The sequence below is a fragment of the Streptomyces sp. NPDC048590 genome (assembly GCF_043199535.1).
Lineage (GTDB): Bacteria > Actinomycetota > Actinomycetes > Streptomycetales > Streptomycetaceae > Streptomyces.
Map to the genome: position 1 here is coordinate 113,964 of NZ_JBICWC010000007.1, position 57,671 is coordinate 171,634.

Sequence of the window (57,671 nt, forward strand, 5' to 3'; positions counted from 1 at the left end):
CCCGGCAGCAGATCCAGCTCCCGGTACCACGAGGTGAGGTGGGTATCGGTGACCTGTTCCAGGTACGCGGCATCCGCCTTCGAGGCGTGCCGGGCCAGCGTCGCCTCCAGAGGCACGTCGAGGTAGTAGCAGGCCGAGACGCCGCGGTGGTCCCGTACCAGGGACGAGACCATGTGGCTGTAGCGGTCGGCGTACAGGATCCCTTCGAGCACGACGTGGAAGCCGGCGTCCAGGGCGTGGCGGGCGATCCTGCCGAGCAGGGCGATGTTGGTGCCGCCCGTGGTGTCGTGCTCGCGCAGCACGTTTCGGCGGATCACGTCCTGCCCCACGATCGCGACGCCGCGGCCGTAGTGATCGCGCAGGCCCTGGGCCACGCTCGACTTGCCCGAGGCAGAGTTCCCGCGGATCACGACGAGGCGGGTATCCGGACGTCCGGCTGCTGAGGACGCGGGCACGCGACTGGGTGCGTTGGTCGGGGAGCTGGTCATGCGGGCCAGCCCGTCTCGCTGTACAGCTCGCCGTTTTGGATGCCTTCGATCGCCGTCCGGGTGTAGGGGACGAGGTCGTCGGGGAGGGCGGTGGGGTCCCAGAACTTCCACCGGGTGCACTTGTCCGGCTCGCACAGCTCCGGCTCGCCGCGCCAGGTGCGGGCGCGGAAGAACAGACCCATGCGGGGCCGGTCCCCGGCATAGTCGATGTGGTGGACGACGTGCACGAGTTCGACGTCCGGGCGCTCGATGCGCAGGCCGGCTTCCTCCCGGGCCTCCCTGATCAGGCAGTCGATGGCGTTTTCCTGCTCGCAGTGGCCGGCCAGGGCATGCCACGTGGACGGCGCGAAGGCGCTGCTGGGGTGGCGCAGTCCGAGCAGCACCGTCCCGTCGGGCCGCTCCAGGTAGAGGTGGACGCCGACGACGTTGAGAACTGTTCCGTGCGACGAGGGCCGGCGTTCCTCCTCGGAAGGGGATTGGCTCCTCATCGTCGAGAGGCTGGCGGCGTGGCGGTGTACGAGGTCGCTGGTGGTGTCCGCGATGCGCAGGCGGTGGAGGTCGTCCGGGGCGAACCAGGCGAGCATCACCCCCTCGGTCAGGTGGAGATCGCGCGGGTCGCCGTTCCAGCGGCCGGCGTAGATGGCGATGGGCACCGTCCTGCCAGCGTCGTCGGAGGCGTATTCGGTGCCGAACGGGGTCAGGTCGGGGAGGTCGAGGCCGGCTTCCTCGGCCAGTTCGCGGCGCACGGTGTGCTCCAGGGTGGCGTCCTGGGGTTCTCGGCCGCCGCCGAGCAGGGACCACATGCCCGGCTCCCAGATCTCGCCGGGGAAGTAGTCGCGCAGGTGGAGCAGGTACTCGCCGCGGTCGTTGCAGATCAGGGCGGAGGCGTTGGCCGTCTCTGGTTCGCGGACGGTGACGGGCGCGATCGGCCAGTCCACGGTGACGCTGGTGTGCTTCTTCGCGAAGACGTGCGGACGGTGGGCAAGGTCCGCCAGTGCGCCGTCGACCGCCGGTCGGACGGTGACGAGGGGACAGCGGGCGCCGCGGTGGATGCGATGCCAGGTCTTGACCTGCTCGGCGATTTCCTGCGCGGCAAGGCGTCCTTGGTCCCCGTAGCCCTGGATGACGAATTCGTACCGGCCCTTGCCGTCGTCCCCGTCGCCGATGCGTTCATGTGTCAGCCGGGCGAGGGAGGTTCCGCGGACGATCGCGGCGGCGGGCCAGTGAGGGGGCGGTGGGTTGAGGATCTGGTGGTCGCTGTCGGGGTCGGCTTCCAGGCGGCAGAAGCCGGGCAGGGCGCCGGCGAGGTAGAGCTGGAGGAGGTCGAAGGGCTCTTGGCCTCCGACGGTGATGCCGGTTCGGGTGACGGTCGGCTCGCGGGTGAGGGCGGGGGTGAGTTGGTCCACGGGCAGCGGGGTGCCGTCTTCCCAGGAGAGGTGGACTCCGGTGCCGGGGATGGTGCGGCGGTTGCGGTTCCAGGCGCCGTCGCCCTGCATGGCGACGAAGCCGCAGACGACGAGCGGCTCGTCGCTGTGCAGGAGCCCTGCCGCCTTGGTGAAGCCGATGGCCCAGTGGTAGCCGTGCAGGCGCAGCGGCGCGACGAGTCGGCCGCCTTCGGCCAGGGCGTCGATCCAGGGCAGGTCCCAGGTGTCGACGGTGACGATGATGGCGTCGAATCCGCCCTCGGGTACCACCTCGGCGGGCAGATGCTCTGCGTCCGTGGTGACTACGTTGACGGTGTCGTACCCGGTTTCGGCGAGGAAGCAGAGCGCCCTTTCGGTCACGGCGGGGTCGATGTCGAGGGTGGTGACGTGGCCGGTCGGACCGACGAGTTCGGCGATCAGGGCGGCGTTGTATCCGCCGGAGCCGATCTCCAGGACGCGGTGGCCGGGTTGGATGCGGGCGGATTCGAGCATTTCGGCTTGCAGCCAGGGTGCGGAGATGGAGCTGGTGACGGTGCCGTCGTCGCGGAGGCGGGTGGCGACGATGTCGTTGGCGTACGCCGCTTCCACTGCGGTTTCGGGGGCGAAGGTGTGTCGGGGCACGGTGCGGAAGGCGCGCTCGACGGCGGCGGAGCGGATGTGCTGAGCGGTTTGGAGCTGCTCGATGAGCTGGTGGCGCAGCTCGCTCGCGTCTCTGATGTCGGTGGTGGGTGGAGTCGTCACCGCATTCCTTCCGGGAGTGCTGAGGAGGTGGGGCAGGGAGCAGGAGATCGGGCCGGTTTCTGCCCGGCAGTGGGGAGGGGTGGCGCAGCAGGCGTCAGGAGGTGTCGCCGCTCATCCGGCGCTGCAGTTCCCACAGAGTCCGGAACAGGCCCGGCTGCTGCGTGAGTTGGGCGTAGGTGCCCTCTTGGACGATCCGGCCTTCGTCCAGCACCACGATGCGATCGGCGACGGCAACGTTGGTGAGCCGGTGCGTGATCAGGAGGATGGCCCGGTCCTTGGCGAGTTCGCGCAGACCGGCGAAGATGCGGTGCTCGGCGCGGGCGTCGAGGGCGGCCGTGGGTTCGTCCATCACCAAGAGTGCTGCTTGGCGGTGGAACGCGCGGGTGAGGACCAGGCGCTGCCACTGTCCGCCGGAGAGCTGCTGGCCGCCGAACCATTCGCTGGTCAGCAGGGTGTTCAGCCCGGAGCGCAGGCCCGGCAGCATCTCTGCGGCGCCGGATGCCTTGCAGGCGGCGAGCAGGGCCGCGTCGCTGGTGTCGCCCTGCCCGAAGGTGATGTTGTCCCGCATGGTCAGCGGCAGGTACGTGAACTTCTGCGGCACCAGCGCGACGTGCTCCCACGACTTCCACGGGTCCAGGTCCGCGGTGGAGGCGTGGTCCCAGGCCACGTCGCCCTCGGTGGGCAGCAGGAGCCCGCACAGCAGGCGTGAGAGGGTGGTCTTGCCGGAGCCGTTCTCCCCGACCAGAGCCACGATCTCGCCGCGCCGGATGTGCAGAGAGACGTTGCTCAGGCTGTTCTTGGGGGCTCCGTCGTAGCGGTAGGTGACGTCGCGGACTTCGAAGCGCTCCGGGGGCGCGGTCACGGGTGCGGTGCCACGGGAGTCGGTCATGGCCTGGCCGTGCGCGTTGTCGAGGAAGTTCTGCCAGTCCTGGACGTACCAGCCGGTGCGGACCAGGCGGGCGCCGCCGTTGATGATGCCGCGTACCGAGCCGGTTGCGGTCTGGAGGGCGAAGACGGCACCGCCGCCGGCGGCGAGGCTCATCTTCCCGGAGGCCAGGAGCCACAGCAGCGCCGCCCACACCGCGGTGGAGGCGACGCCGCCGGCCACGGCTCCGGCCAGTCCCATCCAGGCGCCGGTGTTCGCGGCGTTGCGTTCGGCGGTGTTGACCGAGGCGGCCAGGCGCCGGTAGCGGGCGATCAGGAAGGGGCCGGCCAGACAGGCGCGCATCTCCTCACTGGACTCCTGATAGGCCATGTGCCAGCGCAGTTTTCCCAGCATCCGGCGTCGGCCGGAGGTCTCGAGTCCGGCGAGGTAGATCACTCGCGCGGAGCGGACGTAGGCGGCGGCCTGCGGCAGGCACGCGAGGAAGAGAAGGGGCAGGAGCAGGGGGTGCAGGACGGTCAGGACGGTGGCGCCGGCGGCGAGGGTGGCGGTCGCCGCAAGGACGTCCTGTGCTTCTTCGACGAGGTCGGGGGTGACCTGGGCGCCGCGGTCGGCGATGTCGTAGGCGTCGTTGTAGCTGGGCTTGTTGTTCGCGGCCAGTTCCGCGCCGAGCGCGGCCTCGATCATCGTCAACTCGGCGGCCCGTCCGAGGACCGGGCGCAGCCGGCCGGTCAGCCAGACCACGGTGATGCCCAGGAGCGCACGCAGACCGGCGGCTCCGGCGATCACGGCCAGCTGCGGGGCGGCGTCCCACAATCGCTCCGTGATGTCGCCGGACGAGATCAGCGCGGTGATCGTGCCCGTGACGGCCAGGAGGCCGAGGGCTGCGAGGACGCCGGTCGCGGTCTGGCACACCAGCAGTCCGATGGTCGCCCCGCGATCCACGTGCCAGGCCATCTGGACCGAGCGCCGCACGAGCGAGGGGAGACGTCGAGCCATGGTGCGGGAGGTCAGCAGGGAGCCGGCCTGGAGCCGCGATGCGTCGCGGTAGAGGTATTCCTCCTCTCGAACACTGGCCCCGTGGGTTTCGTCGTCCGGCACGGTTCCCTTCTCCGGTTGCGGCGGCTGGTCCTGCGTGATGGCCGAGGTCATCGTTCCCCCTAGGACGGTCGCGTCGGCAGAGTCGTGAGGTCTAACGACAGGGCTGCGATATCGAACACACGTCATTCGGTCGTGCTGCCAAGCCCGCTATCTCCCGCATCCGGCAACCCCGTGGGCGCGAGATCCCTGCTCTGGCTTGGAGCGGCTGCGGGCAGGAGATGGCCGAAACGCCGATGCCCGCCGCATCACCGGTGCCGGCCAGCGAGCCGGCCGGGTCCACGCCCCCTATCCGGGTGCCGGTTCCGCCTGCAGCAGCTGTCCCAGTTGGGTCTCGGCGTGATCGACTGCGCACGTCAGAGCCTCGTGGTGGTCGGCGGACAGGGCGCCGGATCCCAGTCCGGCTGCGGCGGTCACCGCGGTCAGTACGTCTTTCGCCTCCTCGTCCAAGGCAATGGCGGCGACGGGGTGGCGCAGGACCTCTCGGGCGGAGTAGGCGTCGAGGCGTGCCGCGGCAACAAGAGCGCAGGCAAGCGATTCGGCGCGCGGCTCGCCGCCGGCGACATCGAGAGCGGCCAGGCCCGCCCGGGTCTGGAACGCGGCGTACGAGGGTTCGGGGTCGGCGAGGAGCGCGGCGGCTGAACGCTGGGCTTGGTCGAGGGCGGCGGGCAGAAGGTGTGCCGGGCCGAGGCGGCAGTGGGCGCGCAGGAGGTCGGCGACGTGGTTCTCCCACGGCTCGGTGGGCTGGGTGGTGTCGATCAGGTCGCGGGCCTGCTCGTCGCAGTCCTGCTCCATGAGGGCCATGATCTTGATCTGGCGACCGTCGAGGAGCCGGTTGCCGATGCCGCGGTGCTGGGCCATGGCGTCGGCGGCCTCGGTCCAGCGCCCGATCTGGGCGAGGGCACGGGCGCCGTCGACGAGGACGCCGATGTACAGCTCCTGGCACACCGCCCGGTGGTCCTCTTCCGTGGCGGTGAGGTCCGAGAGGTCGACGATGTGGCCGTCGATGTCGGTCTTGTTCCGGTGTCGGGCCGCGTCGTTGAGGTTGTGCAACAAGCTGTAGGCGAGTTCACCGCGGCCGGCGCGGGTCTCCAGCCGGGAGAGGTTGACCAGCGGCATCAGCGACATGATGGCGATCCGGCCGCTGAGGCGTCCGGCGTCGGCGAAGACCTGGTGCTGGCGCCAGCACAGCTCCTGGGCCACGCGGGGCAGGCCGACGTCGGAGGCGATCAGTGCGGCGTAGTTGAGCACCCCGCAGGCGCGGGCCACCAGGTCGTAGTGGCTCGCACCTGCGGGCGCGACGGTCAGCCCGGTGAGGTGGTGGATGCGCTCCTTTAAGGGGAGCGCGGGCGCCTTGGTGCGGCGGACCAGGGGGATGCGGCTGGCTATCGCGGGGATCATCGGCTCAGCCCTTGCGCGCCCAGTCGACGACCAGTCGGCTGTAGGGCTTGTCGATGACGAAGCGCGGGTCGTTGCCCGTCAGCCGGTCGCGGGACTCGGCGGTGGCCATCCGGAACCCTGGTGCGGGGGCGTCGTTGCCGCCGCTGGCGTCCCAGGCGCGGATCTCGTCCACGACGCGCTCGGCGAGGCCGCGGCCCGCTTCGCCGTGGCCGATCACGCCGACCTCCCAGTACCGGCCCTTCTCGTCCTCGCCCTCGCGGATGGTCAGGTACGCGAGCGATGCGCCGTCGAGGGCGGCCATGGAACCCCAGCCGAAGTGCGGGGTGAACCCGGGGCGCTGGCCGGGCAGGCGGGAGAGGCCGTTGGGCAGCACGCAGGCCAGCCACAGGTACAGCCACTCCCACGCGGATCCCTGCCGGAACTTCACCCCGGTGTACAGCTTGGTCTGCTGCTCGTCGAGGACGGTCCGCAGGGCGTCGCGGTCGACGTCCTGCTCGCTGAAGGTCTCCAGGCGCACGGTGCCTTCGCCGGCCATCGGGACGAGGGTGTACACGTCGTCGCAGACGCCCTTGCGCAGCGGGACGAAGGTGGCCATCTCGCAGGAGACGGTCTTCCACGTGTCCCCGTCGCGTTCGAAGGCGAAGGAGCGGGAGATGCTGCCGCGGATCCGCATCGGCAGGACCAGGCGTCCGTCGGGGGCGAGCTGTTCGAGGATCTTGGCCGGGACGTCGCCCGCGCCGACCGTGAACTGGATGCGGTCGTAGGGGGCGTGCTCGGGCAGCCCGGCCGCGCCGTCCGCCATCACCGTAGTGGCGTTGTCGATGCCGGCCTCGGCGAGGTGCTTGCTCGCGCCGGCGACGAGGTCCTTGTCGACGTCGAGGGTCCACACCTGCCCGCCGGGGGAGACGATCTTGCCGAGGAGGGCGGCGTTGTAGCCGGTGGCCGCTCCGGCTTCCAGGACCTTGTGGCCGGGCAGGGCCCCGAGCTGTTCGAGCTGGGTGGCGACGACGGACGGGGCGGAGATGCAGGAGATCATCTCTCCGTGCTCGTCGTGCTTGATCGGCACCGCGTCCTCCTTGTACGCGCGCTCCAGGTCGACGCCGGGCAGGAAGGCGTGCCGGTCGGTGGTGCGGAAAGCGTCGATGGCCGCCTGGCTGCGCAGCTGGCCGCTGTCGACGAGCCGTTGGGCGAGGGCTTCGCGCAGCTGGGCGGGGTCGGTCACGGGTGTCACGGTGGTCTCCATTCGAGGGAGGTTAGGGTCCGCTGATGCGGACTTGCGGGTAGACACGTCAGCTCCTTCTCCGGCGGAGAAGGCGACGTGACGGCCGAGCCACGCGGTGGCGGCCTGCGCTTCGACAGGCACGCCCGCGCGGTTGAACGCGAAGATCGCGTGGTGGGCGATGACCGCCCGGATCCCGCGTATCAGCCGGCCGTCGGCGGCGAGCCGGCGCAGCTGGCGGCCGGCGTCTTCGAACGCGGCGACACGCTCGACCCAGCCCGCTTCCGGATCAGGGCGCAGAGCGGCGTCCGCGTTCATGAGCCGACGCATCGCGGAGACGGCCTTGTCCAGGGCGGGCCCCTGGGGCGGGACGATGGGGTGGCGCAGGGCGGCCCACCGGGCGTAGACGTCTCCGGCTTCGAACGGGTCCAGCCCGGCCCCGCGGATCATGGCGGACAGAAGCATCACGGCGCGCTCGCGGGCGCCGGGAGCACCGGTCTCGGCGAGGGCTGCCGGGCTGTCGGCGCAGAACACGTCGTGCGCGACCGCCATGCCCGCGGGCCCCCCGAACGCATGGGTCTCCGGCTCGTAGATCCCGTCGGTCCAGCCGATGAGCACACCGTCGGAGACGAGCTGGTCCAGCAGCTCGGGGGCGGGCTGCTCGGTGCGCAGGCGCACACCGGCGTCCTTGCGCAGGAAGTGGAAACGGCGGCCGGACAGTGCGGTGGCCAAGACCCGCGCGGCGTCCTTGTGCCGCTGGGGGAAGGCCACGGAGGCGTGCCACCAACCGGTGTCCGGGGAAAGGGGCAGGTGCTCGTCGTCGAAGGCCATGGTCAGGGAACTCCTTGAAGGGGCGGGGTCAGGTGAGCAGCAGGGAACGGGCCCAGCCGGAGGTGGCGGCGTGATGCAGGGCGAGTTGGGCACCGGCCCGGCCTTCCAGGAAGCCGGGTTTGTGCAGGTGCTCCCAGCCGGTGGCCAGCCGCCGGCGCAAGTCGCGGACGATGGGGGTGAAGCGTGCGGGGTCGGGGCTGTCCGCGGCGACCGCGCGGGTCAGGGTCAGCAGGCCGGCCCAGCCGTGGCAGAGCGTCGAGTCGGTGATCCGGGCCAGCTGTTGCGGGTCGGTCAGGATGGTCGCGACCGTGTCCTCAGCAGCTCGGCGGCGTCCGGTGTCTTCGAGGGCGAGCGCGGCGAGCTGCTGCGCGCGGGCGATGCCGGGCTGGCCGTAGCACCAGGACTGGCGGGCCAGCTCCGCCTCCGGCGGCCGGTCGTCGCCCAGGTGGGCTGCGGTGGACCAGTAATGGGTGCCGTGCCGGTCGAGCCAGGTCGCGAACGTGCCGATGGCCTCCTCCTGGCCGGGGACGCTGACGCCTTCGCGTAAGGCGAGGGAGAGCACGGACAGGGGCCCTGCGATGCCGTGGGCCATGCCGTTGTTGCCGTGCCCGCCGACCATCTCCGCACCGTCCGGGCCGAGCGCCGACCACCACCCAGGAACCATCCGGCTACCGCCGCGTGCGGGGCGGGCGAGACCGACGAGACAGCAGAGCACATCGGGGAGCCGGGGCGCGACGGGGCGGCGCGACAGCAGCAGCGCCGCGAGCCCGGTCAGACCGCGGATCAGGTCCCACTCTGCGAGGTGGGGCAGCGCGCCGGTGGCCTGACGGCGGTGGGCAGCGGCGAGCCGGGCGTCCACGACGCGGTCGACGGCCGCGCGGACGTCGTCGCCGGCCCCGTGGGCACGGGCCAGGACGAACTCCAGGGCGGGGGCGCCGTGGAAGAGGCTGGCGTTGCTTCCGGTGCTCACGCCCTGGGCGGTGGCCCGGGTGAGATGGCGGCGTGCCGTGGACAGGTCTCGGCGCTCGATGTGGAGCAGGGCCATGCCGAGGGCGCCCTCGGACAGATCCTGCGTGCGGGGGACGGCCGTCGTGGTCATGAGCGCCTGGCAAGGGGGACCACGATGCTGTGGGCTCGGCCGCCGATCCACCCGTCGGCACCGGGCGGCGGCGCGTCGTGCAGGGTGGCGATACCGATGGGGCTGGCATCCAGGTGCGCCCGGAGCAGGTCCAGGTCGACGTCGCGGGTGAGATCGAGCGGAAGCTGCTGGTCGTCCTCTGCCAGCAGCACCTGTTCCGGCACCCGGAATCGGACCCGCCAGGCGTGGAGTTGCTCTGTCCACTGGTGCAGTGACGCGGTGCGGGCAGGCAGTGCGCGACTGCGGATCTTCCACCGGGCGGTGGTGAGGATGGTCCGCCGGTAGGTGAGGGCCGGGGTGAAGGGCAGGGCCCAGGCGGCGCCCCAGTCGAACCAGGTCACCTGCGGCGATGCCGCGCGGCTGATCTCGCCGAGGAAGCGCGCCATCGGCGGGGTGTAGTTGTTCCACAGGAAGTTGACGGCGGTGGGCGCCAGCAGCTCCAGCGGCTTGCCCGTGGCGGTCTCCACCAGCTGGGGACGGCCGTCGGCGGCGGTGATCGACAGGTCGCGGGGGAAAAGGACGTTCGGGGCGGGGTGCCGGAATTCGCCGACGCTCACGACGCGGGGCAGGGCCTGCGGCGCGCGGGTGAGCAGGTCGGCATGGACCCGCCCGGCGTGGAAGGAGAGCTGCGCGAGCTCCGCCTTCGGATCGACCGTGGGCAGGGTCGCGTACGCCCTCTCGGTGCCGGGGAACAGGTGCCAGAACCGGCCGGTCATCGATCCGGCCGAGCGGGAGACGGTCAGCACCCGCAGCCGGAAGTCCCCGCGGTCCAGGGCCGGTACGGAGGAGGCGTGGAGCTGGGCGGCAAGTTCGAGGTGGGGCGCCAAGCCGTGGGGCGTGTCGCCGGCGGCTGCTTCCAGTTCCTCGATCACCGTCCCGGTCAGTGCGACGGTGCGGCTGCCTTCGACGGCGGCGGTGCCGGCCAGCTCCAGCAGCCGCCGGTCGCGCCGGGACATCGGCCGGGGCGGCTCGCTCGCCGTGAGGAACCCGTCCGGAAAGCCCACACCCCGGTCCGGATCCGTGGCCACGTCCACCGGCACCATGTGGCGCTCGCCGTAGCGCTCGCTGAATCGCTCGATCCATCGCTGCCACGTCGGGGTTCCGGCCGGGTGGCTGGCCAGGCGCGCGAGGACGGTTGCCGCGGTCTCCACTTCCGTGAGCACGTGCTCGGGCAGCCGCACCTCGGCATCGAGCCGCAGGTCGCGCGCGGCCGGCAACTCGGCCGCCCGAACACGCGCCGCAGGCGGCAGGACCTTGGTGGGGTCGGCGACGGTGGCCGGTGCGCGAAGCGACGAGTGCAGCAGCCGTACCCGGAGCAGTTCACCGAGCAGCCGGTCGCGTGCGGTGGCGCTTACGTCGGGGAATTCCGCGGCCAGTTTGTCGGACAACTGGCGGTACCCCATCGGTGATCGGGCCAGGTCGAGGACGAGACGCAGTGCGGGGTTCAGAGTGAGGCGGAATGCGGCGTCGCCCTCGGAGGGCACGTGGATGTGCTGGTCGCGCTGTCGGATCAGGTTGTTGACGCAGACCTCCGCGTCGGCCATGCGCGCGGCGTCGCTCTCCCAGGTGGTGAGCATTTCCTCGAGTCCGGTCGGCTCGGGGCGGGCCACAGCCTGGTGCTCGTCACCGATGTGGACGGACGTGGTCTGGGCGAAGCCGAGCGGGGCGACGCCGGCGAAGAGGCCGTAGGGGGTGGAGCGGCGGGCGTAGCGGATCGCGTAGCGGGCGGTGGACAGCGCCGCCCCGCGCATCCGGCGTACCTTCGGCGTGCGGCCGTCGATGATGGCCTGCATCTGGTCCGCCAGGTGAGGGCTCGCCTGCGACACGGCGCGCTGGAAGGCGGTGTCGGACCACACCGTGCGCAGCCACGCGCGCCACTCGCCAGTGGGCGCCGTGGACTTCGGCCAGGGCGGCATGGCGGGCTGGGCTGTGTGGACCGCAGCGCGCAGCATGGCTTGTCCTGCGGCCTCGTACAGGCTGGGCCGGTGCCGTGTCATCAGTGTTTTCCTCACCTTCTGGGTGTGATGGGCGGGGCGGGCCGGACGGGGAGAGCCCCGTCCGGCCCGCGCTGCCGGGGTGTCCCGGCTTACGAGGTGGTGCAGGCGCTGGGGCAGGAGCTGCCGCAGTTGTCGCCCGTGCCACACATCAGCGCCGTCTCGGTCGCCGGCGTGCCCTCGATGAAGGTGATGTCGAGCCCGAACGGGTCGTCGTCGGGCTTCACGAGGTCCGCCTGCGCGGGGGCGGTCGGCCTCTCGGTCTGGATGGCGGTCATGCATGCCTCCTGGGAGTGGTGAGTGGTGCGGGATACCGGGGCCCGGTTGGGCCCCGGGGCCTGTCGCCGGACGGTTGCGGCCGGCGGAGCCGCTCGGCGGTCACGCGTCCGGAGTCGGTGGTGGTGCTGTCAGGCCGGGGCGGGCTGCGCCTGCGGGTGGTTCTTGGCGGCCTCGTCCAGTGCCCGGGTGAAGTGCTGAGCCTGCTCATCGCCCTCGGCCTCCTGGGCGCGGAGGTCTCCGAAGCGCTGCCAGTAGCGCCGGCAGACTTCGAAGTCCATGACCATGGCGGCGTAGAACGGCAGCTGTCCGTCACGGATGCGGCCGAGGCAGTGGCGCAGGCTCAGGGCGCAGATGAGTCGGTTGGCCGACATGAGCTGCATGTACTCCTCGGCCTGCATGTCCTCGGGCTTCCACAGTTCGGCGAGGTCAGCGTTGGTGGACACCCGGCTCAGCCAGTCGAGCTGGTGGTGCGCGAGGAGCGCCTCGTTCCGCTCGGCCTGGTGCCGCGCGTCCTGCCTGAGCCGAGCGGCTCCGACCAGGGCGGTGGTGAGGGAGAGGGCAGCACCGGCAGCGGCGACGGCGGCGGTGAGCTTCATCGGTCAACAGTCCTTTCGCAGGGCCAAGTCGCGGCCAGCAGGCCGCCTGGTGGAGAGCTCGGGGGTCCGTGTGTTCACGCGGCCCCCGCGAGGACGACGGTCGGGGTTTCGTCGGCGCAGCTGTCTGCCGCGTAGCGGCGGCGCACCGCCGTGAGAGCGAGAGCGATGGGTGGCAGGCCCACGGTGGCCCTGCGTGCGTCGACCGACGCCGGCGCGGTCAGCGGGCACAGCTCGATCCCGTCGGCGCTCAGAAGGAGCTGGGTTCCGTACTCCTGGTCGCGTCCGCTGGTGACGAGCGCGCGGTCGTGCAGGTGGGCCCAGTGCGTAACCAGGGCGTCGCCGGCTTGGACCGCACGACCGAGCAGGGTGGTGGCGGCGCGCTGGAAGGCGGGATCGTCGTCGCTGTGCAGGGCGATGCTCCAGGCGGCGCGGGCTCCGTCGGGGCCGACGAGACGATGGCCGGGCCAGTCGTGTTCGGCCAGGATGCGGCTAAGGATCTTGGCGTTGGCGTGGTCGGTATGACGGCTCTGGCCGACCTGGACGGCGTCGAGCTGGTTGCGTACTCGTTTCGCCCGGTGCGCGGCCGACTGGGCTGCGCGGGCGATCAGTTCGCGGGTGAGGTCGGGGCGCTGGGGAGCGGAGGTCGTCATGCGCTGCCCCGATCGTCCGGGGCCGTCTCTGGTGCGTGGACACGGCAGGCGATGAGGGTGCTCAGCCCGGGCCGGTGCTCGGCGGCGAGTTCGAGGCGGGCGACTCGTTCACCCTCGTGTCCTGTCCCGGAGCCCCGGATGCCCCAGCCCATGTCGGTGAGACGACGCAGAAGGGCGGCGATGGGGTCGGCATCCAGTGAGTGCCGAGCCAGGGCTTCGGCGCGTACGGCGGGCAGGTCCTGTCGAGCGGCGAAGTCTGAGGCCCACAGGGTGATCAACCGCATGATGTCGTCGGGATGGTCAGGCAGGGTGTGGACGCAGCCGAGAAGGAGGCAAGGACCCTCGCCCCAGCCGAGGCCGGGGTCGCGCTCGGGGATCAGGCAGGCCAGCAGCTTCCCGTCTTCGAACAGCCCGGCCGGCTTCGTCTGCGGGTCGCGGAAGAGGGCCGGGACGTCGGCTTGAGCGGGCACGGGCAGCTTGCGCATGGCGAGCCAGCGCTGGCGGTCCTGGACGAGGGCGGCGGCCTCCTCGCGCTCGGCCTCCGTGCGTAGTGTGCGCATCTCGTACACGGCGGCCGAGGGCTGCGTGGTGAAGGGTGCTGCGGTTGGCCGGTCCTGGTGGGTCGTGGTGGCCGGGGGGCGGTTCACTGGCTCGCTCCGACGCGCGTCGGCTCGGCCGTCAGCAGGTTCCATCCGTGCGCCAGGATGACCAGCTGGGTGGTGTCCTTGGCGCCCGTGTCAGCGAGCAGCTGGTCGAGCGCGGCGCGCAGGTCGGCGGGGGCGAGGTTGGCGGCGAGGGCGACATCGCGGGGGTCGCTGTGCTCGGCGACGGCTCGCACAAGCAGCAGATCCTCGGGACTGAACTGCGGCGCCGGCCGGTCGGGCGCGGGAACGGCCACCTGCTGGGTGGCGAACAGGCGGTGCACGATCACCGGGGGCTTGCAGCGCGGCGGGCAGTGAAGGCTCTCGCGGATGTCGCGCATGTACTGGCGGACGGTTTCGGCCGACAGCCCGGTCTGTGCGCCGATCTCCTTGGGCGCGAGGCCGCCTGCCAGGTGCTGGGCGACGCGCAGCAGGGTCGGCTTCAGCGGGGTGATGGGTGCGCTAGTCGCTTCGGACGGGGTCACGATGTCTCTTTCTCGGCTGGGTTGGGCGGTCACCGGGGGAGGTGCCGCCGGTCCCCGCGGGGGACGGGGGCCGGCGGCACGGGCCCGTGCGCGGCGGTGCGGATTCACGGGGTGCCGCGCACGGGGGTCTAGGCGGCGGTCGGATCGGGGCGGGCCCAAGCGGCGTCGGCGGCCAGGCGTTCGGACCACTGGATGTGGTCCTCGTCGAAGGCGGCGTCCGCCAGGCGTATTCGCTGGACTTCGCCGGTGCCGGCCGGGGGGTAGGTGTGCTGGATGTCGCGCCAGAAGCGCTGGAGGACGTACGCGCCGTCGAGGGCGTGCGCGCCGTGCAGTTCCATGGCGTCCTGGGCGGACTGCGCGGCCCACTGGTGGCCGAGGTACTTGGAGTTGATCAGGTCGGCGTCGCAGGGCAGGCCCTGGTCGAGAAGGTGCACCGCCTGGTAGGCGAGTATCCGGCCGGCACGCAGGCGGGCCTCCATGGCGCCGATGCGGTCCCGCAGAACGGGCAGGTCGGACAGGGTGCCCCGGTAGCGGGGGCGGGTCTTGAGCCGCGTGGTGGTGGTGTCCACGACGGCCTCGTGGATGCCGAGGCTGACGGCGGCCAAATTGGAACGGCCGTACAGGATGCTGCTGCTCTGGGCCACGGCCAGGCCCTGACCGACTTCGCCGACCATGGCGTCCTCGGGAACGCGAACGTGGTCGAGGTCGAGGCGGCCGGCGGAGAAGCCGTGCAGGCCGAGAGCGGCCTGGTGGCCGGGGACGGACAGGCCGGGGCGGTCGGCTTCGACCATGAACGTGGTCAGCGCCTGGGAGGTGCTCACGCCGGGCCCTGCGGTGCGGGCGACGACGAGGTGGGCGCCGGCGAGGTGGCTATTGCCGATGTGGATCTTGCTGCCGGTGATCACCCACTCGTGGCCGGCGCGTTCGGCGGTGGTCGCCATGCCGCCGATGTGTCCGCCGGCGAGCGGTTCCGTCACAGCGATCGACAGCAGCAGGGAACCGTCCGCGACCCGGGGCAGCCAGCGGCCCTTCTGCTCGTAGGTGGCGAAGTGGAGAAGGGCGCCGACGGGGATCAGGGTCGCCTGCAGGATGGCCGCGGCAGCCGCCGAGACCCGCGCGATGCGGTGGATCAGGATGGTCCTGGCCACGTGGCCGGCATCCAGCCCGCCGAAGGCGGCCGGGACGGTGACGGCGAACCACCGCCGGGCGGCCATCAGGTCGGCGGCCGTGCGCTCCACTTTGCCCGGGGCGGCCTCCATCCGTGCAGCGCGCGGCGCGATGTGTTCGGCCGCGAAGGCGTCCGCCTCCTGCCACAGCAGGTCGTGGCGGGCGGTGAGGTAGGGACGCAGCGAAGGCGGCGGTGTGGTAGGTGTGGCGGACATGGTCTCCCTCTCCCTGGGTGAAGGTCGCAACGCGGAGCGGGTGGGGGGAACGGCCTAGCGGACGGGGGCGCGGGAGATGTGGTCCATCACCTGCGCACTGGCGTTGATGACGATGTCCCGCAGGCGGCGGGCTTCGGCCAGGGGCCGCTTCTCGGGGTCGATGACGCACACCGTGCCCAGCACGGTGCCGCTGGCGTGGATGAGCGGGGCGCCGAAGTAGGAACGGATCCCGACGGCGTCGACCACCGCGTTGCCGCTGAAGCGCGGGGACGCGTGCACGTCGTGCAGCGGCAGGGCCTTCCGGCGCGCCATGACCTCCGGGCACCAGCCGTGGTCGCGGCTCATGGTGCGTCCGACGATCACGAAACCGCTGTCCGCCGGAGGCTGGTGCAGCCCGACGAAGGTCTGCTGCTCCAGGAAGAGGTTGACGAACCCGTACAGGAACCCGGCCTGTGTGGCCATGTCCCGGGCCAGGTCGTCGAAGTCCTCGTCGGCCGTCGTGGGAACGCCCAGGCGGTGCAGCAGTTCATAGCGCTGCGCCAGCTCCGACGCCTGCTGGGCCGACTGGCTGGGGAGGGTGGTGTCCGGCGGGGTGAAGGGGCCGCGTGCGGCCTCCCGCGTGTCGCGTCGCGGAAGAGACTGCGCGGGCGGTGCGGCCTGCGGCGTGCGGTAGGGGTGCTGGGACATCAGGCTTCCTGGAGGGTGGTGGGTGCGGGGTGACCGCGCCCGGCGGAGGTGCGGGTTTCGGCGTGGCCGACGAGGGTGAGCAGGACGCCGGCGACGTGGTTGCGGTCGCGGGCGTCGCAGACGACCACCGGTACAGAGGGCGGGAGTTCGAGGGCGGTGCGGACCTGCTCGGGGTGGTAGCGGTGGGCGCCGTCGAAGTGGTTGACGGCGACGACGAAGGGCAGGCCGATGTCCTCGAAGAAGCTGACTGGGGTGAAGCTGCTCTCCAGACGGCGGGTGTCGATCAGGACGACCGCCCCGACGGCGCCGCGGGCCAGTTCGTACCAGAGGTCGACGAACCGGTCCTGGCCCGGCGTGCCGAACAGGAACAGCTCCAGGGGCATGGGCGCGTCGGGCAGGCTCAGGCGGCCGAAGTCGAAGGCGACCGTGGTGGTCCGCTTGGCCTCCAGGCCGGCCAGGCTGTCCACGTCCGCGCCGGCCTCGGTCAGGTACTCCTCGGTGCTCAGCGGCGTGATCTCGCTGACGGCGCCCACGGCGGTGGTCTTGCCCGCGCCGAAGCCCCCGGCGATCAGGATTTTCAGCACGATCGGCGCGGTGCCGGCGGGCGGGCGCGGTGAAGGACGCAGGAGCACGCGGGAGTCATCCGGCCTGGGGGTAGCGGGTGGCATTGGGGAACTTCCTCTTCAGGCCGGCGGTAACGGCCGCCAGCAGCTGGGTGGAGGGGCCCGCATCCGAGTCCGAGCCGGATGCGGCATAGGGGGCGGTGGAGGGGACGACCAGGGCGTCGGCGTCCAGCAGGTCGGAGACGAGGACCTTGACGGCGGTGACCGGCCGGCCGAGGCGGCCCGCCAGCTCGGTCACCGACCGTCGGTGTGCCCGGCACAGGGCGAGGATCTCCGCGCACTCCTCGGCCTGTGCCGGGCCGGGCCGGCCCGACCCCGCTTCCAGCACCGTGTCCAGACCGAGCAGATGCCTCGGCTTGGTGCGCCCGCGCGTCAGGGTGTAGGTCCGCACGAACGTCGATTCCTCGGCCGCGCGGCCGTGGCCGGTCACCGGACGTCGCCGCTCGTGCCGACCCGGACGGGGATCTTCATGTAGGGGGCGAACTTCGACACGAGGCGGCCCATCTCGAAGCCCACGGAGCCCACGTCGGCGTCCGTGGTGGCGACGACGGCGAGGATCGTCTCCACCTCACCGCGCTCGTTGCCGGGGGTCTTGTCGAAGGCGGCGCTGCACCCGGCGCTCTGGACGAAGTAGAGGCAGTCGTCACGCTCGATGATGACCTGCCGGGCCGGCCGCTTCTTGTGGCTGGGGCCGGAGATGTTCGAGGCGATAGAGGCGACGCCGCAGATGGCGGCCGACAGCTCGTCCGCCCAGTCCTTGTCCACGTCGCTGTCCAGCAGACGCAGCCCGTCCCGCGACAGCAGGACGGCGTGCGTGACGCCCGGGGTGTCGCCGGCGAACTGACGCAGCAGCCAGGCCATGTTGTCCCGCTGGCCGCTCGGGCTGCTCTCGGGCGCGGACACGCCGGTCACGGTGCCGGTCTCGTGGTGGGTGCTCATAGGAATCGCTCCAGAAGGGGGGAAGGGCCCGACGCGTGGGAGTGGGCCTGCAGGAAGGGGGGCCGTGAGTGGTTCTTCAGGGGTTGGGGTGATCGTCCGGAGCAGGGCGAGAGGGGGTGGTGTTGCCGGCCTGGATGCCGGAACGGAAGGCGGCGGCCAGCCCCGGCGTCGGCGCGGCCACGGGCGCTTGCTCGCGGGGTGGTCGGAACGCGCCGGCCTGACGGGTGCGGGTTGGTAGGGCGGGCGCGCTGCCCGGATGACCTGCCGCCGCGGGGCTCGGCGTGCCGGGGGGCCCGGGGCGGGTGGCCTGGCCTGGAGATGGGGCTGCGGTGGTCTGCCGCACCGGCGGAAGGGCGGACCGAGGCTGCCCCGCGGGCATGCCGGCGTCCTCGACGGGGGGAATCGCGACGAGGAGTCGCCCGGGGATGACGACGAGGGCGGTGGTGCCTCCGGTTGTGTTCTCCTGCAGCACGACGGAGAAGCCGTGCGATTCGGCGATCTTCGCCGCGACCAGCAGCCCGAGCTGCCCGGCCCGCACCTGGCCGCTAACGTCGACTTCGCTCGGCGCCTTCAGGAGGTGGTTCATCTGTGCCCGCGTCTGCGGGTGCATGGGCATGGCCCGGTCCTCGACCTCGACCGCCAGTCCGTTCGCGACCCGCTGCGCACGCACCATCACCTTCGTCGCCGGGTCGGAGCTCTCACAGGCGTTCTCGATCAGCTCTGCCAGCAGGTGAGTGAGGTCCGGACCCACATGGCCGGGGAGGCCGAGTTCGGCGCCAACGGACCCGGCGGCGACGGCCACGCGCGGATACTGCACGACCTCGGAGACCGCCCCGCGCAGCGTGGTGGTGACGGGCACGGGCTGACGTGTGCTGCGCAGGGACTGCCCGCCCAGCACCGCCGTGCTCTCCACCTGACGCCGCATCCGCGTCACGAGGTGATCGATCTCGAAGATCTTGGCCAGCAGCTCCGGGTCGTCGGTCAGCATCTCCAGCCGACTCAGCGCCTGGAGCGCCTTGCCGACCAGGGCGTGCTCGCGCATGGCCAGGCGGCGTAGCACTTCCAGCAGGACGACGGACTGGGACTCGTCGTGAACGCGTATCAGGGAGGCGATGGCCTGCACCTGCAGTACACCCAGCGCGTTGTTGATGCCGTCATTCGCGCCGGCCGGTGGCGGCGTCTGGGGGTCCTGCAGCGTGGGGCGCCCGCCGCGGCACAGCTCGTCCGCCGACCACTGCACCGACTTCTCGACGGCAGCCGCCGCCTCCGCCACCCTCGCCAGCGCCGCTGCCCGAGCCCCCTCCACGGCCGTCTGCGCTGCTGCCTGGGCTTCCTCTGCTGCCGTCTGCACAGCTTGGGCGAAGGTGCGTGCCTGGCGAGCCGCGATGGCTGCGACCCCACCCAGCCCGCAGACCAGACCGGTCAGGAGCCAGCCGGGGCCCACCGCGGAGACCGACCGGAGGGCGAAGGCGGCTACCAGTAACGTGCCAAGGAGCACCAGGGGCACGGCCACGGCGCGGCGGGCACGGTGCAGCGTGATCGCGTCGACCGGAGGCCGCCGTTTGCGGTGGTCGGTAGCGGCCGGCCGTGCCGGGAAGGCGCTGTCAGGCATGAGGATCCTCGTCAGGCGTGGGTGGCGTGCTGCGGCGTCAGGTCGGGGCTGGTCGTGCGCGTGCTGGAGGCGGCCGAGCGCGGCGCCGGCACCGAGACCGGGCCGTGGCGGTGGGCAGGTCCCGCCGTCAGGACCTGAAGGAGCCGGGCGCTCTCGATCAGTCCCATGTGGCTGAACGCCTGCGGGAAGTTCCCGAGCTGGCGCCGCTGGACGGGGTCGTACTCCTCCGCCAGGAGCCCGAGGCCGTTGCGCAATTCCAAGAGGCCCTCGAACAGGGCACGGGCCTCGTCGATGCGGCCGGTCAGGGCCAGGCCGTCGACGAGCCAGAAGGAGCACAGCAAGAAGGCGCCCTCATCACCCTTCAACCCGTCCACCCCGGTGCGGCTGCCGCGGGTCGGGTATCGGCGCACGAGACCGTCAGGGGTGGAGAGTTCGCGGCGTACAGCGTCCACGGTGCCGACGACGCGCGGGTCATCGGGCGGCAGGAAGTCGACGCGGGGGATCAGCAGCGTGGCGGCGTCCAGTTCCTGGGAGCCGTAGGACTGCGTGAAGGTGTTGCGCACCCGGTCGAAGCCCTCGGTGCAGACCTCGTGGTGGATCGCCGCTCGCAGTTCGACCAAGGGAGCCGGGTCCATGTCGAGGGCGCCGGCTTCGGCCAGACGGATGGTGCGGTCGACGGCCACCCAGGCCATCACCTTGGAGTGCACGAAGTGCCGGCGCGCTCCTCGGATCTCCCAGATCCCCTCGTCGGGCTCCCGCCAGCGCCGGGACAGGTGCTCCACGAGCCGCCGGTGCAGCACGGCGGTGTCGGCGCAGTGGGCCACACCGCTCTGGTGCGCGAGGTACAAGGTCTCGATCACCTCGCCGTACACATCCAGCTGAAGCTGGTCGGCCGCGCCGTTGCCGACACGTACGGGAGTCGAGCCCTCGTACCCGGGCAGCCAGGGCAGCTCCCGCTCGCGCAGGTCACGCTCCCCCGTGATCCCGTACATGATCTGCAGGTTCTCCGGGTCACCGGCCACCGCACGCAGCAGCCAGCGCCGCCACGCCTGCGCCTCCTGCCGGTATCCGGTGCCCAGCAGTGCGGCCAGCGTCGTGGAGGCATCGCGCAGCCAGGTGAAGCGGTAGTCCCAGTTCCGGTCGCCGCCGATCAGCTCGGGCAGCGAGGTGGTCGGCGCCGCGACGATCCCGCCGCTCGGCCCGTACGTCATCGCCTTGAGCGCGATCAAGGACCGGACCACGGCCTCGCGGTAGGGCCCCTCGTAGGTGCATTCCGTCGTCCAGTCCTGCCAGAAGGCGAGGGTCTCCGTGAGCGCGGCCTCCGGGTCGGGGACGTCCGGGGCGGCGGCGTGGGACGGGCACCAGCTGAGCACGAACGCCACGCTGCGCCCGGCGGCGACGGCGAAGGCGCTGACGACGACGCCGTCCTTCTCCACCTGCGGGACGCAGGTGTCGAGCCACAGCGCGTCCGCACCGGCCTCGGCGACCATGCGCCCGCCCACCTCGTGGATCCACGGGCTGACGCTGCCGTACCCCGGCTTGGGACGCATGGCCGAGACCATCTCCACCACGCCGGACACGCCCTCGACGATGCGGATCACCTGCGGGGTACCGTCGCGCGGCGGCATGAAGTCCAAGACGCGGACCGACCCCGTCGGGGTACGCCACAGCGATTCGAGGACGAGCGAGTCACCGCGGTACCGGCGCTCATCCACCGTCCCGGAACCGTCCCCGCTTACGGACGAGGCCGGTGCGATCTGCCAGGTGCCGTGCTTCTGCGTGCCGAGCAGGCCGGCGAAGACGGCCGGCGAGTCGAAGCGGGGCAGGCACAGCCAGTCGATCGAACCGTCGTCACGGACGTGGGCGCTGGTCTGCGTGTCGCCGATCAGGCCGTACTGCTCGATCCGGGGAAGCTGTTTCATCGTGTGGATCTCCGTGAGCCCTGCGGGTGCGGGGTGATATCGGGGCCGCAGCAGCGGCCGGGGACGGTAGGCAGGAGGCTGGCCGGTCCTCACCGTGGTGAGGGGGAGCGTCGCCGGGCGGAAGCAGGTTCTCGACGGCCCGAGCCCGCCTGGCGGCCCGATCGCCGCGCAGCACCAGCCAGGCCATCGGCCCGAGGACCAGAGCAATGACGACGGCACCCCGTCATGTCCGCGGCACCGAAGCAGCGAGGACCAAGCAGGCCAGGGCGAGGGCGAAGACGGCCCCACGAAGCACGTTGACCGGGGGCTTTCGCCAGCGCCACCGACCCTTCACCCGGCCTGCGTCAGGAGCGCCGCTCGCTACGTGGGCCGTCAGCTCGCGCGTGGCCTCGGCGAGTCTGACCAGGTACATCCTGCTCGGCATGTAACCCTCGGGGATGCTCTCGGAGCAAAGCTGCTGCGCCCGCAGCAGCGCGGAGGTCCCCTGAACGGTGCGCGCGCCCAGCTGGGCAACGTGGCCGCGCAGCAGGCGTACGAGGTCTTCCACATCGGTAGGGCTCTCGGGCAGTGGCGAATCCTCGCCCAGCACCAGCGTGACCGTTTCTGTCGCGGCCATCAGGTGATCGCGCTCCGGCGTTTGCGCCTCGGTGACGGGCGCTCGTAGCCCGAGCCAGTCTGCAAGCTGGCCGTGTCGGCGAAGGGCCGGCGAAGGGCGCATGACACAACTCCTGTTCGGATCAAGCCAAAATGGGGCTACGACCCCGGTCCGAGCCGACGGCCAGCGTGCGAAGTGCGTGATCTGATCGCTACGTTGAGCGAACCGCGATTCACGCGCGACGGGTATGCCTTCGCGGATGGGGAGGCCGTCAAAGGCGTCAAAGATCATTTCGGAACCGAGGGGCGGCCCATGGCCCGTGAACGCAATGTCGCTCTTGCCGCGCTCCTGCGCGATGCAGGCTGGTCCCAGCCGCAAGCCGCCAGCGCTGTTGCCCGCGTTGCCGGGGAGTGCGGGGTGCGTGAGCTGGGGGCGGTATCCCGCTCGCACATCGCTATGTGGGTTCAGGGCACAAAGCCGAGTGGCAGAGCGCCGCATATCCTGCGCGAGACGCTGTCCCGCAGGCTCGGCCGCCGCCTCACCCTGGCCGACCTCGGGCTGGAAGAAGCGCCGTCCGGCACGACCGACACCGGATCCGACTGGAGCGTCGACCCTCTGACCGCACTGGCCGAGTTGGGAAGCGACGATCTCGATATGCACCGACGCAAGTTGCTGGCCACCGCCGCGTACTCCGCCGCTGGCCTCGCTCTGCCCACCATGTCGTGGTGGGCAGCCGCCCCCGCCGCAGCGGCGAACCGCCGACCGGTCTCTTCGCGCGCGGTGACCCAGGCCGACATCGACGATGTCCGCGACCTCACGGTCTACTACTCCGCACGCGACCAGCAGCGCGGCGGCGCATCCGGCCGCAAGGCCCTCGCCAGCCACCTGCTCGACGAAGCGGTGACCCTGCTCGGAAGCCAATTCCGTACGGATCAGCTTCGCCGCGGCACGTACTCCGCGGTCGCGGAGATGGCGTACCTCGCCGGCTGGATGGCTTTCGACGCCGGTGAACACCGCACTGCCCAGCGCTATCTCACCGTCGCCGCCCGGATCGCGGCGGAGGCCGGCGACGGAGCTCTCGGTGGCCATGTTCTGCGGGCTCTCGCCCACCAGGCCGTGGATCTCCGGCACCCACGCAGGGCGCTCGATCTGGCCGACGCCTCCATGTCCCGCGACCGCTACGGCCAGGCCAGCCATCGCGAGAAGGCGCTGCTGGCGATCGTCCACGCCCGTGCCCTCGCGGCCGACGGTGACCGCGTCGGCACCCTGGCGGCGATCAGTCGCGCGGAACGCGATCTCGCCCGCGCTGACAACGCCGAAGCCCCCGCCCGCGTCGGCTTCTTCCAAGAAGCCTCCCTCGCCCACGAGACCGCTTGCGCCCTGCGCGACATAGGACAGCCCCTCGACGCGGAGATGCACTTCAAGCGGAGTGTGGCCACACGCCGACGTCAGCAGTTCGCCCGCACGCACAGCGTGACGCTCGGCTACCTCGGAGCCGTCCAAGTCCAGCGGGGAAACCTCGACGAAGCGTGCGCCACCTGGAACGAAGCACTCGACGCCATGACCGGCGTCCAGTCCGGCCGAACGCGCGACGTGATCGTCCGCATCCAGAGCGATCTTTCGCCCGTCCGGCAACGCGGAGGCCGCCACGTGACCGAGCTGGACCGGCGGGCACGCGGCATGCTCCGGGCCATAGGCTGATCGCGAGACGGACGTTCGATGCCCGACGGCAGCCCGCGGACCAGCATCGCCCGAGGAGAGGAAGAACCGGTGACGACGTACGAGGTCCGAGCAGTTGCGACGGTCGTGGGTGGCCACACCCGCGTGCAAGACGACTACCAGGGCGGAGTCGAATCGATCATCCGAATGGACGGCGCCTTCCCGCTCGAAACCCTGCAAGGCATCGAGGAGTTCTCCCACCTGACGGTGACCTGGCATTTTCACCAGGCGCGACCCGAGGACGTCCAGCTGCACGCGCGCAGCCCCCGGGGAAATCCGAGCTGGCCGGCCACAGGGACCTTCGTCCACCGCAACCACCGACGCCCCAATCAACTGGCTGTCAGCTACCCGCGGCTGCTCAGGGTTGATGGTCGGGACCTGATCGTCACGGACTTCGACGCTGTCGATGGGACTCCCGTCTTCGACGTCGCGCCGTACTTCGAGCAGATGGGCCCACGAGGCCCGATCCGTCAGCCAGCCTGGCCGGGAGAAATGCTCGCGACCTATTGGGATGACGCGAACGGACGTCCTCAGTCCTAAGCCGATGCCAACACGTCCAAGGTGACGGCTAGCTGTGGTGGCACGGACTATGTCTGGCTGCGCGTCCTGGATGTTCATCGCGGCGTCTCAAGGGGAATTCCGAGCGCCGCCCATGTGGTGAGTCCGCCGTCGCTCACGCCCCAGTGCATGGCGAGCTGGTCGACCATGTGCAGGCCACGCCCGCGGGTGTCCTCGTCGTGTACGGGCCGCATCCGAGCAGGGGCGGAGTTCTGGTCGCTGACCTCAACAAGCAGGCGGTCCATGCTGCACTGCACCCGCAACTTGATGTCGCCGTAGCCGTGCTGGATCGCGTTGGTGACCAGTTCGGAGACGATGACGACGACGTCAGTGGTCAGCGATTCGGGTACGTGCCACAAGCGCAGCTGGGACGTGGTCATTCTGCGGGCGCCGGCGACATGGCAGCGTTCGGGGGTGAAAGCGGCGTCGAATCCGAGCCCCATTGGCCGGGTGCGCCGGCTCTCGGAGTCCTGCCCGACAAGTGGGGCAGTGGTGCTCGTCGTCGAGTTCATCGCTGGCCTCCAGGTCATGCGCAGAGTCCGTGATCACTTCGGCACTCTGCGCGATCACTGGAACGAGCGTGGCCAACTACGCGACCTGAAACCACCCACGAAGTTCCATCGCCTTGGCTCGGACGTTGCCGAGAAAGCCTCGGCGTTCCCTCGGACCTTCTTCGACTTGCTGAAAGACCCTCGGTCCGGGCAGCTTGAGGGAGAAGTCGGTCTAACGTCAGCCGAGTTGACGTGCTGGCGCACGAGGAGGGCACATGCCGGAGACGCAACCCACCTTGTTCCGTGCTGAGGTTGATCGGCGCGCCTGGAAGGACCATGTCGTCTTCCTGCGGCACTTCAGGAAGTCCGCCGAAGAGGTCGCCACGCTCGATGGGCTGCCGCACCTGGCCACACTGGAGCCTGCAGCCGCCACCTTCGAGGCTTGGTACTACACCGCCCGGAAGCCGCAGAAGGACTTCCAGCGGGTCCTGACCCACATGTTCGGTCACAGCATCGACCAGCTCTGGGGGCCGGCCGCACAAGCTCCTCCCGGCGCGGCGCCCGGCACGCCACACACTGACGTCCCTGCCTACCTCGGCACGGACCTGCGCGAGATGAGAAAGGTGGGCGCGATGGCTGCGCGACGCGCGATGCAGTTCACTCTGGGGGCCGAGAACAACCAGGTGGGGGAGGAGGCACTGGGCTTCCTCCGCGATGAGGTGACCCGCATCGCCCAGGAGTACCCGCGGGTCCCCCTCCCTGAGCTCTGGGAGGACCTGGCCCAGGCGCAGGACGACGCCTTCCGACTCATCGAGGGTGGGCGCGCCCGGCCCAGGCAGGCCCGTGAGCTGTTGCGGATGGCCGCCATCCTTTCCTTCATGATGGCCAAGGGCAGCCACGACATCGGGGACCCGGCGACCGCCCGGATGCAGGCCCGCACCGCCGGCTTCTGTGCCCGCGAGGCCGAGGAGCCGGCGCTGGTAGCCCTGGTCGACGGGCTGAAGAGCTTGATCGCCTACTGGGCGGGGCAGCCCGAGGATGCCCTCCACTTCGCCCGTCAGGGTGCAGCCGCGGGGCATCCGGGCGGCAGCGTGTCGGTGTGGCTGCCCGGCCTCGAAGCCCGAGCCGCTGCGGTGCTCGGCGACGCTGACGCGGTCCAGGAGGCCACCGTCCGCGCCGAGCGCCTCCGCGAGGCGATCAGCCCCGACGCGCTGGACGAGCTGGGCGGTCTGCTGACCTACTCCCTGCCCAAGCAGCGGTACTACCACGTGGAGGCGGCCGTCCTCCTGGGTCAGGGCGACGACCGTCTGGGCAGACTCGCCGAGGAGGCCGTGAAGGGCCTGAGCGACAAGGACGACCCGAACTGGGCCTTCGGCGACCTCGCCGGCTCCCAGTGCAACCTGGCCCTTGTCCGGCTCAACGGTGGCGACCTCGAAGGCGCGGCGGACGCCGTTCGCCCCGTGCTGGACCTGCCCCCCAGCTATCGAAACGCCGGCATCGTCACCTCCGTCCATCGCGTGCGCAGTGCCCTCTCGACCGGCCCCCTGCGGGAGGCGGCCACCGGCCGGCAGCTGCACGAGGAGATCGGGCTCTACAAGCCCAACCGCCCCGCTCTGCCTCGGTAACCGTCACGCCGGTACAGTCGCCAGCATGTACCCCGTCGCCCGCTCTAGCGCCCGCCTCGCCCTGCGCGAGACCGACATCGGAGACGCGAACGGGGTGCACGCAATCTACGGTGACGCAGAGGCGACGGCGCACATGTCGTTCGAGCCGCGCACCCGCGACCAGGTGGGCCAGATCGTGGCTGGCTGGATCGCTTCCGCCACGGCCAAACCCCGTACGGAGTACGGCCTGGTCGTCGTCGAGCGAGACACGCAGCACCTGGTGGGGGTCGGTCGCTTGGCGATCGACCCCCACCAGCAGCGTGCGGCCACGATGGGTTTCGCACTGCGTCCGGACGCCTGGGGCGTCGGGTACGGCCTGGAGACTGTCCACCTGCTCCTTGCTGCGGCCTTCCTCGACCTGGACTTGCACCGTGTTTGGGGCGCCCGCTCACCGCTCAACGACGCTTCCGCCCGCACCATGTCCGCCGCTGGGATGGTCGAAGAGGGGGTCATCCGGAGCCACATCCAGCGCGCCGGGCAGTGGCGGGACTCCATCGTTCACGGGATCCTCGCCGAAGAATGGAAGCGCCCGGCCTGACCCGCCCGTGCGCCGAGGCTTTGGTCCGACTGGGCGGCCCCGCGGCGGTTGTGCTTCTACTCCGGGGCCAGGCACTTGGTGAAGAGCGGCAGCAGTTACTCCGTCTCGGTAAACCAGGTCGCGCCCCCAATGGAGAAGACCGCGTCCAGCTCCGCTCGGTGCGGCTGAGGAAACGGACGCCCTGGGCCTGGACGAAGAGCACGGGCTCCACCTGCCACTATGAGCAGACCCACTCCAAATAGCGGGCGGAGAAGTCCAGTGCGGTGACCTCCACGCCCGTGAGGGCGAGGAAACGCCGCCTCATCGCCCTCCGCCGAGCCAAGCTCCAGTGCGGTGCGCATCTTCCCGAGTCGCTCGGCGCGGGGGCCGTGCCCGTCGTACTTCGTCCAGGCGAAGACGACGACCCTCGGGGGCTGGCTGCTCGCCCTCGCCGCGGTGCGGCTTGTGGGTGCCCAGTACTCGCGCAGGCTCGTTCACTCATACGCACTGGCGTCCTAGCGGCTAGCGGTGCGCCTTGAATCTCGCTACGAGTTCATGCCGAATGCCCCGTGCAGGCGGCGCGCGCCGGGGGCCGTGAAGCGCTGCCACCGAACTATCGGTCTCTGCGCAATCGCTCACGGCAGACAAGAAAGCGTCCGTGACGACTGGATAGATGCTCCGGAACTATGTCAACGTACAACGTCCGCAGCGCACGCATTCCGGCTGCGGACACTTTGTCATTCGGAGCGATGGCGCCTCAGATCGGATTTCTAGGCGCCTCAGTCATCAGGAGGGGCCACGCGATGCTGGGACCGAAATAGCCAACGAGGCGGGCAACATAGCCGACGATCGCCGGTTGGCCAAACCGGCGCTTCTGCAGACCATTGAATGACCAGGGGATGCCGACGCATCCCGATGTCTCGCGTGAGGAGTCATGTAGCTTGTCGAAGCTGGCAATAGGTGAATCGTCCTTGCTGTCTGCGGACCATGTTCGCGCCCTTCTGGAGTGGCTCCAGGAGGGATCTTCGGGAGCCGTTTTCCCTTTCCTCGCCTCTATGGCGGGCACCGCCCTTTCGCCGGGTGAAGCAGCCTCGGTACGGGTGCAGGACGTGACGCTCCCGGACGGGGAGTTCGGGGAGGTGTTGGTCCGTGCCGGCGAGCGCCGGACGGTGCCTGTCACCCCGGACATCGTGGGTGTGCTGAGGCGCTGGATCGACGAGGCGGGTCTGGAAGCTGAAGACCTGCTGTTCCCGGCCGAGCGGGGTGGGCCGTTGGCGTCCTCCGAATACAAGAAGGCGTGGAGGCAGGCTCGCCAAGCGGTGTTGAGCTCAAACGAGGTGCAGGAGGGTTTGGGGGAGCAGGTCTACAGCCTGCGTGACTCCTGCCTGGACCGGTGGCTTGAGGCGGGCGTTCCTGCGTGGGGTGTCGCCGCGTGGGCTGGCGTGAGTGCGAGCTGGATCGCACTGCGGTACCCGCACTGCTTCCGGCTGGAAGACATTGAACCTCTTCAACCTGACCCCGCAGGGATGAGGGTCCGGCCGTCGTTGACGGCCGATCGACCTGCGAGATCGCGCACGGCATAGCCTGCCTTTCGCGCCGGCCCGTCACCCGTCTGGTGGCCACTCTGAAAAGGCTCATTGAGATCGGCTGGGAGCACCTGGAAGAGATCCTGCGCCTGCCGGACATTCCCGAGCGGTAGTTTCCCCTCTCGCGCTCCGACTCACGATCCGAGCTCGAAGACCACGCGCCGAGCACATTTCGATCGTCGGCGGTCCACGCCGCACGCGACCGTGTCACATGGCTCGACCCACAGCGATCTGGTTCCCACTGCCCTACAGGGCCGAATGACCTGCGCCGTGGACTGCCGACAGCCCGGCTGAATCAATTCACCTGCTTGGCCTTTCCCCCTCTGTTTCCGAGGACCCGCGCATGCCTGCCCGTTTGCTGTCCATTCCCGCTGTCGCCGCCGCCCTGGACGTCGACCGCCGCACCGTTTACCGCTTCATCGCCGCCGGCGACCTCCCCGTCGTCGACCTGCGCACCGGGACGGAACGATCTCGCGTCCGTGTCCCTGCTGCCGGGCTTGAGGAGTTCATCGCCAGGAGATTGGTTGGTTCCCCGCGCCCCCGTCGGTGAATTCCCGCCCCCAGCCCAGACCTCACCGCTTCCGAATAAAGGAGTAGTACCGCGTACCTGCGCAAATTGAAGTCCGGCAAGTGGCAGGCGACCGTACGCAACCGGGCCGGAGACCGGTTCAGCGAGTCCTTCCCCCTCAAGGCCCAGGCGCGGGCCTGGGGCATCGAACTGGAGACCCAGTTCGCCCGCGGAGGCATGCGCGACCCGCGGGCCGGTGAGATCGCGTTCCGGGAGTGGCACGACCGGTGGTGGAACGCCCGAATCGTCGAACCCCACACGCTGCGGGGCGACGCGTCCAGCATCAAGAACCACGTCATGCCGTACTGGGCTGACTGGGAGATGCGGGCCATCACCCGCATGGACGTCCAGAGCTGGATACGCTCCCTGGTCGAGAAGGGCGCAGGCCCTGCCGCGATCAAGCGGGCCTACAACCTGACGTCGTCCATCATGCGCGCTGCTGTCGACGACGATGTGATCGCGGTGAGCCCGTGCCGCAGCATCGATCTGCCGCCCATCGCGATCAAACCGCCGCAGTGGTTCACGCCCGACCAGGCGCAGAGCATCCTCGACGGACTCGCCCCCGCCTGGCGGACGATGTGCCTGCTCGGCTTCTACACCGGACTGCGCTGGGGAGAGCTCTCCGGCCTGCACCGCCACCGCATCGACACACGCCGCTCCCGCCTGTTCGTCGTGGAGGTCAACACCAAGAGCGGCATCAAGGAGTACCCCAAGAGTTCCAAGAGCCGCCGGGAGGTCCCGCTCCCGCCTCACGTCCTCGCAGCTCTCGAACGCCACATCCACCGGCTCGACCGCGACGCAGTGGTCTTCACGACCATCACCAAGGGCCGCTCCGGGCGCCTCCTCGCCGACAGCAACTGGCGTCGGCAGATCTGGTGGCCTGCTGTCGAGGCTGCCTACCATTTCGGCGACGACGGCGAGTTGCAGCTCGTCCCGCACTACCCGCCGCACTCCATGCGCCATACCTGCGCTTCGTGGCTCGTCCAGAGGGGAGTCTCGCTCTACGAAGTTCAGCACCTTCTCGGCCACGAGAGCTTCCAGACCACACAGCGCTACGCCCACCTCCAGCCGGACGCCCATAAGGCTGTGCTGGGAGCCTGGGAACGCATGGAAACCCCGCTCACCATCGTCGCATGAACGTTCCTTTGCCCTGTCCTCCACGGACAGGGCAAAGGTGTTTCCCGTTTGGGCCGGCCGGGTCACGTTCGCGGGTCGGTTGACCAGTCGCCGGGAAGCGTCCAGCGGCCGTCTGCGTCGAACGGCCACGCGTAGGCGTACGCATCGATCTTCGCCAGCTCACGCAGCGCCTCCCGCCCGGCAGGCGGATCCACAGGAGGGCGTAAGGGCTCCCTCAAGGGGTCGAGTTGCACCGCGTATGCCTCAGCCCATTCCAGCCAGTCCGCCTCGTCCGTCGCGACCGGCGCCTCGCCTGCTCGGGCGCGGGCTGTCTGGCAGAAGTCGCGAATCTCTTCGGCCTGCCGCCAGGCCCGAATCTGCCCGGTAAGAATCGTCGCCCTGCTGCTCGATCTGCTGCTCGCGAGCCCGCGCGACGGCCGCGTACCAGCGGCGCCGTTGCTCGGCCTCACGCAGCTCCTTCTCCCGCTCACGGCGGTCGGCTTCCGCCACAAGGCGTTCGAGACGCTGCAGTAGATGTCCCAGCCGTGACTCCAATGTCCAGCGGGCGCCGTCGAGGTGAGTGCGACCAGCGTTGCTGCCGTATGGTGGCGGCCTCATCCTCGAGCCCGCCACACAGTACGGCTCGGAGCCGTCCCTGCACCTACAGGTCGGTGCCGCTGGCTTCCCTCAGGATTTCAATGCTCTCAAAGTCCTTCGGCTCGGAGCGTCGGTACTGGGGGTGGCCAAGGTCCATCTGAAGCGCGGCGTGGAGCGGGGCTGGGTATCGCGTCCGGTCTGACCAGGAGAGCGCCTGGTGACAAAGCCGTGCCGCGGCAACCGCGAGAGTCTCTCGGTCGTAGCCGTCCCGCGTGTGCATGGGGGTGATCTCCCTGGTGGTCATGCTGTACCACGGTGCGCTCAGTTCGTTCTCCTTGCGCTCGTCGGCATTCTTCGATGCCTTCCCCGGGTCGGCGCGCCAGCGGGTCTTCCACTGCCCGTGGCGCTTCTTGCCGTAGTTGCGGGGTTCGGTGAACAGGAACCAGGGGTGGCCTTCGGGCCGGGCTTCCGGGTAGTAGAGGTCGCTGGAGGTCTTGAGCGGGACGGTCTTGCCGTTCTTCTGCTTCTCGGTGACGGCGACCAGGCGGGGCATTTCCGCTTGCGCGCAGTTCATGCGGATGATGCTGACCGGATTCCAGGACGGGGGCAGTCCGCTTGCGGGGAGCCAAAGGCGCGGGTCGCCGGGATCTTTTCCGAGGCCCTGCTTGTTGTTGTGGAGGCCGGGCCATACACGGCGGCTGGCGTGACCGTCGATCATCAAGGCGTAGGGCAGCCCGTCGAGCTCGTCGTGGAGCTCTTGGAGGGCGGTGCGGACGTCTACGCCGGCCTGTGCCCAGCGCTGGATTTCGCCGTCGCCGTTTTCAGTGTGAAGAGGGTAGTTGGCGGCGTGGAAGTTGCTCTGTGCGAGGGCGTAGTGCTCCCACTGCGGGTGGATGTTGCTCCAGCCGATCATGCGCCACGGGCCCCCGGGTTCAGGGGAGGGGGTGATCACGCTGGCGGTGATGATCCTTTTGGGCTGGCCCTTGTACTTGCGGTCCGTGGCCTGTTTGCGGATGTGGATGCCGCAGAAGGCCATGCGGGGCAGCGGGTAGGGGTCGTCGTCGGGGTAGAGAGCACGCTCGAAGCGGTCGTCCACGACCCCGCACGAACGGTAGAGGTCCAGCAGACCCATGTAGACGCGGTGATCCTCGTAGGTTTTCGCGGGCCTCTTGATGATGGTGAAGGTCTTGGTGAACGGGTCGTACTCGCGGCCGACGAGGAATTGGGACGGCACTGCAGCCTTGGCGAGCTCCCGGACGACTTGGTGCTTGGCGTCGTTCTCCGCCAGGGCGGTCTTCACTTCGGCGGGCTTCATGCCCTCGTGTTCCTCGCCGCGCACCGGGATCTCTGTTTCACACCAGGCGGCGAGGAGGACGCCGGGTTCTGCGAAGGTGCCGACGATCCTTTGGGCGTCAGTGGCGCGCTGAGTGCCGGGGCCGTGCTCCAGCAGGGCTTCGGCGTTGCAGAAGACAGCTTCGATGCCGTCTGCGAGCGGGAAGGACTTCTTTCCGTCAGGGTCCGGATCGATGCCCTCCGGGTCCATCCCGTAGGGGTGGGCGAGACCGTGGATCATCCGCGTGAGGGTCGCGTCGCGGTACCACAGGCACAGGATGCGGAGTTTCTTGTATCCGGCCGCTTCGATGGAACGGCGAATACCCTCCGGGGAGGGCTTGCCGATGAGATCGACGTATTCGCCATCCTGCTTCTTCTGTTTCTTCTCTTTCTCCTGGGCGGCAGTGGCGGGCTCGTGGGAACGCTTACCGAAGACATTCCCCTTCGACTTCAGATCGAGCAGGGAGACGGCGTCACCGAAGACTCGCTGGATGTGTTCCCGCAGCAGGGAGAGATGGTGGATGCCGGCGCCGGTACCGACAGCGAAGGAGTCCGTCTTCGGCATGGTCGGCCTGATCGCGCCAGGAGGAGGAGTCAGGATGTCGATCCTCTTGCCATTTTCGTCCCTGGCGTTCAGGCGGCTGCGCTCACCGGCGACGCGTTCCTCGATGGCGTTGAGCGATGACCGGTCGGCGTCCATCTTCGCCAGGATTTCCAGCGCATGCTTGTTCGTCTGCCGCAGACCGCGCCCATCCAGGGACACAGACATGATCGGCCGGTCTGTTCCCTGGTCCACGAGAACGGTGCTGGCGTGGATCACCGTGTTGTTGATGCGCCGGATGTGAGCGTCAAGATTCAGGACGGGGTTCGGCTCGGCCGTGTAGGTGGCCATCTTCACCGACAGGCGGGACAGCGCGTACTGGACTTGACTGCGGGTGGGGTTCTCGGGACGGGCCTTGAGCGCTTCGGCGAGGTCGACCGGGTGGGCGAGGGTGGCGAAGACCGGGCCGATGGGCTGTTCCCAGGCGATCAGGTCACCGTTGCTGATGGGCCGGTACTGCACGGCCGCGACGTTGTCGGAGGGCTGCCAGCCGACGGTCCTGTGTTTCACCTGGCCGTTCGTCGCCTCGTACGCCTCACGGACCGGCTCGACCTCCCGGTCGAGGAAGGGCTTTGCCGCCAGCTTCTTGGCGATGTGCCACTTCACCGCCTCATAGGCCCAGCTGTCCGGACTGGCGGGCTTGCCGTCTTCCTCCTGGAGGATGTTCTTAGCCAGGCTTCGGCGCTCAGGAGCGACGTCCGCGACCAGTCGGGCCAAGGTGGGTGGATCCATGAAGGGGATCTCATCCAGAGGAATCCGGCGGACGATGCCTTCCAGGTAAGTGAAGACCGTCCTGAGGGCGTCGGGCTCCACGGGGTTGAGCGTCACCATGAAGGCCAGGTACTTGTCCAGGTAGACGTAGCCATCCGTGATCTGCTGGAGCACGGTGACAGCGATGGAATAGGGGACCAGGAAGGGGTCGGATTCCTGGACATCCTTGATCCATTTCGCGTTCTTTGAGGCCGTGCTCCCCAAATCCCGCCAGGCCGTGCGGATGGGCGAGTGGTAGTCGCCGAAGTCCCAGACCAGGGCGGTCATGCCGTCCAGGAGCTCGGGGGTGCACCGGATCGATGTGGTGTGCGCGGTGAGATCCCGCTGCGTGTTGCTTCGCCCCATGAGCGGGGGTACCTCGTCTCTCGGTCTCTCCGTTTGGGAGAGGATGCGGTCCGTCTCCGCCGCGGCAAGGCGGCGACGGGCGTGGTCAGTTCAGAGCGTCTCGCGGTCGAGCCCTGCATAGGTCAGGAATGCCTGAAGCGCTTGACCGTAGAGCTCATTCATGATGTCGCGCTGTTTCGGAGTCCAGTCGCGGTAAATCTGTTCGATGATCGTGGCCAGGTCGGAGCTGAACTTCTTGTCGTGGATGGAGTGGTCCACGATGTGGAGGGTCATGTCGGTCTCGCCCCGCCGGGCACGGCCGGCGAGCTGGATGAGCAGGACGAGCATTCCTGCGACGAGTTCCTTGCGCAGGTCGTGGTCCATGTTGGAGAACCGGGCCGGGGAGCGAAGGATCTTGGTGAGTTGCTTCCAGGAGGCTTCGCCTGCTGCGCGCAGGACGGCCAAGGGCTCGTCGCTGCCGCCGGCGGGAAGGGTGTTGTAACCGGCGGCGTTGACGCTTGCGTGCAGCCAGTCGGTGTCCTCGATGCTCAGGACAGGCCGGACGCACAGATAGATGTCGCGGACTGCCGAGCGCGTTCCGACGACGATGTTCAGGCCCCGGCCGATGACGGCGAGGGGGGCGATAAGGATCTCTCCGCGGTCGGGGAACTCCTTGAGCTCTTCGCGGACCATCCGGTCCACGTGGGCAGGTAGGTGCTCCTCGTAGTTCTGTTTCTCCGGCTTCTTCACCAGCAGGCAGATCCGGTGGTTCAGCCCGTCGGCCTGTGCCACCCCGGAGGCGAGGTAGGCGGCCTGCTCATAGGAGTTGACGGCGAGGATGACGCGGGCCCGTTCCGGTTCGTGCTTCTCCAGGCGGGCCAGGCGCTTGGCGAGCTGCTGCTCGTACAGGCCCCGGCCGAGATCGCGCAGTGCGTTGGGCTTCAGCTCTGGCGGGAGACCCCCGATCCTCATGGCATCCCCGCTGCTGCCCCGTACAGGCGTGGCGAGGGTGACGATGGACTCCGGACGGGTGTCGGGGAGCCACCAGCGGACCGGGGCATGGATGTGTTCCTGTACGGCCTGTGGTAGGTAGGCGGTGGCGGACAGGCCCATGACGGGACGCTGCACGCCGGCCGCCAGCAGGGCGGTGAGGCCGCCGAGTTCGCTGACGAAGGTGTGCGGATCGCCGCCGAAGGAACGTGACAGGAGTTCCGCTTCCTGCTCCTTTTTGTCCATGCCCTTGACCTGGTAGCCGTGGATGGAGCGGCCCAGCATGGCCAGGGGGTAGAGGGTGGCGACCGTGCTGCTGCGCATGCTTTCAAGGATCTTGCGGACCGATCCCAGGTCGAGATAGCGCAGGGTCTGGGCCTGCATGCGCAGCTCGTCCAGCGCGCTGTCGAGTTCCCGTAGCACGGTGCGGGTGATCAACAGGTTCACCACGGCGGCCTGCTGATGCGCATCGGGCACGAGCTCACGCAGGAGCGTGCGCATCGCGTCGCGAGTGTCGGTGAGGTGGTCCTGGCCGCGCTGCGCGGTGAGGATCGTCAGGGCTGTTTGGATGGCGTCCCAGTCGGCTCCGTCGGGAAGCTTGGCCTCCTCATCCGGTCCGGCCGCGTACCAGCGGGCGGGCATGATCTCGTCGAGGAAGGCGAACAGCTCGGGCGGAACGTCGTCGGCCGCGGTTTGGTGGGGGAACAGGAGCTGAAGGATTTCACGGTCCCTCGAGCGGGCCAGGCGCCAGCCGGTGTTGTCGCGGCTGGCCCCGTCAGGGCTGTCCGCCTCGTTGCCCGGGTTCAGCCTGAGCCCGCTGCCTGAGCAGAGCCACAGCAGCAGCATCTCGGCCATGAGCCGCGCATGGCTGACCGGCGCTGCAAGGGCCATCTCATGGACGACGGGCAGGTTCCTGGCGTCCGAGTCGATCTCCCGCAACGCGGTCGTCCGTTTCCGGGAAGCCAGAGTGAGCTCCGAGGTACAGCGGCTGATGGCCGCCGTCTGGAAGGCATCGATCTCATCGATCACCAGCGCATCGCAGGCGCGCAGCGTCATCTCCAGCACGCTCATGCCCCTGGTGCCACGTGCCTTGCCGCGGAACTCCTGCCCGTCCAGGACGACACCGATGCGTGTGCGGCCTTCCAGGAGGTTGGCGTGGTTGGTGACGATCACGGCCGCGTCGGTGGCCCGGTAGAACTGCTGGAACTTGCCGCACACCGGGGCGAAGGAGCAGGTGAGCCGGGTGGAGCCGGTGGCCGGAGAGGTCAGCGAGGTGCAGTTCTCCTCCCCGTACGGATACAGGGTGGGCGGGTCCATCAACGCCCGCTGCGCGCAGCCGGCCGACAGTAGCGCGATGTCGGTCCTGGCGCGCCGGTCCCATTCGTCGATCTGGGTGGAGGTACCCAGGGCGGCGTAGTCCATGGCCCGCCGGTGCATGCTCGACGGGGACATCAGCGGAGTGCAGTGAGCGGGCTCGGCTAGGTGCTTGTTCTTGTGCAGATAGGCCAGGTCGTTGTTGATGTCCCAGGCCATGTCCAGGGTGGCGCGGACATCGGTGACGGCGAGGGCGATTCGCCGGTCGTTGAGCGCTGCCCAGGACGCCATGACCCGTACGAGTACCGTTTTGCCGCTTCCCGTGGGGGCGTTGAGGACCTGCAGGTCTCCGGACGTCAGGTCCAGTTCGGTCAGCTCGCCGTCGGTCGTCTTCATTGCCTTGAAGAAGCGCTTGAGCACCTTGTGCAGGTAGGCGAGGCTCTTGTCCTGGCCGCTAAGGATCTTGGCGACATCCAGGAGTTGGTTCACTGTCGGCGCGACCCGGTCGCGCTGCGGGCGGGTGTGCACCTGCGGGAGCACCTCGTGGCCGGGCGCTTCAAGGAAGCCGGGAGTCGCCTGGATATGGATCTCTCTACTGGTCGTGCCGTGCTCTTGGCCCAGGTAGGCCGTCCTCGTCTTGAGGGTTCCTGGGCCCGCGAACGCCTGTGCCTTGGGGCGCTTGCCGAAGGTGAAGAACGGCCCGGTGACGCGTTGTGCGTATCCGAGGAAATCCCCTCCCACCCTGGGAATCACCGCCTCGGCCAGCTGTGGGTCTCCGGCCGGCAGCCGCAGCGAACCTCCCGACCTGTCCGCGAGGTCGGGATCGGGGGCCAGGGTGCCTAGGAGCGCGAGGACGGCGGCCCTGAGTTTCTTCGCATCCGTCCATTCGGGAGCCATCAAGGCCATCACCTGACGGATCAGGTTCCGCTCGGCCACTGGCAAGCTCGCCCAATCCGACCATGCCTGCGGCTTGCGGTGGGCGAAGAACGTGGCTTCTTCGAAGCCGGCCAGGATGCGCCCCTCGTCGTCCTTGCGGGGAAAGTAGTGCGCGGCCAGAGCGAGTGCTCCAGCCAGGCCGGCTTCCTTACCCGTCATCTCCCCGCTCACGCCCTGCCCTCCTTGATCTGCGTGATGACCATCTCGAGGTAGTCCGTCGCGGTCATCGCCGCCTTCATCCTGTATGTGCGGCACACCGCGTGGAGCTGGGCCACCTGGTCCTGGCGATGGTCGGGCACTACCAGGTACTCGGCGCCGCCCTTATCGCCGCCGTCCATATGAAGTTTGCTGACCAGGTGATTCGGCCAGGTGTAGTCCTTGAAGTCAGCAGGAAAGTGCGGCTGTTCGCTTCCTTCGCGGGTGATCCACAGGTCACACTGGTCCCCGTTGGGCCACAGATGTGATGTCCAGGCGGTTCCCTGCAGGGCCGCCGCGGCGGCTCGGTGCAGGGCCAGTTCGGGTAGGCCAGGGATGACGGTGTAGCGCCACACCGGCCGTACCAGCGCCATGTACTCTGCGGCCGGCTTGGCCTGCGGCACGTGCGGTACGGCCCCGGTCCATAGGCGTGCGAACCGGCCGGACGGGACCCGGCATTCGAACGTCGGACTCAGTTCGGGGGCCGACTTCTTCCGGGCGGTCACGACGAACTCGTACGACGCGCCCGTCTCCTCGTGCCAGGGGTACAGACACCGCACCCTGCCCCTTGTGCGCGCGCCGGTGCGGGCAGCTGTCACCTTCATCGGCCACTTGCAGGCCGGGCAGGGCCACCACCAGCCGTTGAACTGCGCGTACTGGGCGATCGGCTTGTAGAAGTCGTTCGCCCGGGAGGGCAGCTTGAGCTCCGTGAGACTGCCCGTCGGCACCGTCGGGTTCTCAACCAGAGTGGTGCGGTGCCTCTGGTAGAAGGAGCCCTTGATCGCGCTGAAGACGGCTTCCTGGCTGTACTCGTCATCCAGCTTCGGTTTCGTTACCTGCCCGGTGAACTTCCCGACCTTCTGCGCGGCCCGCAGGACGCGCTGGGCTTCGTGCCGGAAGTCGAACCCGTCCTCCGTGGCAACGCCCTCGCTGTCCATGAGCCGCACGCCAGCGAGAGCCTCGCTGTCGATCCAGTCGGGCAGCAGCCCTTCCAGGGAGCCAGCCCGGTCGCCAGTGAGCCTGCCCATCAGTTCGTCGAACAGGATCAGGTGCCCCGGGCCGCATGCCGCCATCAGGATGCCGTGGGCCTCCATGAGGCGGTCCAGGCGTCTCGGCCCGTCCAGTCCCTCGCCGACCATCGCGTGCTCGCACACGGCGAACGCCTTGACGATTTCCAGCAGTGCGTGAGTCTGCTGAATGTCCGTTGTGTCGTCAGCTTGCATCACGTGCCGGACCATACGGCAGGCCACTGACAATGGGCCCTGGGAATCCCGAGGGGAGTTCAGCCAGAGCTCTCGTCGAGGCCCTCGGTGTCGATGCCGGGATACAGGCCGCGGTAGGCGTCGAGGTGGTCGGCGATGTGGCTTCGCCCGGAGTCGGTAAGGAACCACCGGTACGGTCCGTGAGTCACTCCGTCGGGGTGCCGCAACACGATGAAGCCCCGGCTCGGGGTCCGTCCATCAGGGCTTTGCCCCACCGCCAGGTAATGCGGCCCACGCCCGGCGAGGCTGCCGTCCACCCCCTGCGCTCCGGCGCGCGCGACCCGGACCATGATCTTCCAGAGCCACAACGACAGCAGCGGCGCAGGTGGTCCTGCTTCCCGGGGAGCCCCGAGGGCCGCACGGGCCACCGCTCGCCCGTGCCGGGTCATCTCCACCCGGGTACGGGGGATATCCCCCAGACCGTCGACATACAGCCGGTCCCGGTACACGACGATCAGGCCACGCCGCTCCAAAGCGGCCACCGACGATCCAGCTCCTGGGTCATGTACCCCCGCTGCGCGCAGCCCCTCCTGAATGCGGGTGTACCCGACTACATCAGACGAGGCGGAGACCGCCAACGTCATGCGCCGCCATTCGGCTGCCGGTCGCTGTTCCGCTCCCACCAAGCGGGCCATCCGCTGTTCTTCCTCTACCTCCTGGTCGTGACGGAAGATGCACGTCAGATAGGTACGTTGCCGCTCGTTGAGGGCCCTCCATACAGCCATCGACTCCTCGGAAGGCTGACGGGGACGTCGGACGGGAAGCACTGGGAGAGGGTCCTCCGGGCGGCTGCGGCGCCAGGCATCCATCACCACCCGGTCGGGGACTCTATAGACCTGGGCGATCATGTGCGCCACTCTCCCCAGGGTCTCGGGAGATCCCCACATCCAGCCGCGCACACGTCTGCCGCGTTCAAGATCGCGGATCTTCTCGGCGCTGATATGCAGACCGTGTGCACCACGCTTGCGTCGTAGAGCTGAGGCGGCCTCTTCCGTGCTCAAGCCAGCATCACGACGCAAGTCGGCCAGGCTCTCGGTACCCGGTTCGCGCCCTGTCAGATCCTGCGCACCACACCGCAGAACCTCTAGCAATCGGCCGAAAGCTCGGTCACCAACAGTCCGTGTTCCCGCTTCCCAGTGGCGTACAGCACGTGGCGTAACCCCTACAGCCTCGGCGAGCTGTTCCACGCTCATGTCTCTGAACAATCGTTGGCGTTGCAGGGCCTGGGGACGGAGGGACTGTGCCATACCGGAAGCAAAACGTAGTGAACAGTTCACTGCAACTGTTCACGGCGCGGATCTCGATCCCCGCTGAGGTGGTTGCGGGCATCTACTGTCCAGGGCATGGGGCCATGGCTGGTCGCCCCTCAGGAGGCACGCGGTCCGTGCCTCTCGGTGGCAGGGTGCGAAGGAGCCGAGCATCGGTTTGGCCGCAAGCCGCGTAGGAGTGTCAGAGTGCCCTGAGCGCTCCAGCGGGGGGTGCCGCTCCGTGCTGGAGTCGCTCCAGGCTCCAACAGCCGTCTGGATCGGCCGCATACCCGCTTTGAACTGCGATTATGACGGCTCCCGTTTCGTGCGATATCTGTCTGGCGCTCGGTCCCCGACCGCGACCGCCGAGCGGATCGCGGACGCACCCCGGACTGACCCGCTCAGCAAGACGGTCTCAGTGCCCCACCCGACCACGGTGATGCGGCTGCTCAGCCGTCTCGAACGGCGACGCCCTCGATGCCGCGGTCTGCGCGTTCCTCTGGTCTAGGGACGACTCCCGCCGGGCCGGGACACGGTCGAGGGTCGTGGCGGTGGACGGGAAGATCCTGCACGGATCCCGCGTTCCCGGCCGCAAGTCCGTGTGGCTCCTGGCCGCCGTGAGCCACGCGGGCACCGTCCTTGGGCACCGGCAGATCGCGGACAAGAGCAACGAGACCCCCTTCCTTCGTTTCGCCCCGGTCCAGCCACTCGACTCCGGAACTTGATCAGGCTCTGTGGCCTCGGCTCATTTTGGCCGGGGTTGAAAGTCAGGATCAGAGCACGTACGAGAAGCGCAGTGCCCCGCCCTCCTCGCGGTAGCGTCCCCGACCGCGCTTCCCGTAGGGGTTGGGGAGCATCTGGACGGCCACCTTGTGAGGAGTGAGGGCGTGGGTGACCACCAGAAGGCGCCAACGGTCGTTGCCCGCGTGCTGGCGGGCCGCGCGGACCTCGCTCTCTCCCAACTCGAAGCGGCCTCCTTCGCCGACAGTGGCCTTCACCTCGTAGAGGTAGGGCCGGCTGCCGGAGCCTACCCGGAAGTCGAAACCGAGACTGTCGTCACCAGACGGACCGGGGAAGGCTTTACGGCGGTTACCCGAGACCCAGCTGGTCTCGTCCACGTGGTCCGGGTAGTGCACGCACAGCCATTGGTACGCGTACCACTCGCCCACGTACCCGATGGCCTCCCGCTGGACCGTGGTCAGCCCGCTGTCCGTGCCCCCTCCGTACCGCCACCCGCGTGTGCGACTGCCGGCCGGGGTGTGTCCGGGCCGAGGGCGAGGGTCCGTGAAGCGGAGCGGTCCCACGACGGCGATCCCCGGCGCCGAACCGCTCTGTAGGACTCGGGCGAGTTCGCGGGTGAGGGCGGTGAAGTCACCGGAGTGGACGTCGAAGTCGCGGCCGCCGACGGAGATCGACCGCCGCTTGCGCTCACGTTCCCGGCGTTCGTGTTTCGCCGCATTGCGCACCCGGTCCAGGGCGGCCCCGGACAATCCGTGCTGTGCGGGATCTGTCGCCACGGCCATTCCGTCGGGCCACTGGCCGATGGTCACCAGCCAGCTAGCGACGTCGGTGGGGGAGAGGGGGCGGAAGTCCAGCGCTCCCACAGAGTCCAGCCGCGCGGTGACCTCCTCGGCGGGCTCGGCTGCGGTGAAGGCGGCGGGCAAGGAGTGACCGGCTGCTCTGATCAGGATCGCGAGGTCGGCAGCCAGGCCGGTGATTGTGCGGAGGTTCGCGCTGCGCACCTGGTCGAGGGCGGGCAGACGTTCGCCCGACCGGGGCAACGGTACCGGGCGGCCCAGGCGCAGTGACAGCCGCTCCTCCAGGTATGCCTCCAGTATCCCTGCGTCGGCCGTATCCACGGTGTGCGCCCATGCCTCCGGTGCGGTGATCCAGTCCAGGGTCCGGGTTGAAGGCCAGTCCGGGATCGGACGGTGCGAGTCGAAGTCCTCCAGCACCGCCCAGCGCAGCCGGTTGACGAACTCCTTCTTACGCAGGTCCAGGTAGGTACGGAGTGCCTCCTCGTGCTCAGCGGCGTGGCTGATCGGACCCAGGGGCGGGCTCATCGTGCGCAGGGTGTCGTTCAGCTCGGCGAATCCGATGCCCAGGTCGCGCCGCAGTTCGTCCGTACCGCGGGTCGCGCGTGCCCTGACGATGAACTCGGATACGAGGCACGGGAGTTCGTCGGCGTATTCTTCAAGGCGAGCCTGGAACTCCCGGGTGTCGCCTGGCGGCGGCAGGAACAACGACTCCGCCGCCTCCGAACCAAGTAGGTGGACGAGAAAGGGCCGGCATCGTTCGAGGACCACGCCGATGGCCCCGTCGATTCGGCGACGCGTCTCCTCGACCTGGTGGACCGTGACTTCCAGGGCATCGGCGAGCTCCTCCTGGCTCGGGTCGCGTAGATCGGCGTGAAGGGAGGCGAGCTGGTGGGCCGCGAGGCGCAGCCGGTCGCCGAACTCCCGTCGTCCCAACAGCTCGGCGAGTGCCACCACGACGCGGGTGATCTCGGGCCAGCCCGCTTCGCCCGCCGGGGCGAGGACGAGCGGATGCTTCGGATCGGGCAGCGGCAGCACTCCGCCGAGGCGGCCCGGCAACGTCACGGGGCGGCCGTCGAGTTCGATGTCCCAGGAGTGGTAACGGTGCAGTCGTACGCTCCTGACCAGGGAAACCAACTCGCTCAGCTCGGCCTCGCTCGCCCGGGGGCCGCGCGCCAAGTGGTCGGAGAGGACGCCCACGGCCAGCGTGAGCCAGGGCAACTGCTGGACCAGTGGCTCTCCCATGGCCGCAGGGTCCACCCGTGTTCCGTCCACGGTTACCGTGAACATCAGGTCGTCTGTATGCCGGACGCTGGAGGGGTGTTCGGTCGCCAGCAGCTCGACGGCCTTCGCCGAGACACCGGGAAGGGTGAGCAGGGGCCGCCCCATCTCCCGCACCAGAAGGGCTGTCAGGCCGTCGCGTTCGCCGCTGACGTAGAGCACAGTCCCGGCATCACCAGTGCCATCGCTTTCCCCGCCGTCCAGGGCGGACAGCGGTACGCTGATCAGTCGGTCCTCGGACTCGGCGAGCATACTGGCACCCTTGGGTAGTGCAGGAAGGGGCCGCCGTACGAGGTCCCTCCAGGCACGTTCGTTGGCGCGCTGCGCGGCGGGCCGGTCCTCGGCCCCCAACGCGCCCTCCGCGGCAAGCTGCCCCAACGCGGCGATGAGGCGGGCGCTGTCTCGCGGGTCGTCCCAGGTCGGCAGCCGCATCTCCCTCAGGCGGTCGCCCGCCTTCCCGCGTTCAAGAAGGTGGCGCAGCCGATGATCGACAGTCGGCGCGTACGATGGCTCTTCCTCCAGCCCGGGCGGGCAGCGCCAGGCGTCGGCCGGCCGGACGAACCGGACGGCCCGGTCGCGGCCCCGGACCGGGAGCCACGGCTGCTCCCGGACGAAGGCGCCGAGCGGGGTCGGGACCCGTTCCGTATCCGGGGAACTCTGGCTGCCGGCACTGGTCCAGACGCTGGTGAACCTAGCGTCGTCCCAGCTGGCCAGGCCGTGCAAAACGAGCCGTGCGTACGCCAGCCGGGCCTCCTGGCCGAGGCGTCCGACGACGTCCTGGCCGGGGAGCCGCCAGGCCGGGGTTCCCCGGTACGGCGTCCGAGGGTAGTAGGCACTGGACCAGTTGCGGACGTACGGCTCCCACTGCTCCTGCACCTCGGCAGACACCTTCGCCATGCGGATCAGTTGCCGAGCGGTGAGCTCCCGGCCTTGATCTACCCGGCTCAAGGCGTCGCGAGACCTGACCGGGAGCAGACCGTCGGCCACCCCCGCCTCCAACAGGAACGCCCACCACTCCGCAGGGGTAGTCTCGCCCCGCTTGGCGAACTCCTCGGGCACGGCCAGGAGGCGTCCGGCGATTGCCTTGAGGCTCTTCGACACGTCCTGCCCGGCGGCGACCACCGCCGCCAGGTCCTCACCGACGGACGCGCGGCCCCAGCCCCGGCCGAAGACGGCGTCGCTCGCTCTGATCAGTCGGCCGTCCGTCGACGGTACGTACAGTCCGAGCGAGGAGATCTCCGTCCCGCCCAACGAGCGCCTGGGCTGCCACAACCGGAAGACGAACCGCAGGGTTTGGAGTCGCAGTCTGCGATCGGTGCTCGCGCTGAGAGCCTGCCGTACGTGGTCCAGCAGCCCCCTCGTGTCGTACGGCCGGACGAGCCCCTCCTGTTCGAGGAAGGCGCGGGCGGCCCGCCCGCGCGTACGCTCGCCGCGGTCCTTCCAGACCAGCCCCGGGTGCAGGGATAACAACCGCTTGCTGAGCAGGGCGGGGACGGACGGGGCGCCGGTCTCGTTCGCCTCCGTACGCACCGGCTGGAAGAACGCCTCGCGGCGGGCACCCTGACCGCTCGGCTTGCCCTGTACACGTGTACTTATGCCCGCACCCGCCCTTTCGAGGGGGCGGTTGGTGGGCCGCAGGGTGCAGTCCTCCGCGAGCAGCAACTGCTTGCCGTGCAGAACGTGCCCATCGTCCTCAAAGAGGGCAGCCAAGTCCTCGTACAGCGCGCTCCACTGCTCGAGGGACTCACCGGACAGGGGGAGGGGAAGGCCCCCGACGATCCGTTCCACGTACTCGGCAAGGATCTCCGGGCTCGGCTCCCACGGGCACGCGAGGGTCTTGCACAGGGTGGCCAGCCGCTTCAGCCGGTCGCCGCCGATCTCGGGGTCCGCCACCACGATCTCAGACTCGTGCGCGCGGTGCGCCGTGAGGACGGTCAGGTTGAGGTCCGGCCACAAGACCGCGTCCTGGGGTGGGGCCCAGCCCGCCTCCGGCGGGGCGCCGTCCGCGGAGAGGACGGGCACGAGCGGCACGTCGGTGAGCTCGCTCCCGTACACGCGCAGAGCCGCCGCGCGGAGGCGCCTCGCCGAACCCCTCTCACTCTCCCAGCTCACCAGGTCCACGGCCAGCTGCCGCATGGACGGCTCGGGCACGGTACGCAGTACCGCAGCGGCCGCCAGACAAGTCTCGGCGACCGCGTCAAGCAGCAACACATTGAGGGGGTTGTCGGCGGGAAACCCGGTGCGGTCGAACGTGGTGAAGAACGGGGCGTTCACGTGCCCCGGGAACGGCGCGGCCTGGTCCTCAGCCATCGGCAGGAAGGTGTAGATCTGCCCGCGTCGCGGGCGGCGGGCAGCGGGCAGCGGGAGCGCGACCTCTACGACGGCCGACCGCTTCCACTCCTGCCACGTGTCGTCGAGGAGCCCGCAACCCACGGCCTCGGCTAGCGCGCTGTTCAGCCGTTCCTTCTCCACGGTGCCCCGGAATACGAGAAAGGTGCCGGCCGACCCCAGGTCCACAGTCGCACAGGAGACGGGGAGTTCGGGCCCGGTGCCGTTCTGCGCCACCGCGAAGCCGTCCTCGGAGCGGGTCAGCTCATACCGCTCGTGTGCCTCTCGGCGGTCGTCCAACTCGCCCGCCTCGCCACCAGCAGCCCGTCGTTCCAGCGTCAGGCCAGCGAGCCGGTCGAGGAACAGCATGACGGGTACTTTCGACCCCGCGAGCTCGCGCATCCGCAGCCGTACCTCGGCCCGGGCGGCCTCGCTCAGCAAGGGCAGCCGGACGACGGTTACGTACCCCTGGGCGGCCAGATGCCGACAGGTCGCGGGTACATCGTCAAGCGGCAGGGGCGCCTGGAGTGGCGGATACTTGGAGGCCGCCTCGTGAGCATTCTCCTCACCGGCGAGGAATTCCTCCACGTCGACCTTCTGCGCGAAGCGGAAACAGTATCCGTCCAATTCCGGGCCGAGCGGGCTGTCCGGGTCTGCGCTGTAGATCTCGGGCGCGTCGCTGATTAGCAGGATGCTGCGGAATCCGACCCCCTTGTTCCCGATGCCCTCGCCCACCTCCTTCGAGCTCTGCGCGAGCTCGCAGACCCGCTCGACGTCCCGCCAGGTGAAAGGCATGCCGCCGTTGGCGACGTACAAGGTCCCCCACTCGCCCTCCGTCTCATCCAGTAGGACGTGGACCCGTCCGCCGCGGCGGTCCCTCGGATGCGCGTCGTAGCCGTTCTGCAGCAACTCGAAGAGCGAGCGGCCGGCGTACTCCCGCGCGCTCGTGTACGACGCTGCGTTGACTTGCCGTGCCATGCGCAGCACTTGCTCCGACCGGGCCCCCTCCAGCACCGACAGGCCGTACTCCCGCAACTGCTTGGCCCGGGCGTTCCTCGCCATGGTTCTCCCCTCACCTCAGCGTGGCGAGGACGGTATCCCACCTCACTGACATCGGACGGGCGCGGGGAGCTACCGAGTGGAGCATGGCTCGGCGCTGAACTTTTGATGTGGTTCGTCGTGGTGTGAGGAGAGGACGGCGCGGCGCGGGGAGACCGGCTTGGGGAACGAGCTGGTCCAGAGCCAACGGGACACGTTCCAGGCATGCCATTCTTGCGTGTACATCGAGAACGCCAGCCGCTACAGGTTTCGCGTTGGAAAACCACTGCCTACGGTTGACGCGGGCGGCTAGTTTCAGACCCATGAGCAAGCATCTCCCCCTGCGCGATGCCGTGTTGTCGTGGCTCGAGTACGCGGGCAGCCTCTCGCCGAAATCCCATTCCATAGTGATGCTGATGCTCCAGCCCCACTGGGAGGACGTGGTGATGGCAGTGGCTGCCGTAGCGCCCCGCGACGAGCATCCCGACCTCTACGCCAAGGTCAAGGGAGACTGGATGTTGGATCATCGGACACTGCTAGTGGAGTCCGGTCTGGCTGAAGCAGCTCAGCTGATTGCCCAAGGGGTATCAGTCCCCGTATCCGATGTCGCCGACAGCTTCGTCACCTTCTGCACCGGCCAAGCACGGGTCCCTGAACGATGGCTGCTCCTAAACGCCACCTTCCCCCAGAGAACACGGATCGCGCTGGGGCGGCACACTCTGCAGACCTTCACTGCCGACGAGCTCCGTCAGACGGTTCCGGCGCCTGCACTGAACGGCCTGCACCCCTGGAGCCTCGATCTCGACCTGATTGCCGGCGCGCCGTTCCTTCACGTTCCCGACCCGAGTCGCACGGTCACTCGCCGTCCGACCTGGTTCGACATCACCGGCCCAAGGGCGGAAGCCCAGCACTGGCAGGCCCTCCTCCCGCTGATGCTGTGGGACAACGAATTGTTGCGGGTGGACTCGGTCTTCACGGTCCAGCATGGCCGCCGCTTCGACCTACATCCCCCCGCCGTGCCCACCACCATCCGCGTTTACCCAGGCAGCCAAGGGCGAGAGGAAGAAGTCGAGGTCCGCGACACCGGAGAGTTTCATGTCCGGCCTATCCACCTATCGGCTCTGACTGCCTTCTGCACAGCCATAACGAAGAAGATCGACGCCATCACAGCCGGTCTGACCCATACGCGGCGCGTCCCCAAACTGCGTGCGCGGCGCCTTGAACGCGCTGGTCGACATGTTGTGGCGGCCTACCAGCGCACCTACGACGACTACGGCATCTGGGAGGTGGAAGCGGACGAGCTGTACCTTGACTACGTCATCGCCCTGGAAGCCCTGTTGATCAGCCCCGATGACGGCAAGGACGAGGGCATCGCCAGCCGTATCAGGTCGCGCGCGGCTGCCCTATTCCTCACCCCCACCGAGCGCGAGCGAACCGAAGCACTCGTCCGGCGCGCGTACGACGCCCGATCCCGCTATGTGCACGGCGACAAGATCAAAGAACAGAGCGAGCACGAGAAGCTTGAGGAGTTGCGCGCCCTGCGGCTCCTGACCCTGCAGATCATCCTGCGCTGGCTCGTCCTAACCCCAGCCGACACCGGCGACCTCGCGCCTCTGCTTGATGCCGCTGCCCAGGGAACCGGACGCGAACAACACATCGACCGGCCCCTGCACGCCTTCTTCGCCACTACCTCACCGCGGAGCCGCCCCGCCGACATCGTCCTCACCTGAGACTGCGGGAAGCCCGTCTTACCTCGGGTCTCGTACGCGGCCGGGACGTGCCTGAGGGTAGTCAGCCTCTAGCCGGACGGTGGTCGCGACCACCAGCACTGACGGCCGGTGCCGGGCCTCATGACGCGCCGGACCTGGCGTCCCTCTGGCAGACCGGGCGGTACGGGCTGCCGTTGTGGCGGGGCGGCCAGGACTCTCTGTCACTGATCGGCGGGATGGGCGACGTGGCCGGCCCACGCCGCTCCTGGTGGGAGCGGCGGGGCCCGGCGGGGGTGGTGGTCATCGCAGTGCGCCGACCTCGGCGGCCGTCAGTGTCCGCGGGTAGACGTGGACGTCGGCCACGGAACCGGGGAAGGCCAGGTACGGGGTTGTGGCCGAAGCGCTGGTGATGCAGCCGCCGACGGTCGAGGGAGTGAGGAGTCGTACTGGGGGCTGTGGTTGGTGTCGGTTCCCATGAGGGTGCCGTTTTGGTAGAGGGCCATGACTCCGGTACAGGAGTCTCCGGCGACGGGTGCCCGGTAGGTGGAGACGAGGTGCCGATCGGTGCGGTGTTGGTGTCGCCTTCCGCGGTGGGTAAGTCGTAGTTCTAATCGTTGGTGGTCATGGTCTGGAACGTCGGAGATCGTGAAACCGGATCGGCTGGAGGTGGGCATCGCCTAGACCCGGTCCCATCCCGGCGCAGTCGCGCCAGGTCGCTGAGCCTCGCCCTCGCCGCTACTCGGGCGGGCCGTACGTCATCTCCAGCGAATGCTCCTCCAGGCTGCGGAGCGTCAGCTGGTCGTCCCGGACTTCATTGAGCAGGAAGAGCTCCCGGGTCCGACACTCCTCGCACAGGCTGACGACAGCGAACGGCCAGAGATCGACCGGAGCCCCGTACGGGGCACTGTCCACGTAGATGCGGTCGGGCCGAAGCGGCTGGGTGCTCGACCGCTCGAACGGCTCCCAGCTCGGGTGGCTGCCCCTCAGCCGGAGCCCGACTATCCGGTACGAGCCCTCGTCGAGGTACTCGCACCGCTCCACCCAGTCCCAGGGCGTCCCGGAGAGCCAGCTGACCGCGCTGATCGCCCGCACGATGTGCGGTTCCAGTCGCTCGACGTCTTCAGCTAGTTGGTGGCTGGCGCGGACGCCGTGCGCATGGTGCGAGGTGTTCCTGAAGTCCTTGACGTGGCCCAGTAGGGCGCGTGCGTTTCCCCGGTCGCGCACGGTGGCGAGCTGTTGGATGCGGGGCTCGATTCCCTCGGCCTCCAGCCGATCGAGGATCCAGAGCCAGGTGCCGAAGGTGGCGCCGGTCCGAAACTGCTTGCGCAGGTTCCGGGAGAAGCCGTTTGACGCGGCCAGCTCGGTGAGCGCCAGCACGCCCAGCACCCGGGCCAGGCCCTCGCCCAGCTTGAGCAGTCCGTCCTTCCGCTCCGCCGGGTGCGTGCTGACCCGGTACCGACGGGACAGCGCGGCTGCGTGGTGCGGAAAGCTCCACTCGGCGCGCGAGATCGGGTCGTCCAGCGGGCGTACGAGTTCGCCGATCAGGCCGGCTTCGTGGGCGGCGAACCTGATCTCGTTCCGAACCCCCTGGACGTCCCGTTCGCCGCTGCCGAAGACGTTGGGCAGGATTCCCGACATCGTGGTCCGCAGTGCGCGCCGTCCCTCCTGCACGGTCTCCAGGAGGCTCTCCACCTCGCTGTCGGTCACCAGCTCGACGGGGACGTGCGTGTCCAACAGATCCCGAGCGCTGGGGTACTGACCGTTGTCCTTGCGGGAGTTCAACCACTCGCAGAGCGCCTGGCCGCTGCCGCGGAGCGGCTGCAGCACGAAGAGCGAGGTCGCCGCCTCGCCGAAGCCCTGCGGCAGCAGGCGCCAGTTCCCCGGCCGTCCGACGAGCATGCCGCCCGAGCACAGGGTCAGCGCTCCCCCATCCTCCGGCGCGTCGGGGAGCTCAACGGCCGAGTCCGCCTCGTGGAGGTCTTGTGCGCGCAGGTGCTTGGGCCGGTCCGCGCCGTCCTCCTGCTCCTGGCCCCTTTGCGGCGGGTGGACCCGGGTGGTCTCCAACCTGGCCAGGTTACGCAGCAGTTCGAATTGGCCGTCGAGTTCCGGTCGGTAGAAGAGCGCGGATGGGATCTCGCAACCCACCCGCGTCCTGCTGTCGTCGATCCAGGCGTCCGGAGCGGTCGGGTGCACTTCGCGTCGGAGGTGGTCCATCGGATCCACCTGCAGCGGCAGGTGGACGAACTCGCGCAGCTCGGGATCCGGCTCGTACGCCTCGCCGATCCGCTGCGGCTCTCCGTCGCCATCGCGTACGCCGACGGCCTTGCGGACCGCCGCCTCGAAGACCTTCCCGCGCGGCCAGCTCACGCCGGCCGAGGCGACCGCCCGGCGCAGCGCCGTGACGGCCTCCTGGCCCCTCGTCCACGTCGAGCCGACCAGCGGACGCAGGGCGGCCACCAGGGCAGCGGGATCATGGGTCTTCTGGATCACGCGCGATTCGGCGAGCCGAGTCAGGACCTCCTCGGACAGCTCGTACCTGAGCCGCAGCGGTTGATCGATCGTGACGCGCTGGTACATCAGTTCGTGGGTGGAGACCATGCGGACCCGGTCGTCCGGCTGCTGGGCGGAGTCGGCAGACAAGGTGTCCAGGTAGAGCCCGGTGATCTCGGCGATCTGGTCCGACGTGATGTATTTGCGCTTAGAGCCGATGGAGCGACGCATCCGCTGCCACTGGTCCTGAGCGTTCAGCAGCAACACCTGGCCCCTGCGCTGTGCCGGCTTGCGGTTGCTGAGGACCCACAGGTAGGTGCTGATGCCGGTATTGGGGAAGAGGAGGTCGGGCAGCGCGACCACGGCCTCGAGCCAGTCGCTCTCCACGATCCACCGCCGGATGTCCGATTCGCCGGACCCCGCACCACCGACGTACATCGGGGAGCCGTTGAAGATGACCGCGATTCGGCTGCCGCCCTCGCCCGAGGCGCTCACCGGCTTCATCTTCGCCAGCATGTGCTGGAGGAAGAGCAGTGAGCCGTCGTTGATCCGGGGAAGACCGGCTCCGAAGCGGCCCGCGAAACCGAGCTGCTCGTGCTCCGACCGGACCGCGTACTCGCTCTTCTTCCAGTCGACGCCGAACGGCGGATTGGCGAGGAGGTAGTCGAAGGCGGTTCCCTGGTGCCCGTCCTCGGCGAAGACGTTCCCGAAGGCGATCGTCGAGGCCCGGCGGCCACTGGTCATCATGGTGGCACGGGAGATCGCCCATGACTCCCGGTTGATCTCCTGGCCGTACAGCGTGACGTCCGCCTGGGGGTTCATTAACGCGATGTACGAGGCAGCCTCGGTCAGCAGGCCGGCCGTCCCGCAGGCCGGATCCAGGATAGTGCGGACGGCATGCGGCGACGTCAGGAGGTCCGAGTCGGCGGCAACGAGGAAGCCTGCCATCAGGTGGGCGACGTCCCGGGGGGTGTAGTGCTCCCCGCTCGCCTCGTTGCCGCTCTCCGCGAACCGCCGGACGAGCTCCTCGAAGAGGCTCTCCATGTGGTCGTCGGTGATCATCTGTCCCAGGTCGATCGACACGAACTGCGCGACGACGCGGTAGAGGAGTCGGGCCTGGTGTAGGCGGGTGACGGTCCGCTCGAACTCGAAGCCGTCCAGCAGTTCCCTGACGTTTCGGGAGTACCCGTCGACATAGGCCAGGAGCAACCGGTCGGCGTTCTCCGGATCGCTGAGCACGCTCTCCATGGAGAACCGGCTGGAGTTGTAGAAGGGCCAACCCGAGGCGGCCGTCAGGCGCTGCTCACGCTCCTGCTCGCCGTCGGTGCGCTCGGCCTCATCGAGCACCGCCTGCCGGCTCGGGGCCAGCAGGCAGTCCAGCCGACGCAGCACCGTGAACGGCAGGATCACCCGCCCGTACTCGGAAGACTTGAAGTCGCCGCGCAGCAGATCGGCCACCGACCAGACGAGCTTGGACAGATGCCCGGTGCCGTCACTCATGCTGTCCTCCGCAGGCCGGTGCCCTCCATGGGACTGATCATCCCATGGCGGTGGCCGGGTCGGCCCACGAACGACGACGCCGAGGACGAGCAGGAGGGCGAACACGCTGACCATGCCGTACTGGACGAAGCTGCCGAGGATCGTGCCGACATCGGGTCCGCCGCTCGCCTCTTCGGCTGCGGCCAGGAGCGCGATCAGGTCAGGGATCTAGGGGAGCTCCTTGCGTGGGTGTGCGCAGGAAGATCCGGCGTGGGTCTGGGCATGCGAAAGGCCCCGGCCTGGGGACCGGGGCTTCGGGGGAGAAGATCAATCCAGATCGACAGTTTCGGTGCCCAGGAACTGCTCAATCTTCATGCGGAAGGTCTTCTCTGAGGGCACTGCACCATCGAAAAACGTTGAGACCTGGAACGCGGCCAGATCATCAGCATGCTTGACGTCGACCCCAGAGGCTTCAAGCTCATCCCGAGTGGCCAGCTTCAAATAGCACATGGGGCAACGCAGGGCAATGACCGTGAAGTGGGGGGTCTCCTCCGTGCCCTGGTTCACTGAGAGAACGTGGGCTGCGCTCCTACAAGCTGGACACGGCTCGCGGATCGCGATCTAAACGCCGTTCTCCGCGAAGCGCACCCCGAAGCCGCCCAGCTCCAACTGCTCGACTGCAAGACGGTCCTGAAGATGTTCAGGAAGGTCTGAGAACCGATCGTCATACCGGTGTTTCGCCTGCCTGATTCTGACCTGCACGTTCCGATAGATCTCGCCGCGCTTGTTGTCCACGGCCATGCGGGCAGCGGTCGTCCACCGGCCCCAGAAGGCGGCCAGCGGGCCTCCGAGGTCCCCGAGCAGCGTTTCGACGGTCTTGGCGAGGATCGGCAGGAAGTCCTTGGCGTCCTCTTCGCTCCCCGTGTGGGCAACGCCATTCCGCACATCGATCAGCATGTCCAGCTCCTTGTCCAGAGCCAGGACCTCCAGCGTTCGTAGACGAGATATCGCCTCTGATGCCCCAATCGTGCGGACTTTCTTCGCCTTTCGGTGACCGCCCATGTGGAACAGCATGTCCACGCTGGCGTTGCCCCTGATCTCCACGATGTAGACCGGATTCTTCGAAACCAAGACGGCCTTGGCGAGGCGCTCCACGGCCACACCGGCGTGCAGCGCGAACTCGTCGTACTCCTCGCGCCCGTGGTCCTCCATGGCCCGGTGCGCGGCCTTCTTGGCACCCTCGCAGAAGCTCTCGAACGAGAGCGAATCGTCCATGAAGGGACGGTATCCGCCCCTGTAGTACAGGATCGAATTTAAGAAGACGCGGCCCCGACTCTGGGAGCCGGGGCCTTCGACGTGACGATCAGCCTGTCCTGGTCTCGCCGATCACGAGGCGTGCCTGTTCCTCCGGGGGGAGGGTGGGACCGTGGGATACGGACACCGTGGTGGTCAGTCCGGGGGTGTTGACCTTCCGCAGGGCGGCCATCTCGTCCGGACCGTGCACTTCGAAGTTGCACAGGTAGCAGCCGAAACCGTTCGCGGTGAACGTCGTCTCCGTGGCCGTATGGCCAATCGGCTCGAAGGTGAGGAGGCCCTGACCGCCACAGGCCGGGCAGTTGCCGCCCGAGGTCTTCAGGACGAGCAGGTCTCCGTCCCTGACCTCTATCGGCTTGGCGAACCACTCCTCCTTGCGGGGCTGGGGTGCCTTGAGAGCGCCTTCCTTTACCTCCGCCGGGAGACCCACGAACCGGTCCTCGAACGCGTGCCGGGCCTGGACCATCCGGAGCTGAACCTCGCGGAAGACCTGGTCCTCTTGCTCGTTCACAGCGTTCTTGACCGGTTCCGTCCACCGTTCCCAGAACTCGACCAGCGGCTTGCTGAGCTCGTCAAGCAGCGTCTCGATCGTCCGGGCGAGTGGAGTGATCATCCCCTTGGCCAGGGTGCTGTCCGATGCAGCATGGGCTGCGCCGTTGCGTATCTCGATCAGCAAGTCGAGATCGGTATCGGCCTTGAGCACACCGATCTTTCGGAGTCGCCTGATGGCCTCCGTGGCCCCGACAGTGCGGACTTTCTCCTCGTCCAACTGAACATGTCCGCCGAGATGCATGACCATGTCCGCACTGTTATTGCGGATCTCCGCGACGTAGACCGGATTCTTCGCGGCGAGGGCCGCCTTGGCGAGCTTCTCGACCGCGACACCGGCGTGGAGCGCGAACTCGTCGTACTCCGGGCGGCCATGGTCGTCCATGGCCTTGTGGGCGGCCTTCTTGGCGCCCTGGTAAAAGCTCTCAGACAAGAGCGAATCGTCCATGTCGGGACGGTAGCGGCACCTGTGCCACACCCGCGACGGGTTACGTGCGGTCCATCTAAGCTGACGGCTGCCCCACCTGAATCGGCAGAGTGGGCGGGCAGGCGATGGCCGCCATTTGGGCTGCTGGTAGCGGTTTCAGCGGCGGCCACGTCAGCGTGGCGCCGACAGGCCACAGCGGATGGAACATGGGATGAGGGTCGAAGGGCGCGAGAACCTGATCGTCACTGAGGGACCCGGCCCGGACCAGCTGAATCAACAACCAGCCGATCCTCAGTGTCGAGATATACGTCGGGTTCGCGGTAGGGTCTGGCCCGCTGTACTGAGGGCAAAAGAATTCCACCATGGCTGAACCCTCGTCGTTCTCCCAGGGCTCCATGGCACCGATTCTGGTGATCATGAAGCGACTAGGCTCACGATCGTGATAGAAGGCGGCACAGTCCTTCAGCGGCAGCATCTCCAACCTGGGATGCTTGTTCTGGCCTGAGAACATGAACATGGTCTTTAGGGACCAAGAGGCCAGCGCCCTCTGGTCCTCTGGGGTCAGCGTGACCGCTCGTCCGTTGATCAAGTCGGGCAGGAACGGACGCACCTCGTTTTCGAGTCTATTCATCCATCCGTTGTTGCAGGATGCACAAACGATCTTGACTGTGGCGTCGAGAGCCGAGGCGACGTGTTGGACCCGGGTTGATTCTGTCTCTCTGATGTGGAGGGCCCGAGAGCCGCCGGGCGGCAACGCAGACTTGAGCCACCTGGGGAGTGTGTGCTCCTTCGTTAGCGGAGTGGCGCTACAGAAGACACAGGTACGAGCCATGCCGAGGACCGTACCGCCGCCTGTAGTACAGGGCGATGGATTTTAAAGACCCGGCCCCAGGGCGAACCACACCCAGGAACTCCCCAGGGTCGGGGGTGGGGGGCAAACCTCGGGAGAGCTGGCCGGCTCGGTGAGCTCGGGTACGAGCTGGGCGTCGCCGTTGGCGTCGCCACTGTCGTCGGTCGCTCCTCGGCAACCGTCGATCAGCCGACCGGACGTCAGCCGTCGTTCTCCTCAGTGAAGCCGCTCCACCTGTCCAGACCTCATATCTGCAACGTGCTCCGCACCAGACATTAACGCCAGACCTGATTAAGCACTGCTCGCTGAATTCCACCCGTTCCCTCTCGTCCGCCGCAGCTGGCGCGCTCGGGCGCGGGCGGCCTGTCCCGAAGCGCGAGTAGAAACCGTCTGGCGTGACGCTCGTTTGACGCTCCGAGTTCCCGTACGCGGGACGGCGGGCGGATAGACTGCCTCTGACCTGGGCTTTTTCGTGACCCGTCCAGGTCGATCCCTTTCCGATGACGTCGCACGTGGAGTGTGTAGCTATTCTTGAGCCTGCTGCAAAGAGGCTCTGACCTGCGGATTTCTATGGTTCTTCAGGTGCGGCCGGTGGTGCTCGACCTGTTTCCCGAAGTGCACGCCGTGAAGCGCACGGAGCGCTTGTGCAGGCCGCCTGACCAGGGCTTCTTTGGGCCGTTCCGGGATGTCGGGGGCTGCGGCGTGGTCTTGGAGCAGAGGAGAGCCGACTGTCTTGACGCTCGTTCGACGCTGTCGCTGATGGTTCGTCACCGTGGGGAGGCAGCTCTCGCCGCCCCACGGTGACGAAGCCGCCGGGCTCGGCGAGGAGCCGCCCTGACGGCGTCCGCTCCCGTCGGCGGCCGCCGGGGCCGTCGACCCACGTGGTGCTTCAGACCGCCAGTGCCACGAGGAAACGGGAGACCATGTTGTAGGCCGCGACCGTGGCGACCGCTTCCACGGTCTGCTGTTCACCGAACAGGCGCTTCAGCTCTTCGATGACCTCGGCGTCCACCTCGACCTGCTTGGTCGACTGGTCGGTGAGCGTGAGGAGGGCGCGCTCTTCCTTGTTGAAGAGAGCGCTGACGGCCGCGTTCGGCTCTTTCAGAGCTTCGCACTTGTCGTCGGTGCCACCTGCCTGCAGGTACGCCGGGTAGTGCACGCCCCATTCGAAGTCGGCCTTGTTCAGCACGGCCACCCGCAGCATGACCAGTTCGCGGTACTCCAGTGAGAGGTCGAACTCGGCACGGACCCGGCCCAGCAGCCCGTTCCATCCTGTGGCGAGCGGAAAGCTCTTCAGCAGGACCCGGTCGATTCCGATCAACTCGCCGCCCGGGCGGCGGCCCCGCATGCCCGCGAGTAGTTCGGGCGGGGGAGCGGGGACGTCGCCCTCCTGCCACGGGGTGACGCGTACATCGCTCATTTTCGTGCTCCTTCGCTGTCGACTTCGCCGTGTGGGGGATGTCAGACGGTGTCGTAGACACGGACGTCGGGGTCCGCCTGCAGGAGCGGCGCGAGTTCGCCGACGACGTCCTTCGTGAACAGCGGGCTGTCCAGGTAGGCGTTGGCGTCCGACACGGACTGAAAGCCGTGGAGGACCTGCACGTCCTCTTCCCGGATCAGAAGTTCCTTGCTGGTGGCGCCGGCGATGGAGTCGAGGAACGGCTGCTTGTATTTCTCGTAGACGCTCGCCGCCGCGGGACGGTTGGCCGGGTCCACGTGCAGGGTGATCTCAAGATAGGCCATGGCTATGGCTTCCCTCCGTGCTCGTCGGATGCGCTACGGGGTTACCGCAGCACATCTTGAACTTAAGAGCATGTCGGAAGATCTGGTAGGGGCGGTCGTTGAATCTGGAGATAAGCGTTGGCTATGGCTGGCGGGATGCGACGAGTGCTTGGGCGAGGAGCGACAGGTCCGAGCGGAGTGCGGATTCCGGGTTCCACACGGCCTCGAAGGAGATCTGTACCTCGCGGCCGTCGTTCAGCAGGGGGCGGTGGGGGACGGTCGGGGAGGTGAGCCTGGACTGGGGGAGCATGGCCGAGCCGAGGCCGAGGCCGGCCCATTCCTCCAGTACGCGGTAGCTGGCCGCTTCCCCGGGGTACGTGCGCAGCGGCACTTCGTTCGCCTGGAAGAGCTGGGTGGTGAACGTGGTCAGTCCGCACGCGTCGGGGACGAGGATGAACTGCTCGCCTCCGGCTTCGGCGAGTTCGAGCGAGTCGTCGTCCTCGGCGGTGGGGCCGACCACGACCACGGGTTCGACGTCGATGACCCGGTGCTCGTAGCGTGGCATGGCGGTGACGGCCGGGATGAGGATGATGTCGAGCTGGCCGGCCTGCAGACCGCCCCGCAGGTCCTGCATGTTGGCCTCGCGCAGCACCAGATCGCGGGGTGTCGGCAGTTCCCGGACGGCGCTGAACGCGCGGGCCACCAGGTGGGGGCCGATGAGCGGCGAGACGCCCATGCGGACCTTCTGGTCGCCCGGTTCGGTGAGCCGTCTGGCCTCGGCGGCGACGGCGTCGAGCGCGGCCACGGCCCGCTCGATGAGGGGCAGGATGCGGGTCCCGAACGCGGTCTGGGTCACACCGCGTGGTGACCGGTCGAAGAGGCGCTCCCCGAGCCGTTCCTCGAGCTTGGCGATGCCGTTGGACAAGGCCGGCTGAGTGACACCGTAGGCCCGTGCCGCCGCGCTGAAGGAGCGTGTTTCGGCGACCGCCTGCGCGTACCGGAGCCCTTCCAGGTTCAGCCGCTCTGTCATAGCCATTGCCTATTGCCTCATTCGCTCTCGTCGCCTACTGCTGAGGTCGACGGGTGTCTAGGGTTTGCGCCGGGTGGCATCTCTATTACCAACCCATATAACACTCGTCCTCGCCCCTTCAGGAAGTGCATCGTGCCGGACGCCGCTGTGACCATGGTCGTGACCGAGCCGGACGGACCGCTGGTCCCGTCCGTTGCCGCCACCGTCCCGCCCGAGGGGCGTCAGGTGCGGGTGTCCGTCCTGGCCAGTGGGGTGTGTCACGCCGACATCGGTACGGCCCGGGCCTCGAAGGCCCACGCGGACGCCCCGGTGACTCCCGGCCACGAGGTCGCCGGGGTCATCGCCGAGGTCGGTGACCGGGTGACCGGCTGGAAGGTCGGGGAGCGGGTGGCCGTCGGCTGGTTCGGCGGCAGCTGCGGTCACTGTGCCTACTGCCGTGCCGGTGACGTCGTGCACTGCCCGGAGCGGAAGGTGCCGGGGCTGTCCTACCCGGGCGGCTGGGC

At 68.9% G+C, this 57,671-nt stretch carries 45 protein-coding genes and 1 pseudogene (2 of these 46 cut by a window edge); 10 read left to right on the forward strand and 36 right to left on the reverse strand.

The genetic code is table 11. The features are described 5' to 3' along the window. From ACGFNN_RS21420 to ACGFNN_RS21515, 20 genes are all read right to left on the reverse strand, one after another. A protein-coding gene (locus ACGFNN_RS21420) for a M15 family metallopeptidase (protein ID WP_393557955.1) crosses the window boundary here: on the reverse strand, positions 1-410 show its beginning. Its footprint begins 778 nt before the window's first position; the window shows 410 of its 1,188 coding nt (coding positions 1-410); its start codon is at positions 408-410; the stop codon falls past the left edge of the window. A gap of 74 nt (positions 411-484) precedes the next feature. Next, entirely contained in the window at positions 485-2,653 is a 2,169-nt protein-coding gene (fxlM, locus tag ACGFNN_RS21425) for a methyltransferase, FxLD system (protein ID WP_393557957.1), read from the reverse strand. A 94-nt stretch (positions 2,654-2,747) separates the two neighbouring features. Beyond that, on the reverse strand, positions 2,748-4,688 hold the full coding sequence (locus ACGFNN_RS21430; RefSeq protein ID WP_393557959.1) for an ATP-binding cassette domain-containing protein: 1,941 nt from the start codon (positions 4,686-4,688) through the stop codon (positions 2,748-2,750). Positions 4,689-4,922: 234 nt separating this feature from the next. Further along, entirely contained in the window at positions 4,923-6,035 is a 1,113-nt protein-coding gene (locus tag ACGFNN_RS21435; protein ID WP_393557961.1) for a hypothetical protein, read from the reverse strand. 4 nt (positions 6,036-6,039) lie between these two features. Then, entirely contained in the window at positions 6,040-8,085 is a 2,046-nt protein-coding gene (gene fxlM, locus ACGFNN_RS21440) for a methyltransferase, FxLD system (RefSeq protein ID WP_393557963.1), read from the reverse strand. Between the two features lie 28 nt (positions 8,086-8,113). Continuing rightward, entirely contained in the window at positions 8,114-9,184 is a 1,071-nt protein-coding gene (locus ACGFNN_RS21445; RefSeq protein WP_393557965.1) for a lanthionine synthetase C family protein, read from the reverse strand. Beyond that, positions 9,181-11,220 carry a lantibiotic dehydratase family protein gene (locus ACGFNN_RS21450; protein WP_393557967.1) on the reverse strand — a complete coding sequence of 680 codons (2,040 nt, stop codon included), beginning with the start codon at positions 11,218-11,220 and terminating at the stop codon, positions 9,181-9,183. Before ACGFNN_RS21450 ends, ACGFNN_RS21445 begins: the two co-directional genes overlap by 4 nt. 89 nt (positions 11,221-11,309) lie before the next feature. Then, positions 11,310-11,495 carry an FxLD family lanthipeptide gene (locus tag ACGFNN_RS21455; protein ID WP_393557969.1) on the reverse strand — a complete coding sequence of 62 codons (186 nt, stop codon included), beginning with the start codon at positions 11,493-11,495 and terminating at the stop codon, positions 11,310-11,312. 129 nt (positions 11,496-11,624) lie between these two features. After that, positions 11,625-12,092 carry a DUF6082 family protein gene (locus ACGFNN_RS21460; protein WP_393557971.1) on the reverse strand — a complete coding sequence of 156 codons (468 nt, stop codon included), beginning with the start codon at positions 12,090-12,092 and terminating at the stop codon, positions 11,625-11,627. A 74-nt stretch (positions 12,093-12,166) separates the two neighbouring features. Next, positions 12,167-12,742 carry a DUF6624 domain-containing protein gene (locus ACGFNN_RS21465; protein ID WP_393557973.1) on the reverse strand — a complete coding sequence of 192 codons (576 nt, stop codon included), beginning with the start codon at positions 12,740-12,742 and terminating at the stop codon, positions 12,167-12,169. Further along, positions 12,739-13,389: a hypothetical protein gene (locus ACGFNN_RS21470; RefSeq protein WP_393557975.1), complete on the reverse strand. Its 651-nt coding sequence runs from the start codon at positions 13,387-13,389 to the stop codon at positions 12,739-12,741. Before ACGFNN_RS21470 ends, ACGFNN_RS21465 begins: the two co-directional genes overlap by 4 nt. Continuing rightward, the gene (locus ACGFNN_RS21475) at positions 13,386-13,868 is read right to left on the reverse strand and encodes a DNA-binding protein (protein WP_393557977.1); all 483 of its coding nucleotides are present in this window, start codon (positions 13,866-13,868) and stop codon (positions 13,386-13,388) included. Before ACGFNN_RS21475 ends, ACGFNN_RS21470 begins: the two co-directional genes overlap by 4 nt. A 128-nt stretch (positions 13,869-13,996) precedes the next feature. Further along, positions 13,997-15,250, reverse strand: a complete 1,254-nt coding sequence (locus ACGFNN_RS21480; protein WP_393557979.1) for an acyl-CoA dehydrogenase family protein — start codon at positions 15,248-15,250, stop codon at positions 13,997-13,999. A gap of 54 nt (positions 15,251-15,304) precedes the next feature. Then, positions 15,305-15,937, reverse strand: a complete 633-nt coding sequence (locus tag ACGFNN_RS21485; protein WP_393557981.1) for a GAF domain-containing protein — start codon at positions 15,935-15,937, stop codon at positions 15,305-15,307. After that, complete coding sequence (locus ACGFNN_RS21490) at positions 15,937-16,521, reverse strand: ATP/GTP-binding protein (protein WP_393557983.1); 585 nt, start codon at positions 16,519-16,521, stop codon at positions 15,937-15,939. The genes ACGFNN_RS21485 and ACGFNN_RS21490 overlap by 1 nt, the downstream gene beginning before the upstream one ends. Positions 16,522-16,576: 55 nt before the next feature. Beyond that, positions 16,577-16,990 (reverse strand): DUF742 domain-containing protein, encoded by a 414-nt coding sequence (locus tag ACGFNN_RS21495; protein WP_393557985.1) that lies wholly within the window; start codon positions 16,988-16,990, stop codon positions 16,577-16,579. Continuing rightward, the gene (locus ACGFNN_RS21500) at positions 16,987-17,499 is read right to left on the reverse strand and encodes a roadblock/LC7 domain-containing protein (protein WP_393557987.1); all 513 of its coding nucleotides are present in this window, start codon (positions 17,497-17,499) and stop codon (positions 16,987-16,989) included. Before ACGFNN_RS21500 ends, ACGFNN_RS21495 begins: the two co-directional genes overlap by 4 nt. A gap of 76 nt (positions 17,500-17,575) precedes the next feature. After that, entirely contained in the window at positions 17,576-19,111 is a 1,536-nt protein-coding gene (locus ACGFNN_RS21505) for an ATP-binding protein (protein ID WP_393557989.1), read from the reverse strand. A gap of 11 nt (positions 19,112-19,122) precedes the next feature. Beyond that, positions 19,123-21,033 carry a glycoside hydrolase family 15 protein gene (locus tag ACGFNN_RS21510; protein ID WP_393557991.1) on the reverse strand — a complete coding sequence of 637 codons (1,911 nt, stop codon included), beginning with the start codon at positions 21,031-21,033 and terminating at the stop codon, positions 19,123-19,125. Positions 21,034-21,256: 223 nt separating this feature from the next. Beyond that, complete coding sequence (locus ACGFNN_RS21515; protein WP_393557992.1) at positions 21,257-21,919, reverse strand: DUF6415 family natural product biosynthesis protein; 663 nt, start codon at positions 21,917-21,919, stop codon at positions 21,257-21,259. A gap of 21 nt (positions 21,920-21,940) precedes the next feature. On the opposite strand from ACGFNN_RS21515, the gene ACGFNN_RS21520 reads away from it, so the two are divergent. Both ACGFNN_RS21520 and ACGFNN_RS21525 read left to right on the forward strand, forming a co-directional pair. Beyond that, a complete protein-coding gene (locus ACGFNN_RS21520; protein ID WP_393557994.1) occupies positions 21,941-23,329 on the forward strand; it encodes a Tat pathway signal protein in 1,389 nt (462 codons plus the stop codon). Positions 23,330-23,398: 69 nt separating this feature from the next. Then, the gene (locus ACGFNN_RS21525; protein ID WP_392013876.1) at positions 23,399-23,887 is read left to right on the forward strand and encodes an SAM-dependent methyltransferase; all 489 of its coding nucleotides are present in this window, start codon (positions 23,399-23,401) and stop codon (positions 23,885-23,887) included. Positions 23,888-23,961: 74 nt separating this feature from the next. Here ACGFNN_RS21525 and ACGFNN_RS21530 read toward each other — a convergent pair whose 3' ends face one another. Beyond that, a complete protein-coding gene (locus ACGFNN_RS21530) occupies positions 23,962-24,435 on the reverse strand; it encodes an ATP-binding protein (protein ID WP_393557996.1) in 474 nt (157 codons plus the stop codon). Between the two features lie 236 nt (positions 24,436-24,671). Here ACGFNN_RS21530 and ACGFNN_RS21535 point away from each other — a divergent pair, with 236 nt between their 5' ends. The 5 genes from ACGFNN_RS21535 (at position 24,672) to ACGFNN_RS21555 (ending at position 29,868) form a co-directional block, all read left to right on the forward strand. Further along, entirely contained in the window at positions 24,672-26,021 is a 1,350-nt protein-coding gene (locus tag ACGFNN_RS21535; protein WP_393557998.1) for a hypothetical protein, read from the forward strand. Between the two features lie 25 nt (positions 26,022-26,046). Further along, complete coding sequence (locus ACGFNN_RS21540; protein WP_393558000.1) at positions 26,047-26,598, forward strand: GNAT family N-acetyltransferase; 552 nt, start codon at positions 26,047-26,049, stop codon at positions 26,596-26,598. 878 nt (positions 26,599-27,476) lie between these two features. Then, positions 27,477-28,160: a tyrosine-type recombinase/integrase gene (locus ACGFNN_RS21545; RefSeq protein WP_393558002.1), complete on the forward strand. Its 684-nt coding sequence runs from the start codon at positions 27,477-27,479 to the stop codon at positions 28,158-28,160. A gap of 346 nt (positions 28,161-28,506) precedes the next feature. After that, positions 28,507-28,713 (forward strand): helix-turn-helix domain-containing protein, encoded by a 207-nt coding sequence (locus ACGFNN_RS21550; protein WP_154821627.1) that lies wholly within the window; start codon positions 28,507-28,509, stop codon positions 28,711-28,713. Between the two features lie 66 nt (positions 28,714-28,779). After that, the gene (locus ACGFNN_RS21555; protein WP_393558005.1) at positions 28,780-29,868 is read left to right on the forward strand and encodes a tyrosine-type recombinase/integrase; all 1,089 of its coding nucleotides are present in this window, start codon (positions 28,780-28,782) and stop codon (positions 29,866-29,868) included. A gap of 62 nt (positions 29,869-29,930) precedes the next feature. Here ACGFNN_RS21555 and ACGFNN_RS21560 read toward each other — a convergent pair whose 3' ends face one another. The 6 genes and pseudogenes from ACGFNN_RS21560 to ACGFNN_RS21585 form a co-directional block, all read right to left on the reverse strand. Next, on the reverse strand, positions 29,931-30,317 hold the full coding sequence (locus tag ACGFNN_RS21560) for a hypothetical protein (protein WP_393558007.1): 387 nt from the start codon (positions 30,315-30,317) through the stop codon (positions 29,931-29,933). Between the two features lie 191 nt (positions 30,318-30,508). Then, entirely contained in the window at positions 30,509-33,493 is a 2,985-nt protein-coding gene (locus ACGFNN_RS21565; protein ID WP_393558009.1) for an RNaseH domain-containing protein, read from the reverse strand. Between the two features lie 90 nt (positions 33,494-33,583). Next, positions 33,584-36,883, reverse strand: a complete 3,300-nt coding sequence (locus ACGFNN_RS21570) for a hypothetical protein (protein ID WP_393558010.1) — start codon at positions 36,881-36,883, stop codon at positions 33,584-33,586. Continuing rightward, positions 36,880-38,130 (reverse strand): hypothetical protein, encoded by a 1,251-nt coding sequence (locus ACGFNN_RS21575; RefSeq protein ID WP_393558442.1) that lies wholly within the window; start codon positions 38,128-38,130, stop codon positions 36,880-36,882. Before ACGFNN_RS21575 ends, ACGFNN_RS21570 begins: the two co-directional genes overlap by 4 nt. Positions 38,131-38,189: 59 nt before the next feature. Next, positions 38,190-39,017: a hypothetical protein gene (locus ACGFNN_RS21580; RefSeq protein ID WP_393558466.1), complete on the reverse strand. Its 828-nt coding sequence runs from the start codon at positions 39,015-39,017 to the stop codon at positions 38,190-38,192. 222 nt (positions 39,018-39,239) lie between these two features. Beyond that, positions 39,240-39,416: pseudogene (locus tag ACGFNN_RS21585) on the reverse strand (helix-turn-helix domain-containing protein); the annotation flags it as partial. Between the two features lie 551 nt (positions 39,417-39,967). Here ACGFNN_RS21585 and ACGFNN_RS21590 point away from each other — a divergent pair. After that, positions 39,968-40,141, forward strand: coding sequence for a hypothetical protein (locus ACGFNN_RS21590; protein WP_393558012.1), 174 nt, complete (start codon positions 39,968-39,970; stop codon positions 40,139-40,141). Between the two features lie 48 nt (positions 40,142-40,189). On the opposite strand, the gene ACGFNN_RS21595 is transcribed toward ACGFNN_RS21590, so the two are convergent. Next, positions 40,190-45,622, reverse strand: a complete 5,433-nt coding sequence (locus tag ACGFNN_RS21595; protein WP_393558014.1) for a sacsin N-terminal ATP-binding-like domain-containing protein — start codon at positions 45,620-45,622, stop codon at positions 40,190-40,192. 299 nt (positions 45,623-45,921) lie between these two features. Here ACGFNN_RS21595 and ACGFNN_RS21600 point away from each other — a divergent pair, with 299 nt between their 5' ends. After that, positions 45,922-47,328, forward strand: a complete 1,407-nt coding sequence (locus ACGFNN_RS21600; protein ID WP_388232603.1) for a hypothetical protein — start codon at positions 45,922-45,924, stop codon at positions 47,326-47,328. A 714-nt stretch (positions 47,329-48,042) separates the two neighbouring features. Here ACGFNN_RS21600 and ACGFNN_RS21605 read toward each other — a convergent pair. The 8 genes from ACGFNN_RS21605 to ACGFNN_RS21640 all read right to left on the reverse strand — a co-directional run bounded on the left by ACGFNN_RS21605 (position 48,043) and on the right by ACGFNN_RS21640 (position 57,174). Next, positions 48,043-51,297 (reverse strand): N-6 DNA methylase, encoded by a 3,255-nt coding sequence (locus ACGFNN_RS21605; RefSeq protein WP_393558016.1) that lies wholly within the window; start codon positions 51,295-51,297, stop codon positions 48,043-48,045. A 306-nt stretch (positions 51,298-51,603) separates the two neighbouring features. Continuing rightward, complete coding sequence (locus ACGFNN_RS21610; protein ID WP_393558018.1) at positions 51,604-51,843, reverse strand: hypothetical protein; 240 nt, start codon at positions 51,841-51,843, stop codon at positions 51,604-51,606. A gap of 54 nt (positions 51,844-51,897) precedes the next feature. After that, a complete protein-coding gene (locus tag ACGFNN_RS21615; protein ID WP_393558020.1) occupies positions 51,898-52,551 on the reverse strand; it encodes a hypothetical protein in 654 nt (217 codons plus the stop codon). An 88-nt stretch (positions 52,552-52,639) separates the two neighbouring features. Further along, complete coding sequence (locus ACGFNN_RS21620; RefSeq protein WP_393558022.1) at positions 52,640-53,587, reverse strand: hypothetical protein; 948 nt, start codon at positions 53,585-53,587, stop codon at positions 52,640-52,642. Positions 53,588-53,642: 55 nt separating this feature from the next. Continuing rightward, positions 53,643-54,197: a hypothetical protein gene (locus ACGFNN_RS21625; RefSeq protein ID WP_393558024.1), complete on the reverse strand. Its 555-nt coding sequence runs from the start codon at positions 54,195-54,197 to the stop codon at positions 53,643-53,645. Positions 54,198-55,305: 1,108 nt separating this feature from the next. After that, positions 55,306-55,836 (reverse strand): carboxymuconolactone decarboxylase family protein, encoded by a 531-nt coding sequence (locus ACGFNN_RS21630; protein WP_393558026.1) that lies wholly within the window; start codon positions 55,834-55,836, stop codon positions 55,306-55,308. A 41-nt stretch (positions 55,837-55,877) separates the two neighbouring features. Next, positions 55,878-56,159 (reverse strand): hypothetical protein, encoded by a 282-nt coding sequence (locus ACGFNN_RS21635; protein WP_393558028.1) that lies wholly within the window; start codon positions 56,157-56,159, stop codon positions 55,878-55,880. A gap of 121 nt (positions 56,160-56,280) precedes the next feature. After that, positions 56,281-57,174, reverse strand: a complete 894-nt coding sequence (locus tag ACGFNN_RS21640; RefSeq protein ID WP_393558030.1) for a LysR family transcriptional regulator — start codon at positions 57,172-57,174, stop codon at positions 56,281-56,283. A gap of 126 nt (positions 57,175-57,300) precedes the next feature. Here ACGFNN_RS21640 and ACGFNN_RS21645 point away from each other — a divergent pair, with 126 nt between their 5' ends. After that, a protein-coding gene (locus ACGFNN_RS21645) for an alcohol dehydrogenase catalytic domain-containing protein (protein WP_393558032.1) crosses the window boundary here: on the forward strand, positions 57,301-57,671 show its 5' end (the start). 658 nt of this gene lie beyond the right edge of the window; the window shows 371 of its 1,029 coding nt (coding positions 1-371); its start codon is at positions 57,301-57,303; the stop codon falls past the right edge of the window.

Coding starts and splice junctions, on each gene's coding strand:
- ACGFNN_RS21430 (WP_393557959.1), bottom strand. CDS start 4,688: ATGACCTCGGCCATCACGCAGGACCAGCCGCCGCAACCGGAGAAGGGA.
- ACGFNN_RS21435 (WP_393557961.1), bottom strand. CDS start 6,035: ATGATCCCCGCGATAGCCAGCCGCATCCCCCTGGTCCGCCGCACCAAG.
- fxlM (WP_393557963.1), bottom strand. CDS start 8,085: ATGGCCTTCGACGACGAGCACCTGCCCCTTTCCCCGGACACCGGTTGG.
- ACGFNN_RS21445 (WP_393557965.1), bottom strand. CDS start 9,184: ATGACCACGACGGCCGTCCCCCGCACGCAGGATCTGTCCGAGGGCGCC.
- ACGFNN_RS21450 (WP_393557967.1), bottom strand. CDS start 11,220: ATGACACGGCACCGGCCCAGCCTGTACGAGGCCGCAGGACAAGCCATG.
- ACGFNN_RS21455 (WP_393557969.1), bottom strand. CDS start 11,495: ATGACCGCCATCCAGACCGAGAGGCCGACCGCCCCCGCGCAGGCGGAC.
- ACGFNN_RS21460 (WP_393557971.1), bottom strand. CDS start 12,092: ATGAAGCTCACCGCCGCCGTCGCCGCTGCCGGTGCTGCCCTCTCCCTC.
- ACGFNN_RS21465 (WP_393557973.1), bottom strand. CDS start 12,742: ATGACGACCTCCGCTCCCCAGCGCCCCGACCTCACCCGCGAACTGATC.
- ACGFNN_RS21480 (WP_393557979.1), bottom strand. CDS start 15,250: ATGTCCGCCACACCTACCACACCGCCGCCTTCGCTGCGTCCCTACCTC.
- ACGFNN_RS21485 (WP_393557981.1), bottom strand. CDS start 15,937: ATGTCCCAGCACCCCTACCGCACGCCGCAGGCCGCACCGCCCGCGCAG.
- ACGFNN_RS21500 (WP_393557987.1), bottom strand. CDS start 17,499: ATGAGCACCCACCACGAGACCGGCACCGTGACCGGCGTGTCCGCGCCC.
- ACGFNN_RS21505 (WP_393557989.1), bottom strand. CDS start 19,111: ATGCCTGACAGCGCCTTCCCGGCACGGCCGGCCGCTACCGACCACCGC.
- ACGFNN_RS21510 (WP_393557991.1), bottom strand. CDS start 21,033: ATGAAACAGCTTCCCCGGATCGAGCAGTACGGCCTGATCGGCGACACG.
- ACGFNN_RS21515 (WP_393557992.1), bottom strand. CDS start 21,919: ATGATCTTTGACGCCTTTGACGGCCTCCCCATCCGCGAAGGCATACCC.
- ACGFNN_RS21520 (WP_393557994.1), top strand. CDS start 21,941: ATGGCCCGTGAACGCAATGTCGCTCTTGCCGCGCTCCTGCGCGATGCA.
- ACGFNN_RS21530 (WP_393557996.1), bottom strand. CDS start 24,435: ATGACCTGGAGGCCAGCGATGAACTCGACGACGAGCACCACTGCCCCA.
- ACGFNN_RS21535 (WP_393557998.1), top strand. CDS start 24,672: ATGCCGGAGACGCAACCCACCTTGTTCCGTGCTGAGGTTGATCGGCGC.
- ACGFNN_RS21540 (WP_393558000.1), top strand. CDS start 26,047: ATGTACCCCGTCGCCCGCTCTAGCGCCCGCCTCGCCCTGCGCGAGACC.
- ACGFNN_RS21545 (WP_393558002.1), top strand. CDS start 27,477: ATGCCGACGCATCCCGATGTCTCGCGTGAGGAGTCATGTAGCTTGTCG.
- ACGFNN_RS21550 (WP_154821627.1), top strand. CDS start 28,507: ATGCCTGCCCGTTTGCTGTCCATTCCCGCTGTCGCCGCCGCCCTGGAC.
- ACGFNN_RS21565 (WP_393558009.1), bottom strand. CDS start 33,493: ATGGGGCGAAGCAACACGCAGCGGGATCTCACCGCGCACACCACATCG.
- ACGFNN_RS21575 (WP_393558442.1), bottom strand. CDS start 38,130: ATGCAAGCTGACGACACAACGGACATTCAGCAGACTCACGCACTGCTG.
- ACGFNN_RS21580 (WP_393558466.1), bottom strand. CDS start 39,017: ATGATCGCCCAGGTCTATAGAGTCCCCGACCGGGTGGTGATGGATGCC.
- ACGFNN_RS21595 (WP_393558014.1), bottom strand. CDS start 45,622: ATGGCGAGGAACGCCCGGGCCAAGCAGTTGCGGGAGTACGGCCTGTCG.
- ACGFNN_RS21600 (WP_388232603.1), top strand. CDS start 45,922: ATGAGCAAGCATCTCCCCCTGCGCGATGCCGTGTTGTCGTGGCTCGAG.
- ACGFNN_RS21605 (WP_393558016.1), bottom strand. CDS start 51,297: ATGAGTGACGGCACCGGGCATCTGTCCAAGCTCGTCTGGTCGGTGGCC.
- ACGFNN_RS21615 (WP_393558020.1), bottom strand. CDS start 52,551: ATGGACGATTCGCTCTCGTTCGAGAGCTTCTGCGAGGGTGCCAAGAAG.
- ACGFNN_RS21620 (WP_393558022.1), bottom strand. CDS start 53,587: ATGGACGATTCGCTCTTGTCTGAGAGCTTTTACCAGGGCGCCAAGAAG.
- ACGFNN_RS21625 (WP_393558024.1), bottom strand. CDS start 54,197: ATGAATAGACTCGAAAACGAGGTGCGTCCGTTCCTGCCCGACTTGATC.
- ACGFNN_RS21630 (WP_393558026.1), bottom strand. CDS start 55,836: ATGAGCGATGTACGCGTCACCCCGTGGCAGGAGGGCGACGTCCCCGCT.
- ACGFNN_RS21635 (WP_393558028.1), bottom strand. CDS start 56,159: ATGGCCTATCTTGAGATCACCCTGCACGTGGACCCGGCCAACCGTCCC.
- ACGFNN_RS21640 (WP_393558030.1), bottom strand. CDS start 57,174: ATGGCTATGACAGAGCGGCTGAACCTGGAAGGGCTCCGGTACGCGCAG.